Source organism: Acidiphilium iwatense (genome assembly GCF_021556475.1).
GTDB classification, from domain to species: Bacteria; Pseudomonadota; Alphaproteobacteria; order Acetobacterales; family Acetobacteraceae; genus Acidiphilium; species Acidiphilium iwatense.
Map to the genome: position 1 here is coordinate 1 of NZ_JAKGBZ010000025.1, position 49,559 is coordinate 49,559.

At 59.9% G+C, this 49,559-nt stretch carries 50 protein-coding genes and 4 pseudogenes; 29 read left to right on the plus strand and 25 right to left on the minus strand.

All coding sequences use genetic code 11. The annotated features are described in order from the left end of the window. Window positions 1–176 precede the first annotated feature (176 nt). The 3 genes and pseudogenes from L2A60_RS12695 to L2A60_RS12705 all read left to right on the plus strand — a co-directional run. Window positions 177–506 (plus strand): annotated as a pseudogene (locus L2A60_RS12695) (transposase); the annotation flags it as partial. Between the two features lie 124 nt (window positions 507–630). Beyond that, window positions 631–1,044, plus strand: coding sequence for a hypothetical protein (locus L2A60_RS12700; protein WP_235704779.1), 414 nt, complete (start codon window positions 631–633; stop codon window positions 1,042–1,044). 29 nt (window positions 1,045–1,073) lie between these two features. Then, a pseudogene (locus L2A60_RS12705) lies at window positions 1,074–1,220 on the plus strand (transposase domain-containing protein); the annotation flags it as partial. A gap of 87 nt (window positions 1,221–1,307) precedes the next feature. Here L2A60_RS12705 and L2A60_RS12710 read toward each other — a convergent pair. After that, window positions 1,308–2,267 (minus strand): LysR family transcriptional regulator, encoded by a 960-nt coding sequence (locus L2A60_RS12710; protein WP_235704780.1) that lies wholly within the window; start codon window positions 2,265–2,267, stop codon window positions 1,308–1,310. A gap of 312 nt (window positions 2,268–2,579) precedes the next feature. Between L2A60_RS12710 and L2A60_RS12715 the strand changes: the two genes are divergently transcribed. Then, complete coding sequence (locus tag L2A60_RS12715; RefSeq protein ID WP_235704781.1) at window positions 2,580–3,599, plus strand: 3-keto-5-aminohexanoate cleavage protein; 1,020 nt, start codon at window positions 2,580–2,582, stop codon at window positions 3,597–3,599. 136 nt (window positions 3,600–3,735) lie between these two features. Beyond that, the gene (locus L2A60_RS12720; RefSeq protein ID WP_235704782.1) at window positions 3,736–5,127 is read left to right on the plus strand and encodes an MFS transporter; all 1,392 of its coding nucleotides are present in this window, start codon (window positions 3,736–3,738) and stop codon (window positions 5,125–5,127) included. Between the two features lie 184 nt (window positions 5,128–5,311). Here L2A60_RS12720 and L2A60_RS12725 read toward each other — a convergent pair whose 3' ends face one another. From L2A60_RS12725 to L2A60_RS12785, 13 genes are all read right to left on the minus strand, one after another. Further along, window positions 5,312–5,818, minus strand: coding sequence for an NADH-quinone oxidoreductase subunit B family protein (locus L2A60_RS12725; RefSeq protein WP_235704783.1), 507 nt, complete (start codon window positions 5,816–5,818; stop codon window positions 5,312–5,314). 6 nt (window positions 5,819–5,824) lie between these two features. Continuing rightward, the gene (locus L2A60_RS12730; RefSeq protein WP_316044782.1) at window positions 5,825–7,273 is read right to left on the minus strand and encodes a hydrogenase large subunit; all 1,449 of its coding nucleotides are present in this window, start codon (window positions 7,271–7,273) and stop codon (window positions 5,825–5,827) included. Further along, entirely contained in the window at window positions 7,236–8,684 is a 1,449-nt protein-coding gene (locus tag L2A60_RS12735) for a hydrogenase 4 subunit F (RefSeq protein WP_235704785.1), read from the minus strand. Before L2A60_RS12735 ends, L2A60_RS12730 begins: the two co-directional genes overlap by 38 nt. Next, a complete protein-coding gene (locus tag L2A60_RS12740; RefSeq protein ID WP_235704786.1) occupies window positions 8,681–9,370 on the minus strand; it encodes a hydrogenase-4 component E in 690 nt (229 codons plus the stop codon). Before L2A60_RS12740 ends, L2A60_RS12735 begins: the two co-directional genes overlap by 4 nt. Next, on the minus strand, window positions 9,367–10,323 hold the full coding sequence (locus L2A60_RS12745; RefSeq protein ID WP_235704788.1) for a respiratory chain complex I subunit 1 family protein: 957 nt from the start codon (window positions 10,321–10,323) through the stop codon (window positions 9,367–9,369). The genes L2A60_RS12740 and L2A60_RS12745 overlap by 4 nt, the downstream gene beginning before the upstream one ends. After that, complete coding sequence (gene hyfB, locus L2A60_RS12750; RefSeq protein ID WP_235704789.1) at window positions 10,314–12,347, minus strand: hydrogenase 4 subunit B; 2,034 nt, start codon at window positions 12,345–12,347, stop codon at window positions 10,314–10,316. The genes L2A60_RS12745 and hyfB overlap by 10 nt, the downstream gene beginning before the upstream one ends. Next, the gene (locus tag L2A60_RS12755; protein WP_235704790.1) at window positions 12,344–12,601 is read right to left on the minus strand and encodes a helix-turn-helix domain-containing protein; all 258 of its coding nucleotides are present in this window, start codon (window positions 12,599–12,601) and stop codon (window positions 12,344–12,346) included. The genes hyfB and L2A60_RS12755 overlap by 4 nt, the downstream gene beginning before the upstream one ends. 1,089 nt (window positions 12,602–13,690) lie before the next feature. Further along, window positions 13,691–14,113, minus strand: coding sequence for an acyl-CoA thioesterase (locus L2A60_RS12760; protein ID WP_235704791.1), 423 nt, complete (start codon window positions 14,111–14,113; stop codon window positions 13,691–13,693). Between the two features lie 66 nt (window positions 14,114–14,179). Next, the gene (locus L2A60_RS12765) at window positions 14,180–14,326 is read right to left on the minus strand and encodes a molybdopterin-binding domain-containing protein (protein WP_235704792.1); all 147 of its coding nucleotides are present in this window, start codon (window positions 14,324–14,326) and stop codon (window positions 14,180–14,182) included. A 229-nt stretch (window positions 14,327–14,555) separates the two neighbouring features. Next, window positions 14,556–15,263, minus strand: a complete 708-nt coding sequence (locus L2A60_RS12770) for an anaerobic ribonucleoside-triphosphate reductase activating protein (protein WP_235704793.1) — start codon at window positions 15,261–15,263, stop codon at window positions 14,556–14,558. Continuing rightward, window positions 15,250–17,133 (minus strand): ribonucleoside triphosphate reductase, encoded by a 1,884-nt coding sequence (locus L2A60_RS12775; RefSeq protein WP_235704794.1) that lies wholly within the window; start codon window positions 17,131–17,133, stop codon window positions 15,250–15,252. Before L2A60_RS12775 ends, L2A60_RS12770 begins: the two co-directional genes overlap by 14 nt. Window positions 17,134–17,221: 88 nt before the next feature. Beyond that, the gene (locus L2A60_RS12780; protein ID WP_235704795.1) at window positions 17,222–17,899 is read right to left on the minus strand and encodes a 2OG-Fe(II) oxygenase; all 678 of its coding nucleotides are present in this window, start codon (window positions 17,897–17,899) and stop codon (window positions 17,222–17,224) included. Window positions 17,900–17,911: 12 nt separating this feature from the next. Continuing rightward, window positions 17,912–18,586: a 2OG-Fe(II) oxygenase gene (locus tag L2A60_RS12785; protein WP_235704796.1), complete on the minus strand. Its 675-nt coding sequence runs from the start codon at window positions 18,584–18,586 to the stop codon at window positions 17,912–17,914. A 146-nt stretch (window positions 18,587–18,732) separates the two neighbouring features. Between L2A60_RS12785 and ubiT the strand changes: the two genes are divergently transcribed. The 8 genes from ubiT (at window position 18,733) to L2A60_RS12825 (ending at window position 26,254) form a co-directional block, all read left to right on the plus strand. Next, complete coding sequence (ubiT, locus tag L2A60_RS12790; protein ID WP_235704797.1) at window positions 18,733–19,404, plus strand: ubiquinone anaerobic biosynthesis accessory factor UbiT; 672 nt, start codon at window positions 18,733–18,735, stop codon at window positions 19,402–19,404. After that, window positions 19,401–20,396, plus strand: coding sequence for a ubiquinone anaerobic biosynthesis protein UbiU (ubiU, locus tag L2A60_RS12795; RefSeq protein ID WP_235704798.1), 996 nt, complete (start codon window positions 19,401–19,403; stop codon window positions 20,394–20,396). The genes ubiT and ubiU overlap by 4 nt, the downstream gene beginning before the upstream one ends. After that, the gene (ubiV, locus tag L2A60_RS12800; RefSeq protein WP_235704799.1) at window positions 20,393–21,292 is read left to right on the plus strand and encodes a ubiquinone anaerobic biosynthesis protein UbiV; all 900 of its coding nucleotides are present in this window, start codon (window positions 20,393–20,395) and stop codon (window positions 21,290–21,292) included. The genes ubiU and ubiV overlap by 4 nt, the downstream gene beginning before the upstream one ends. Window positions 21,293–21,296: 4 nt before the next feature. Further along, window positions 21,297–22,517, plus strand: coding sequence for a Rid family hydrolase (locus L2A60_RS12805; protein ID WP_235704800.1), 1,221 nt, complete (start codon window positions 21,297–21,299; stop codon window positions 22,515–22,517). A gap of 113 nt (window positions 22,518–22,630) precedes the next feature. Then, a complete protein-coding gene (pdxS, locus tag L2A60_RS12810; RefSeq protein ID WP_235704829.1) occupies window positions 22,631–23,551 on the plus strand; it encodes a pyridoxal 5'-phosphate synthase lyase subunit PdxS in 921 nt (306 codons plus the stop codon). A gap of 3 nt (window positions 23,552–23,554) precedes the next feature. Next, window positions 23,555–24,220, plus strand: coding sequence for a pyridoxal 5'-phosphate synthase glutaminase subunit PdxT (gene pdxT, locus L2A60_RS12815; protein WP_235704801.1), 666 nt, complete (start codon window positions 23,555–23,557; stop codon window positions 24,218–24,220). A 389-nt stretch (window positions 24,221–24,609) separates the two neighbouring features. Further along, complete coding sequence (locus tag L2A60_RS12820; RefSeq protein WP_235704802.1) at window positions 24,610–24,864, plus strand: hypothetical protein; 255 nt, start codon at window positions 24,610–24,612, stop codon at window positions 24,862–24,864. A gap of 106 nt (window positions 24,865–24,970) precedes the next feature. Then, window positions 24,971–26,254 carry an acyl-CoA dehydrogenase family protein gene (locus L2A60_RS12825; protein WP_235704803.1) on the plus strand — a complete coding sequence of 428 codons (1,284 nt, stop codon included), beginning with the start codon at window positions 24,971–24,973 and terminating at the stop codon, window positions 26,252–26,254. A gap of 169 nt (window positions 26,255–26,423) precedes the next feature. On the opposite strand, the gene L2A60_RS12830 is transcribed toward L2A60_RS12825, so the two are convergent. The 3 genes and pseudogenes from L2A60_RS12830 to L2A60_RS12840 form a co-directional block, all read right to left on the minus strand. Further along, window positions 26,424–27,023: a class I SAM-dependent methyltransferase gene (locus tag L2A60_RS12830; protein WP_235704804.1), complete on the minus strand. Its 600-nt coding sequence runs from the start codon at window positions 27,021–27,023 to the stop codon at window positions 26,424–26,426. A 47-nt stretch (window positions 27,024–27,070) separates the two neighbouring features. Then, a complete protein-coding gene (locus tag L2A60_RS12835; RefSeq protein ID WP_235704805.1) occupies window positions 27,071–27,679 on the minus strand; it encodes a response regulator transcription factor in 609 nt (202 codons plus the stop codon). A gap of 464 nt (window positions 27,680–28,143) precedes the next feature. Then, window positions 28,144–28,419: pseudogene (locus tag L2A60_RS12840) on the minus strand (ISAzo13-like element transposase-related protein); the annotation flags it as partial. A gap of 500 nt (window positions 28,420–28,919) precedes the next feature. Between L2A60_RS12840 and ltrA the strand changes: the two are divergent. Beyond that, on the plus strand, window positions 28,920–30,257 hold the full coding sequence (gene ltrA, locus L2A60_RS12845; protein WP_235704806.1) for a group II intron reverse transcriptase/maturase: 1,338 nt from the start codon (window positions 28,920–28,922) through the stop codon (window positions 30,255–30,257). A 157-nt stretch (window positions 30,258–30,414) separates the two neighbouring features. On the opposite strand, the pseudogene L2A60_RS12850 reads toward ltrA, so the two are convergent. Both L2A60_RS12850 and L2A60_RS12855 read right to left on the minus strand, forming a co-directional pair. Continuing rightward, window positions 30,415–31,359: pseudogene (locus L2A60_RS12850) on the minus strand (ISAzo13 family transposase); the annotation flags it as partial. A 504-nt stretch (window positions 31,360–31,863) separates the two neighbouring features. Continuing rightward, window positions 31,864–34,389, minus strand: coding sequence for a TOTE conflict system archaeo-eukaryotic primase domain-containing protein (locus L2A60_RS12855; protein ID WP_407932553.1), 2,526 nt, complete (start codon window positions 34,387–34,389; stop codon window positions 31,864–31,866). A 373-nt stretch (window positions 34,390–34,762) separates the two neighbouring features. Between L2A60_RS12855 and L2A60_RS12860 the strand changes: the two genes are divergently transcribed. After that, complete coding sequence (locus tag L2A60_RS12860; RefSeq protein ID WP_235704808.1) at window positions 34,763–35,038, plus strand: DUF6429 family protein; 276 nt, start codon at window positions 34,763–34,765, stop codon at window positions 35,036–35,038. 29 nt (window positions 35,039–35,067) lie between these two features. Here the strand turns inward: L2A60_RS12860 and L2A60_RS20905 are convergent, their stop codons facing one another. Both L2A60_RS20905 and L2A60_RS12865 read right to left on the minus strand, forming a co-directional pair. Next, window positions 35,068–35,211, minus strand: coding sequence for a transposase domain-containing protein (locus L2A60_RS20905; RefSeq protein WP_407932555.1), 144 nt, complete (start codon window positions 35,209–35,211; stop codon window positions 35,068–35,070). Between the two features lie 141 nt (window positions 35,212–35,352). Continuing rightward, on the minus strand, window positions 35,353–37,650 hold the full coding sequence (locus L2A60_RS12865; protein ID WP_235704809.1) for a 2OG-Fe(II) oxygenase: 2,298 nt from the start codon (window positions 37,648–37,650) through the stop codon (window positions 35,353–35,355). Window positions 37,651–37,710: 60 nt separating this feature from the next. On the opposite strand from L2A60_RS12865, the gene L2A60_RS12870 reads away from it, so the two are divergent. Beyond that, window positions 37,711–37,941: a hypothetical protein gene (locus L2A60_RS12870; protein WP_235704810.1), complete on the plus strand. Its 231-nt coding sequence runs from the start codon at window positions 37,711–37,713 to the stop codon at window positions 37,939–37,941. Here the strand turns inward: L2A60_RS12870 and L2A60_RS12875 are convergent. Next, window positions 37,924–38,313, minus strand: a complete 390-nt coding sequence (locus L2A60_RS12875; RefSeq protein ID WP_235704811.1) for a hypothetical protein — start codon at window positions 38,311–38,313, stop codon at window positions 37,924–37,926. The two genes, L2A60_RS12870 and L2A60_RS12875, sit on opposite strands and share 18 nt — an antisense overlap. Before the next feature lie 117 nt (window positions 38,314–38,430). Between L2A60_RS12875 and L2A60_RS12880 the strand changes: the two genes are divergently transcribed. The 3 genes from L2A60_RS12880 to L2A60_RS12890 all read left to right on the plus strand — a co-directional run bounded on the left by L2A60_RS12880 (window position 38,431) and on the right by L2A60_RS12890 (window position 39,788). Then, a complete protein-coding gene (locus L2A60_RS12880; protein WP_235704812.1) occupies window positions 38,431–38,709 on the plus strand; it encodes a DUF1127 domain-containing protein in 279 nt (92 codons plus the stop codon). 210 nt (window positions 38,710–38,919) lie between these two features. After that, window positions 38,920–39,231, plus strand: coding sequence for a type II toxin-antitoxin system TacA family antitoxin (locus L2A60_RS12885; protein WP_235704813.1), 312 nt, complete (start codon window positions 38,920–38,922; stop codon window positions 39,229–39,231). A gap of 68 nt (window positions 39,232–39,299) precedes the next feature. Next, on the plus strand, window positions 39,300–39,788 hold the full coding sequence (locus L2A60_RS12890) for a GNAT family N-acetyltransferase (RefSeq protein WP_235704814.1): 489 nt from the start codon (window positions 39,300–39,302) through the stop codon (window positions 39,786–39,788). A 236-nt stretch (window positions 39,789–40,024) separates the two neighbouring features. On the opposite strand, the gene L2A60_RS12895 is transcribed toward L2A60_RS12890, so the two are convergent. Continuing rightward, window positions 40,025–40,444: a group III truncated hemoglobin gene (locus tag L2A60_RS12895; RefSeq protein ID WP_235704815.1), complete on the minus strand. Its 420-nt coding sequence runs from the start codon at window positions 40,442–40,444 to the stop codon at window positions 40,025–40,027. 83 nt (window positions 40,445–40,527) lie between these two features. On the opposite strand from L2A60_RS12895, the gene L2A60_RS12900 reads away from it, so the two are divergent. From L2A60_RS12900 to L2A60_RS12920, 5 genes are all read left to right on the plus strand, one after another. Next, window positions 40,528–40,965: an Rrf2 family transcriptional regulator gene (locus L2A60_RS12900; RefSeq protein WP_235704816.1), complete on the plus strand. Its 438-nt coding sequence runs from the start codon at window positions 40,528–40,530 to the stop codon at window positions 40,963–40,965. A gap of 111 nt (window positions 40,966–41,076) precedes the next feature. Then, complete coding sequence (gene ric / locus L2A60_RS12905) at window positions 41,077–41,772, plus strand: iron-sulfur cluster repair di-iron protein (protein WP_235704817.1); 696 nt, start codon at window positions 41,077–41,079, stop codon at window positions 41,770–41,772. Window positions 41,773–41,807: 35 nt separating this feature from the next. Further along, window positions 41,808–42,131: a hypothetical protein gene (locus L2A60_RS12910; RefSeq protein ID WP_235704818.1), complete on the plus strand. Its 324-nt coding sequence runs from the start codon at window positions 41,808–41,810 to the stop codon at window positions 42,129–42,131. A 33-nt stretch (window positions 42,132–42,164) separates the two neighbouring features. Next, window positions 42,165–42,497, plus strand: coding sequence for a ferredoxin FdxA (fdxA, locus tag L2A60_RS12915; protein WP_235704819.1), 333 nt, complete (start codon window positions 42,165–42,167; stop codon window positions 42,495–42,497). Next, on the plus strand, window positions 42,494–42,943 hold the full coding sequence (locus L2A60_RS12920) for a CopD family protein (RefSeq protein WP_235704820.1): 450 nt from the start codon (window positions 42,494–42,496) through the stop codon (window positions 42,941–42,943). Before fdxA ends, L2A60_RS12920 begins: the two co-directional genes overlap by 4 nt. Before the next feature lie 14 nt (window positions 42,944–42,957). On the opposite strand, the gene L2A60_RS12925 is transcribed toward L2A60_RS12920, so the two are convergent. Both L2A60_RS12925 and L2A60_RS12930 read right to left on the minus strand, forming a co-directional pair. Beyond that, window positions 42,958–43,326, minus strand: coding sequence for a DUF488 domain-containing protein (locus tag L2A60_RS12925; protein WP_235704821.1), 369 nt, complete (start codon window positions 43,324–43,326; stop codon window positions 42,958–42,960). Next, complete coding sequence (locus L2A60_RS12930; protein WP_235704822.1) at window positions 43,323–43,664, minus strand: carboxymuconolactone decarboxylase family protein; 342 nt, start codon at window positions 43,662–43,664, stop codon at window positions 43,323–43,325. The genes L2A60_RS12925 and L2A60_RS12930 overlap by 4 nt, the downstream gene beginning before the upstream one ends. A gap of 143 nt (window positions 43,665–43,807) precedes the next feature. Between L2A60_RS12930 and L2A60_RS12935 the strand changes: the two genes are divergently transcribed. From L2A60_RS12935 to L2A60_RS12955, 5 genes are all read left to right on the plus strand, one after another. Then, a complete protein-coding gene (locus tag L2A60_RS12935; protein WP_235704823.1) occupies window positions 43,808–43,966 on the plus strand; it encodes a hypothetical protein in 159 nt (52 codons plus the stop codon). 53 nt (window positions 43,967–44,019) lie between these two features. Continuing rightward, a complete protein-coding gene (locus L2A60_RS12940; RefSeq protein ID WP_235704824.1) occupies window positions 44,020–44,925 on the plus strand; it encodes a c-type cytochrome in 906 nt (301 codons plus the stop codon). Window positions 44,926–44,938: 13 nt separating this feature from the next. Then, window positions 44,939–46,603, plus strand: a complete 1,665-nt coding sequence (locus L2A60_RS12945; RefSeq protein ID WP_235704825.1) for a cbb3-type cytochrome c oxidase subunit I — start codon at window positions 44,939–44,941, stop codon at window positions 46,601–46,603. A 118-nt stretch (window positions 46,604–46,721) separates the two neighbouring features. Beyond that, window positions 46,722–48,089 carry a hypothetical protein gene (locus L2A60_RS12950; RefSeq protein ID WP_235704826.1) on the plus strand — a complete coding sequence of 456 codons (1,368 nt, stop codon included), beginning with the start codon at window positions 46,722–46,724 and terminating at the stop codon, window positions 48,087–48,089. 45 nt (window positions 48,090–48,134) lie between these two features. Beyond that, window positions 48,135–48,536 carry a c-type cytochrome gene (locus L2A60_RS12955; RefSeq protein ID WP_235704827.1) on the plus strand — a complete coding sequence of 134 codons (402 nt, stop codon included), beginning with the start codon at window positions 48,135–48,137 and terminating at the stop codon, window positions 48,534–48,536. Window positions 48,537–49,559: the final 1,023 nt, after the last annotated feature.

Below are 49,559 nucleotides of genomic sequence, written 5' to 3' on the forward strand. Positions count from 1 at the left end.
GGCAACTCTCCCCATAGTTGCCTCACGGCCCGCGGTTTCGTTCAATCCGGTTTCAATGAGGTCGCCCTCAACCTCGTGCCACGGCGCCAACGGTGCGCGACCTCACAGAAACCTTTAGATTCCGGCGCGACCGTTTTCCTGATTCATAGCAGATCAGCATTCCGAAAGGCTGATTGATGGGGCGTTATGGGCTGAGGGCTGACCAATGGGAGCGGATTGCGCATCTTTTGCCAGGAAAAGATGGCGACGTTGGGGTAACCGCGAAGGACAACAAGCTTTTTGTTGACGCCGTGCTGTATCGGTATCGTGCGGGCATCCCCTGGCGGGATTTGCCGGAACACTTTGGTGACCCGATCAATATTCATAAGCGGTTCAGCCGGTGGGCAAAATCTGGTGTCTGGGAGCAGGTTTTTGCCTTTTTGGTGGCTGACGCCGACAACGAATGTGCCATGCCCAACTTCGACACTTTGCCCTTCACGCGCGTGAAAAAGTCGCAGAACTCTGCGGATTTTTGGGCGGTCGACTGAATTGTGGTGCTAAAACGAATGGGTTGTCGGATTTAGATTTCTGCGTTTTTCTTGACTCTTGCCGATTCGACATGGTGCTCTGCCATCTCGCAGGTCAGCAGCCATGTTCATCCGTGTCAAGAAGATCGGTCAATACGAGTATCTTTACCTTGTCGAGAACGTCCGGGAAGGTGGTCGTCACGTTCAACGGGTCATCCGTGCGCTCGGTCGCCGGGACGAGGTTGAAAACTCCGACCTGCTCGACGGCCTGATCGCGTCGGCGGCCCGACACTCGCGGCGGTCGATCGTGCTGTCGCGGTTTTACAGGGGCGAATTGGCTGAACTGCGCCGGCGCAGCATCGGCCCCGACCTGGTGTTCGGCCGGCTTTGGCAGGAGACGGGTTGCGCCGAGGTTCTACGCCAGCACCTCACGGATCGGCACTTCGGCTTTGATGTCGAGCGCGCGGTCTATCTCACCGTCCTGCACGGGTGCAAATGCGCGCAAACGACGGGCTGCTCACAAAACCATTCGGCATAGTTCGACAATCGGCATAATCCGCAAAACTAAACGACGTCGAACCGCTCGCCTATCTCACCGACATCCTCGAGCGCATCGTCTCCGGCCGGACCAAAGCAACCGAAATCGACAGGCTGTTGCCCTGGAACTGGAAGGCCGAACGCGCTGCCATGAAAATCATTCAAGCCGCCGCATAGCCATTCGACCATCGCCTTTCAACAAGGTCGGAGAAACGGCGCTTACCTTTACTTGGGTGCATTCATGGGTGCGTGCATGGGTACGCCCTATGCGATCCGGCCCTTTCTATCAATTGCGAGATTTGGCGAAATGTATTCATCCGAAGCGAACATCCGCAGCGTCTCCAACATAAGGGAGACCAAAGCCTGGGCGGCGGGGGCGAAGTTGCGGCGTCGTGCGCGAACCAGGAAGATTTCCCGTTGCAACGACGGTCTGATCAGTGGCCGAAACGCCATTGCACGATCGCCGGCCTGCCGGGCCATTAATGCCGGCACCACCGAGATTCCGGCGCTTCGTGACACTAGCGCCTGGAGCGCCGCGACATTGGACACCTCGTAGGTCGGCCGTGCCAGCAGTGATCGGAGTTTCGGATGATGGTCCAGTTGCGCCCTGATGCCTGCCTCCGGGCCGAGGGACACAATCGGATAAGGAAGCAACGCTGACCAGTCGAGCGGTCCATCCCCCCTGGTGAGGGGATGCCCCAACGGCGCCAGTATCCCATACCGGTCTTGAAGCAGTGGAATCGCGGTGAAAGCGTCGTCTGCTGTTCGCCACAATGTCGTGACGCCGAAATCCGCCTCGCCGCTGAGGACTCGAGAGGTCGTGCCCTCGGTCGTGTCCTCAACGACACGCACCGTAATGTTTGGATAGATTTGTGCCAGTTCCGCAATAGCCGGGGCAAGAACGAAGACAATAAAAGACGCCGCTGCGCTCACGGTCACGGACCCCTTCTGCCGCTCGGCAAAGCTGTGAAGATCCTCAAGTGCTCGATCCAATTCGTCGAGCAGTCGCTCTGCAATTGGAAGAAAGGCAATGGCCTGCGGCGTCGCTTCGACCGACCGGGTGGACCGATCGAATAGGCGCAACCCAATCTCAGCTTCCAGATCCCGTATGGAGACCGTCAGCGCAGAAGCGGACACATGCAGTCTGGCGGCGGCACGCGTAAAGCTACGCTCCCGAGACACCAGGATAAAAGCCCGAAGTTGGCGGATGGTGACATTCAGCATTATACTATTCCATTCAATAATAGCGCATATGATTCTAATTGTTTTATGGAATGCAAGCCGATATCGTATGCGCGCTTGAGGAAACGTTCAATGCAATTAGACAAGCCAACGTCATGGCCGACGGCAAGGCGAGGTTGCCAATTTTGGCTCGTGTCGAGCGGGTCACCGTCAAACGGACCAAGCAGATGGAACACTCCCAGAGCTTATTGGAGTGTCTGGCACCGGCGGACCCGCGGAAGGTCCGTGCGCCTATCGGCAGAGCCATTGGTCGAATGAACCACAACCACATTCTCCAGGATGAAAGGTAGCTAAATGTCCAGTGAAAACGTCAAGGCGATTGTCTCGAAGCACTTTAGTGAGCCGACCTATTTCGCTCACTTAGACCCGAAAATCATGACGATGGCTAAGCCGCTGATCGTCGGGGTCGACGTCGTAGGGGCCCGAATATTGCGATCTCAGAATCCGAATATCCCTCTGACACCCAAGGAAATTGCTGATGAAGTAATTGAGTCCGTCAAGGCTGGCGCGACGATCCCACATATCCATGTCCGAGATGAAAGCGGCGCTGCTACTGAGGACCCATCCCTCAATAAGGAGGTATGGGATAGAGTTTTTGATGCCGTCGGTGATGAGATCGTCACGTCAAACCACATTATGGAGAATCGACTGGCTCGCGGTCTGGACATGTTCAAAGGCTATATCGACCCCTTGGTCGAATGGAACCCGAAGTATTTGCAAGTCGCGGCTACCGTCACCACTGATTTTTCTGAGCCCACCGGCCCCCTAGCCTACAACATCTCGGATACTGAACTGGCCATTCTTGTCGAATATTTAGAAGCAAAAGGGGTTAAACCTGAAGTGCAGATGTATGCACCTGGAAGCATAGATCGGATCAAACATGCACTTCTGTCCAAACCAAACAAAATAAGACGCCCGATTTGGATCAATATGCATTTGGGCAAGCATCATTCGCCCCCAGTAAGGCAAGATCCCTGGTCCCATATCCAGGTGATTACTTGGTTCAATGAGGTGAAAGCTGAGCTTTCCGGAGAAGATGTGGTGCTTGGGATCTATGTGGGCGGCAGAAATTGGCTACCACTCACCGTACTTGCCATCATGATAGGCGCCGATGTCATCCGGGTCGGAATGGAGGACAGCCTGTACATGTATCCGCACAAGGATGACATTATCGCCTCCAATGCCGAAACCGTACGGAAGATCATCGCAATCTGCAACGAGCTTGGGCGACCGGTCGCTACCCAGGCAGAGACGCGGCGAATACTTGGCTTTGGCACGAGCGAGAGGCAAAGAGCATCTGCAGCGGCGGACTGACCAAAGGACTGAATTTTAATTCCGTGATTCTTGGAGCGGTTTCACCCCAACCGGAATCGCTCCCCTCTTTGCTCTTTAAACAATTTTAGTCAAATGGATCGGATATCGGTCCTAACCAAGGAGGGGAGAAACGACAATGGTGCAGAGTGCTGACAAAGTTGAACGGTTTCGGATCGTCGTACCACAAAGTCAGGCTGACCTGGACCTCCTTCGCAAATCCGCAGAACTTTCTGCGCGTCTGGAGCGGTTACCCAATAGCCGCTTCAATATTATGATACTTGCAGTGGGTATGATCGCCTTTTTGGTAGAGGGAATGGACACTTCGGTTGTTGCAGCGATAATAGGGCCACTTAAGATGGCATTAAAGCTTACACCAACCGAAACTGGGACATTAAGTGTGGCTGCTGTACTAACAACGGTGTTTGGCGCATTGATAGTCGGGCCATTGGCCGATCTCACCGGCAGAAAGAAAATGCTGATTGCCGGAGTCTTGATTGCTGAAGTTTGCACAATACTCACATATTTCGCCAACAGTTTTACAACATTCGTTTTGTTTCGCCTTTTAACTGGCCTCGGTCTCGGCTTTATTTTTCCTATTACACTCACCTATCTTGCCGAATTTGTTGGGAGTAAGAATCGGGCATATTACACTGGAATTTGCAATAGCATTCTCGGGCTTGGATATTTTTTGACATTACTCATCGGCTACGTCATTGTGCCGTTCTACGGTTATCATGCCCTCTTTTTGGTACCGGGTATTCTCCTCCTGTTTGTTCCATATTTAATACTCGTCGCCCCGGAGTCGCCCCGATGGCTGGTTGCGCACGGACACACAGCCGAGGCCGACAAGGTAATTTCGAACATTGAGGCAAAAGTGGCACGTTGGACCAAGAAGCCGCTGCCAGCAATGAGGGAGGTACGAATTGCATTTGATGAAATAGGCAAACCGGGCCGCATATTTTCCAAGGAATATCTGCGAACGACAATCGCCCTCTGGATTATGTTCAGTGTTACTTTTATGATGTTCTATACGAGATTGCTATATATGCCAATGATACTGAATTTGCACAGGATTAATCTAAAGCATTCATTGTTATACGCGGCAATCATGAATGCAGCGGCCATCCCGGGAAACTTGCTGGCGGGCGCATTGATGCACTATATTGGCCGCCGATGGGCAGTTGCGGTTTATGGAATCTTCACCGGCATATTCGTCCTTGCATTCAGCTTCGCTGCGGCGCCGTGGTTATTGATCCTGCTTGGCAGCGGAATTTTTTGGTTTGATACGTTTTCAGCTCAAAAAATGCTGATCAACGAGAGTTATCCGACGGGAGCCAGGGGAACTGGCGCTTCAGCGGCTGAATTCGTTGCCCGTTTCCTTGGAGGAGTAGTCTGGGCGGGAAGCGTTCCCATCCTCTTGTCTATTTTGGGCGTCCATAGCCTTTTCATCCTGATGGGAGTCGCAATCCTATTTCTCGTGCCGGTCGCCGGTTTGTCAGTAAAGGAGACACGAGCGGCTATTTTGTGAAACGACTTCTCCGTTCCATATCGGACGCGACGTCCGACAATTCTGCTGTAGCAAGCAGCGTGCGTTGGGTCATGGTGGCTGCGATACTTTTGGATCACGCACATGTAACTTTTATTCGTCAGTGAAAATCGACCAGAATGGCTCAGCATATGCGGATAGACCAGGTTGTGCCAAGGAAATACGGCTATGTCATCAGGCTGATCAGCCCCCTGAGCAAGGTTGTGGGGTCGGGCGGGCAGCCGGGAATGCGCAAGTCGATGGGAACCACGTGTCCGACTGTACCGACGCAGGCCGGACTTTGGGCAAACATGCCGCCGGTGCAGGCGCAATCGCCGACCGCGACGACGAATTTGGGTGCGGGCATTGCCTCATAGGTCAGGCTCAGAGCATCCCGCATATTGCGGGTGACTGGACCTGTGACCATCAGCACGTCGGCATGGCGCGGTGATGCGACGATTTTCAGGCCGAAGCGTTCGAGATCGTAGAGTGCATTGTTCAGCGCGATGATCTCTAGCTCGCAGCCGTTGCAGGACCCGGCATCGACTTCGCGGATGGCGAGCGAGCGGCCAAGCCGGCGCTGGGCCGCGCGATCGAGGTGGCCGACCAGGGCGGCCTTTTCCGCGTCGGTGATGAGAGGTGGCTGTTCAGTCAGTTTGCAGCGAAACAGGCTTTCGATCAGGATTCTGCGCATGGGGGCCTACAGGTCGCAGCCGGAATAGCCAGCGTTGAAGGATTTGTTGCAGAGCGGGAAATCCGCGACGATGTTGCCTTCGATCGCAACCTCCAGTGCCGGCCAGAGAAACCAGGACGGATCGCGGAGAAAACTACCGGCGACATGGCCATCACTGACCCGAACATGCGCGAAAATATCGCCGCGAAACCCTTCGACCGTGGCGCTGCCGGCACGCGGCGAGGCATCATCCGGCAAAGGGGTGCGCAGCGGGCCATCCGGCAGCGTGTCCAGCAAGGCCAGGATCAGGGCAACGCTCTGGCGGATTTCCACCATCCGCACCCGGACGCGCGCATCGACATCGCCGGACGTGAAGCACGGCACGACGATCGGCAAAATATCATAGGGCAGGTATGATATGTCGCGCCGCGCATCGAAATCCTGCCCCGATGCGCGGCCGACAGGGCCGCCGCAGCCGAGACGGCGCGCGATCGCGGGATCGAGCCGGCCGGTGCCGACCACGCGATCCTGCAAGGAGGCGGTTTTGTCATAGAGTTCGACGAGACGCTCGAATTGCGCGAGCAGTGCCGGGAGTGCGGTGGTTAGCGCCTTCGTATCGCCGTCGGCGAGATCGACGGCGACGCCGCCGGGAACGATGCGGTCCATCATCAGCCGGTGGCCGAAACAGGCGGCCGAGAGACGCAGCACACGCTCGCGCAGCACGGCACCATGCGCATTGATCAAGGGGAACCCGGCATCGTTGCAGATCGCGCCGAGATCGCCAAAATGATTGGCCAGCCGTTCAAGCTCGGCCATGATGCCGCGCAGGACGATCGTGCGCGGCGGCACGACCACGCCGAGCGCCTGCTCTACCGCGCGGACGAAGGCGAAGGCATAGGCCACGGTGGAATCGCCCGAGACCCGGCCGGCAAGCTGGGCCGCCTGATTGATCGGTTTGCCGCGCATCAGACCGAGCGTGCCCTTATGGGTGTAGCCGAGCCGCGTTTCGAGCCGCACGATGGTCTCGCCATTGACCGAAAACCGGAAATGCCCCGGTTCGATCGTGCCGGCATGAACCGGCCCCACCGGAATCTGATGCACGCCGGCACCGATGACCGGCTTGAATTCATAGGTGCTGCGATGATCGAGCCAGGGGCGCGGGTCGGGCAAGCCATCGGCGATCAGGCCGTGCAGATCCTGGATTGCCCGTTCCATCAGGATCGCCGATGGATGATGCCGCCCGATCGAGGGGAAATGCAGGCCTGATGTAACCAAGCTCACCACTTCGGCTGCCGCGCCGCCGTCGCGCCGTCCCGCGAGATGCACGACGCCGGCATCGCCGTCGCGTTCCGCCCAAATCGCGACGAACATGGATGTTCCTGCGGCCAATTCCATTGCAGCTGCCTGCCATGTTTCTGGATCGACCAACGTCATGTCACTAACCGAGTAGTGTTGCGACATGGGCGAACCAGTCATACAGGAAGGCAGGCAAAGCGAGGCCGATCAGCAACACGATGCCGAGATGCAGAAAGATCGGCACCGACGACGCGGTAATCGCGTTCGATCCAGAGCTTGGCTGACCGAAGCAGAGCGCCGTCATACGGATCAAAAGGGCGCCGAACGCGAGCAGGATGCCGAACCCGAGCAATACGGCGAGGATCGGCGCGCGCGCGAAGGTCGAGGTGATCAGCAGGAATTCCGAGGTAAAGATGCCGAAGGGCGGCAACCCGGCAATTGCCGCGACACCAGCGACCAGGGTCCAGCCGAGCAGCGGATGGCTGGTGGTCAGTCCCCTGATTTCGGTGATTTTCTGGGTGTCCTTGGCCTGCGCGACGTGGCCGACCGAGAAAAAGATCGCCGATTTAGTCAGGCTATGCATCATCATCTGCAACAGCCCGGCGATGTTACCGAGCGGTCCGCCGATGCCGAAAGCGAAGGCGATGATGCCCATATGCTCGATCGAGGAATAGGCGAACATGCGTTTGATATCGCGGCGCCGATACAGCATGATCGCCGCAAAAAACAGCGATACGAGGCCGGCGCTGGCCATCAGGATGCCTGGCTCGATGGTCGCCGCGCTGCCGGCAAGCAGCACCTTGAAGCGCAGGATCGTGTACAGCGCAACGTTCAGCAGAAGACCCGAAAGCACGGCGGAAATCGGCGTCGGACCTTCGGCATGGGCATCGGGCAGCCAGGCGTGCATCGGCACCAGCCCGGCCTTGGTGCCATAGCCGATCAGCAGAAAGACGAAGCCGACATTCAGCATCGCCGGGTCGAGCGCCGCCGCGTGGCGCAGCAGGTTGGTCCATTGCATCGCGCCCATGCCGGTGCCAAGCACCGGTTTCGCCGCGAGATAGATCAGGATGGTACCGAACAGCGCGAGCGCAATGCCGACGCTGCCGAGGATGAGGTATTTCCAGGATGCCTCGATCGAGGCCGGGGTGCGGTAGATGCCGACCATCATCACCGTCGAGAGCGTCGCCAGTTCCACTCCAAACCACATCAGGCCAAGGTTGTTGGTGACAAGCGCAAGATTCATGCCCACCATCATCACCTGATACATCGCGTGATAGAATCGCAGGTAACGTGGCGTCAGATGGCCGGTATCCAGCTCATGGGCGATATAGCTCGCGCTGAACACGCTGGTAGTGAATCCGACAAAGCTGTTCAGAAGCAGAAAGACGATGTTGAGATCGTCGATCAGGAACAGCGATGTCGGCGCTGGCCGGTGCAGGAGCAAAAAAGCGGACGCGATCACCGTCAGCAGGCTTGCGAGGATGTTGATCCGCGACGCCAGCCGCCAGGACGGCATGAGGGAGAGGATCAGGGCGGCGACCGCCGGCACGGCGATGGTCGCCACCACGGCATCGATGGCGAGGCGGGTCATTGCAGTTCTCCGCGGAAGGCATCGAGGGCCGCGCTATCGACCGTGTCGAACCGCTCGCGGATCCGGAACAGGAACACCCCGATCACGATGAAGGCGATCAGGATCGAGAAGGCGACGCTGATTTCCACCACCAGCGGCATCCCTTGCGCTCCGGCTGCCGCGAGGATGAGGCCGTTTTCGAGCGACATGAATCCGGCGATCTGGCTGACCGCGTTGCGCCGCGTTACCATCATCAACAGGCCAAGCAGGATCACCGACAGCGCCAGCGCCACATCCTCGCGTGCCAGCGCATCGGCATGTGCGGCGGTGCGCAGCATCACCATCATGGAGAGTGCAACGAGCCCGATCCCGGCCAGCATGGTGAGGCTGATCCCGCCCACCGCTTCGACCTCACGATGGATGCCGAGCCGTTCCACGATGCGATGCAGAGCGAGCGGGATGACCACCGCCTTGAACCCCAGGGCAAGGGCTGCGGTGATGTAGAGTTCCGGCGCACCCTGGATATAAGCCTGCCAGCCGACGGCAAGGCCAAGCACCGCCGCGTGCAGCGCGAGCACATTGATGACCGAGGAGAGCCGGTCCTGATACAGCATCATGAAGCTGACCAGAATCAGACTGCCCGCCAGCACATGCGCGACGCTGAGCGAGGTTGCCGGCGAGATCAGGGCGGCGATGGTGCTCGTCATAGTGTCGCCGACACGAACAGGAGCAGCGTGCCGAGCAGGGCCAGCATCAGGGCGGCGCCGATGAAGTTCGGCACCCGAAAGACCCGCATCTTGGCAATCGCCGTCTCGAAGCCGGCCAGCATGATCGCGCCAAAAGCAAGCTTCACGCCATAGGCCACAAGGCCGAGCGCGAGGGCTTCAGGTGCCGCCCCCAAGGCAGCAATCCCGAACGGAGCAAAAATGCTGGCGATCAACGAGATATAGAGCAGCAGCTTCAGCGCGTTGGCGAGTTCGATCAGTGCGAGGTGCCGGCCGGAATATTCCAGAACCATTGCCTCATGGACCATGGTGAGTTCGAGATGGGTCGCCGGATTATCGACCGGAAAGCGCCCGGTCTCGGCGAGGGCGACAATCACCAGCGCGACAAGGCCGAGTGCCAGCGACAGGCGTAGTCCGGCGGCACCCGAATGCATGAACGTCGCGATGTCGGAGAGCTGGCTCGACCCCGCGACCAATGCGACCGTGAACACGATCATCAGCATCGCCGGTTCGGCGAGCGAGGCGAACATCGCCTCGCGGCTCGCGCCGATCCCACCGAACGCGGTACCGATATCGAGCGCGGCGAGCATCTGAAAGAACCGCGCGCTGCCCAGGAGAGCCACGATCACGATCAAATCGCCGGACCAGGAGAACAGCAGATTGGTTCCGAAGCTCGGCACCAGCGAGGCAGCAACCCATGTGGTGGCGAAGATCAGATAGGGAGCGATGCGGAACAGCCAGGACGCATCGGTCGCGACGATCGCGTCCTTGACCGTCAGTTTGGCGAGATCGCGATAGACCTGTAGCAACGGCGGACCGGCGCGCCGTTGCAGCCGCGCCTTCAATGTGCGCACGAAGCCGGTCAGCAGCGGTGCCGCTGCCAGCACCAGCGCCATCTGGGCCAATTGCAGAAACAGCGGCGCGATCAGCCCCACAGCGCGGTCCAGGCGAGCAGAATGACGAGGGCCAGGAATACGAAAGCCAGGTACCGCCTTATGGTGAGGAATTGCAGCCGGTTCACCCGATCCGCAATGCGGCCGACCGTGGTCACCAGCGGTGTATAGATCGCCCACCACGCCGGATCGGTCCAGCTTGAGGCGAGGCTGGCCGGCCCCAACTGACCCGGCGCGGGCATGACGACATCGTCGCGCGCTCTGAATACCACACTCGCAAACACCTGTCGGATCGGCTGGGCGAAGCCGGAGGGCGAATATTGGGTACTGCTCGCCACATCCCGCGCGGAAGCGTCGCTCAGCCCCTGATAGCCGCAACCCCAGAACGCTGCGCGCCGGATCACCCGCGAACCGAACCGGTGCAGTGCCAGCGCGGCGAGGCTACCGCTCACCGCGATGAAAATGAAGATCAGCAGTGGATCATAAGAGCTTCGGCTGGCGGAGACGGGAATGACGGTCAGCCAGGACAGTCCGCGCTGGGAGGGCACATGCGCGCCGAGCAGCGCCTGCGTCACTGGTGCCAGCAGATCAATAACGAAGCCCGGCAGCACGCCAGCCACGACGCACAGTGCAGCCAGCCCGATCATCGCCGCCCGGGAGAATGCATCGGTCTCATGCGCGGCAGCGGCTTGGGCGCTGCGTGGCTTGCCGAGATAGGCGAAACCAAAGAGCCGGACGAAACAGGCGGCGGCGAAGGCGGCGGCGAGCGCCACCAGCGCGCCGACCGCGGGCACGGCGAGCTTTAATCCAAATTGCGGCAGCGCAGGGCTGAGCAGGATCGCCTGCAACAGCAGCCATTCGGAGGCGAAACCATTGAGCGGCGGCAGCGCGGCGATCGCCATGGCGGCGATCAGCATCGGCACTGTGCTCATCTTCATCCGATGAATCAGACCGCCAAGTTTCGTGAGGGCACGCTCGCCCGTCGCATGCTGAACGGCACCCGCTCCGAAGAACAACGTGCTCTTGAACAGCATGTGGTTGAATGCGTGGAACAGGGCGGCGGTAAGGGCCAGGGCTGCCGCCACCATCATCCCGTCCGCCTTGAACGCGAGCGCCAGACCCAGCCCGACGAAGATCAGTCCGACATTTTCGATCGTGCTGTAGGCGAGGATGGTTTTGAGGTCGTCTTCCATCAGCGCATAGAGCACGCCAAGCACAGCGGTGATGCCGCCCACGATCAACACCGCCAGACCCCACCACCAGGCGGCCGGCTCCGCCAGATCGAACACGATGCGGATGAAGGCGTAGATCGCGACTTTCGTCATCACGCCGCTCATCAGCGCCGAAATATGGCTGGGTGCCGCGGGATGCGCGCGCGGCAGCCAGACATGCAGCGGAACAAGCCCGGCCTTCGAGCCGACGCCAGCCAGCGCCAGCAGCATCACGATCCCGCCGATCCAACCGGCACGTTGCATCCCTCTCATGGCGGCGAAGGCGTAATGACCATGGGGGCCGGCCAGCAGGCCGAAGGCGAACAGCAAGACGAGCGTGCCCGCACTCGCCATCAGCAGGTAAATGATGCCGGCGCGCCGTGTCTCCTCCTGTTCATGATGCGCCATCACCAGCGCCCAGGAAGCGAGCGACATCAACTCCCAGAAGATCAAAAAATCGTAGGCGTCGGCAGCAATCAGAACGAGGTTCATCGCGGCGAGAAACACCGGATAGAACGGCAAGATCCGCCAGGGTTCGGGTTCGTGCCGACCATAGCCGAGGGCATAGAGGCTGGCCGCCGCAGCCCCGAGATTGGTGATGACCAGAAACACTGCCGATAGATCATTCATCCCGAAATTCATGCCGATCAGGGGCAGGCCGAGCGGCAGCGCGACAGATGGCTCTGGCGCGACGCCGAGGCCAAGCTGAACCAGTGCCGCCAGGAGTGCGGCGCCGGCGACCGCGAGCGAGCCGCCATAAACGATGATCCGCCCGGCCGGCGTGCGTCCCAGAATTGCGCCGAATCCGCCGAGCGCGAATGAGGCCAGGGCGCAGAGCAGGATGATCGGTGTCACGGCATGTCGCTTTTGAGGCGAACCCCGCGCCCGCCCGCCGCATCCGAGACATCGCCCGGCCGGATCACGATGATGCCCGCGCGGTCCAGCGCATCGAGCAGTTTCATCAGGGAATCGACATTCCCGCGGATCACCCCGTCGCTCCCCTCCATGCGCTGGATCGTCGGCAGCGACAGGCCGGAAAGTTCAGCAAGTTCCTTCTGGTCGATTCCGAGCAGGGCCCGGGCCGCCCTGAGCTGTCCGGCGGAAATCATATTTTATACATCAGTGCTACTATTCCGAACATTATAAACTATAATTCAGCAGCCATGATTCATGCAAAAACGTCAACGCTGGGATGTGTCCTCAACACCCAGAGAATAGGCCCTGGGTTCATGCTGGGGGAGGCACTATCATCCATCGTTCAAATTTTTGACTCTTGGTTGTGTTCGAACTGAAACGTTGTTGTCTCGCCGTAGCGTCCGACAAGATGATGGAAATTGTAGTGTAGCTGAGTAAGCCATTGATCAGGCGGTGACGGTGGAAATTTCGATTTGCACAGCATCGATCAGCGGTGCCACTGCGGATGGCCACGCCGTTGTCCGCCGATAGCCGAGACGTGCCGACACGCTGATATTGCGCGGCGGCTTGCTGCCGTGCCTGGACGGCAGGGCTCGCTCTGGACGCGCGGCGCGCCCAGGTGTCCGAGAACACGATCGAGTTCCTGGTGGGCTGCGCGATCTTCGATTTCGGTACGTTCTGGCTGTCGGCCTCGCTCAGTTACGCCCCGCCGAGCGGCGATTTGCGCTGCCGGGACTGATGGCGTTTTATTTTTATGCGTTCGGCGGGCTCGGCCTGATCCGCGAGGATCGCCGATGCCGGAGACGGCGGCCACAACGCGCTTCACAGTTCTGGCCCGAGCCTCTACACCTCATGGCAGAAGCGGGCGTGACCGGCCAGGTCAACGTGAACTGCGACGGCACTCTTGGACCCGAGCCAGCGATGCCGTCAACGTCCTCACAGCCGTCGTCGGCTACATCTCCGGCTGCTGGTCGCGGCTGGCCAGCGGCGTTGCTGCGCTGGCTCAGAATCAGAGCAATAAGGTCTGTCGGACCTCGTCCGCAGTGTGCGGAGACGATCATCACGCAGATCGCGGGCCTGCAGCGGCACCTTGGCGATATCGACCAGGAGAACCAATACCTGGCACCAAGCACGTGAGGCGAGCCGACGGCTGACCAAGCTCCCCGGCGTCTGACTGATCTCCACCAATGCAATCGTCGCGAAGCTCACCAATCCCTCGATGTTTTAAGAGCGGACGTGACTTTACTGCCTGGGTTGGCCTCGTGCCCCGGCCGAGTAGCTGGTCAGCAGCGTCGAGGGGCCTCTACTGGCAGAAAACGTGCAACGATGTCACGGGCCAGCCGAGCCGGCTTATTGGTAACAGAATCCAGGCAGCACCAGCAGCTTTCAACCTCGGCCAGAACCTCATCGCCGCGATTGATCATCGTCTTGTAGAAGGCTCGAGCGCCCAGCAACTTCTTTAATACGACCCTGATCACGACATGGTCGTTGAGAAATCCAGGGCGCCGATATCGGATCTCGTGCTTCACGGCGACCCAGAGGTGGGCCGCGATCACCTCTTTCGGGGCAACGCAATACCAATGGCGAAGCACTGCTGCCTGCACCCACTTCAGATAGACCGCATTGTTGACGTGGCCCAGTTCGTCGATGTCGTCCGCAACGACATCGACGCCGTATTCGTATGTCTGTACGGGTTGAGGGGTCATGGCTTGATCCTCGAAAGGAACCCCAGCATATTGTCGGTGATATTGTAGGTGATTTAGCATCATCTGTTAAGCTTCCGCGTCGTCCGGCAGGATCGCGCGTGCCGCGATCCGATATCCGACTGCCTTGATCCGCTCGGCCAGAGCTTTGCCCGGCGTATCGTTTGCCGCCGTGCGGATGTCCGGCATGGTCAGCACGGCGATCGAGTCCGGCACGACAGTTTTTGATCGATCGATGCGCAATATGTGCTTGGCTTCCAAACGATGCGATTGCCAGCCGATTGCACGGTAGATCCGAGCGGTTCGAAACTCTCGCCCGCGAAAGTTACGCCACGAGGAGGCGGCCGGGGCGGGTGAGGTGAGATGAGGACCATTGCTCGTGCCCCTCTTGCCCAGCGAAAGCAGGAATTGTGAGCGATTACCCCACCCCGAAAACCCCCTTCGATCAACAATCATTCGCATGAACGGAGATTTCTGGAATAATCCGTCGCAAGTGTGTAACAAGAGACATCTCAATGCTGATGTTTTCTGCGCTTAGCGCCGGGTCCACGCAGCCACGGCCACAAAACGGCTGAAGGACCCACCGCCCGACGCCACTCGCCCGGAGATCGTGCGCCAGCGTCTGAAGCGCTTGTGCATCCAGCAACGCTGGATGCACGGTGGTCCGCACCTCGTATGACACGCCACTTTCGCGGAGCATCGCCAGGGCGACTCGCGCTTGCGCACCGCTCGCCTCGGAGCCAGTGATCCGAGCATAGTCGATAAACGGTGCCTTGATGTCCAACCCAACCCACTGGAGCAATGGCAAGACCCGACCAAGACGTTTCGGCGAGACGCCGGCCGTATGCAGAGCGACCTCAAACCCCAATGAGCGAACGTCACGTATCGCCTGTTCCAGGCACCGATCCATCGTTGGCTCGCCACCACTCAAGACAACGCCATCAAGCAGACCACGTCGCTGATCGAGCCAAGCCAGCGCTTCCGACCAGCGCAGGGGAGAAGCCCCTTGGCGCGTCTGTAAATCCGCATTGTGACAATAGCGGCAGCGGAGCGGGCAGCCACGGAGAAAGAACGTCGCGGCAAGGCGTCCGGGAAAATCAAGGGTGGTGAACGGCGCCCAGCCACCGACCAGAGGTTCATCAGGCTGTGGCATGGCACATGGCTCTGGGTTCGACGAAAAACCGCCGTTCGGCGAATTCGCTCTGTTTGCCAATATTAAACGAGGAAACCGGACGATGATAACCCATCACACGCGTCCAGACCTCACAAGTGGGTGGCGATGCGGCCGGATCTTCCGCGGCGCAGCGCGGACAGTGTTGATGCGCGCCTGGGAGATAGCCGTGCACCGGACAAACAGAAAAGGTCGGGGTTACCGTGAGGTAGGGTAGCTGGAAGCGCGTCAGTGCCCGCCGCACCAGGTCTCGGCAGGCCGCGGAGGAAGAGATCTGTTCGACGAGATAGAGATGCAACACTGTGCCGCCGGTATATTTACCCTGCAGTTCATCCTGACGGGTAAGCGCCTCGAAAGGATCTTCGGTAAACCCGACGGGCAACTGTGACGAATTTGTGTAATAGGGCTTGTCCGCTGTACCAGCCTGAAGAATTCCCGGATGTCGGCGCTGGTCTTCTTTCGCAAAGCGATAGGTGGTTCCTTCAGCTGGCGTGGCTTCAAGATTGTAGAGATGGCCGGTTTGTTCCTGGAAGCCGATGATCCTGGTCCGAATATGATCGAGCAGGTCACAGGCCATCCGATGCCCGGCGGGGGTCGTTATGTCATCCGTATCCACCGTGAAATTGCGGATCATCTCGTTGATTCCATTTACGCCGATCGTTGAAAAATGATTGCGCAGGCTTCCGAGATAGCGTTTTGAATAGGGAAATAGGCCGGCATCGAGATACCGCCCGATCACTTGTCGCTTGATCTCCAGGCTGTCGCATGCAAGCACAAGCAACTCGTCGAGCCTTTGATAGAGACCGGAGCAATCCCCCCTGTGTCGGAAGCCGAGCCGTGCACAATTGATCGTCACGACCCCGATCGATCCGGTCTGTTCAGATGATCCGAACAGACCGTTGCCACGCTTGAGCAATTCACGAAGGTCGAGCTGCAGTCGGCAGCACATCGAGCGCACCATATGGGGCTTGAGATCCGAATTCAGAAAATTCTGGAAATAGGGCAATCCATATTTCGCCGTCATTGCGAAGAGCCGTTCGGTGTTCTCCGAGTCCCAATCAAAATCGGCCGTGATGTTATAGGTCGGGATCGGAAAGGTGAAGACGCGGCCGTTGGCATCACCGGCACCCATCACCTCGATATAGGCGCGGTTTATCATATCCATTTCCACCTGCAGATCGCCATAGCGGAATGGCATTTCATCGCCCCCGATCAGGGGTATCTGTTCACGGAGATCCTCGGGACATACCCAGTCAAACGTAATATTGGTAAAGGGTGTCTGGCTTCCCCAGCGGGACGGAACGTTGAGGTTGTATATGAATTCCTGGATATTCTGCCGAACCTCGGCATAGGAAAGGCCATCCTTGCGCACGAACGGCGCGAGATAGGTGTCGAAAGAACTGAATGCTTGTGCTCCGGCCCATTCGTTCTGCATTGTGCCAAGGAAATTTACCATTTGGCCGACCGCGCTTGAAAGATGTCGCGGTGGCGACGCCTCGACACGATCCGCGACGCCGTTGAAGCCTTCCACGAGCAGCGTGCGTAAAGACCAGCCAGCGCAATAGCCTGCAAGCATATCCAGATCGTGGAGATGAAGGTCAGCCTCGCGATGGGCGCGACCGATCTCCGGCGGATAAATATGATCGAGCCAGTAATTGGCAACGAGCTTTGCCGCGCCGTGAAGAATCAATCCGCCAAGCGAATAGCTCTGGTTGGCATTGGCCTTAACCCGCCAGTCTTCACGATCGAGGTACTCCTCAAGCGTGGCAATGGGATCGACGAGGTTTCGGGTGGCAAAACCCTCTGTTATCCGCTGGGCTAATCCGCGCCCTGCAACCGCCGTGGCATTCATCACAAATCCTCCGAATCGGTCAACATTTAGTAGCACGAGTCGGAATATTGCACAAGATGTAGTAATTCTGCCAGAAACCACCGCCCACTCAGGCGATGCGGATCGGCCGATCGGGAAAAGCGAGTTGCTCGCGATCCCGCCAATTCGGCGCCACATAGTTGACTTCCATGAGCCGGCGAATGCCGAGGATCGGACGCGGCTCGAAGCCGTGCCATGTATTCTCGCCGGGAACGAAGATCACACCCGAGTTGAAGTCACCAGGGGACTGGCCAACCCAGCGCTTCTCGGAATCGTAGATATCGGTACCCCATTCCTCTGTCCCTGGCCCGCTAAAGAGATAAATGACCATCGAAAATAATTTTTCTGGAATATCGCGGTGAGGTTCGAGCCAAGTGCCCTCCGTATCCTGGATATATTCAATACGCAGGAAGGCTCCAGCGACGTCGATACCGCAGGTCTCAGCCATTAATTTTGCGACGTTCGGCTTCTGCAGTGCCTCGGCGAGAACGGCACAACTGGGAAATTTGCTGCGTAGAAGCGTTGTAATGAAACAGCGGCGATCATTGTAGCTGTTACGGGTGCCGTCGGTATGACCAAGCATCGGCGGTACGATCGGTAACGCCAGGAGGCGAGCCCAAAGCGATTCAGGGAAAATATCGGTAAACAGCCAATGACGATACGGCCACTCCTGCTGTCGCGCCTGGCGGATTGACTTGCAGAAATGGTCAACAACCTCGCTGGTTTCAGGTGCCGGGGGATAAATCACGTTCTGCTCCTCTCAGCGCGGCGCCCATTCAATGATCTTGTTGAGTATCGGGATGGGTTTGACCATGCTGCTGATGCCATGACGCCAATATTCGCGTCGGACATACCATTCGGAATCAACGAAGCAGAGCTGAAGACTCATGCGCGGCCCTTTCTGTGGGAGGAAGCCGTGCCATGAATGGTCACAGACACGGAACATCAACATTCGCCCGAATTCCGGCGCAAACTCGAAGGTATAGTCATCGCGGTCTGAACTGCGCAGCACGCGGAGCCGACCGCGCTCATACGGCCAGGTTCGGGTGAAGCCGAGCAGCACTGTCACAATTTTGTGTTTTGAGTCGGGATGTGCATGACCTTCGTTGTAGTGACCGGTCGTGTTGCCCATCATCACAATGACCGGCGGACTACGGCTGAGATCCATGTTGAATTTCTGCTCGACAAGTCTACGGAAGCGGTGGCTCAAAAGATCCTGAACGACCGTGCCAAAGAGCTGTCCGTATCGTAGGTTTGGAAGTCCGTAACTACCGCGGCCGGAAATGCGCGGCGCGTCTGCCAGAACCGCTTCCTTTACCGTGGCCGGCAGCGCGTGCTCGACAAAGCTATAGTCATAAGGATCATGCTCCAGCTTTGCGGTTACGATCGCGGACTCGTCGAGCATCTGAAACGGCAGTTCGTAATCAGTCGTCATACTCCAGCTTCCTCCGGCCATTGGAAGAATGTGCGTGATTGCGTCGACACGCCTTGATCTAAATCAAGGCGCGTCCGCCTTCCGCGTGTTCACATGATGCGGTTGTCGTTGCGGCACGGCATGGAAATACTAGGAGAAGCAGGCTCATGGCGGAGACGGAATTCCCGGTTCTGCTCGCGACCAATGTGCTGGGGCTGCTCCCCGCGCCGGCTCTGACGCGTGCCACGGCTTTGCTGATGCGTCGGTTTGGCCGAACGTATCCTCGGCTGTTCCGCGCCCTCGCGGGCCACGAGCCCTGCACGATCGGTATCGAACCGACCGATCTGGCGCATCGTTTCGTGCTCCGCTTCGGGGGAACGCCAGTGTCGCTGGTGCCGACATTGACCTTGGAGCAGCCCTTGAATGCCTGCGTAAGAGGCCGGTTGGCAACATTGGTGGGGCTGCTCGAAGGCAGACTCGATAGCGATGCGCTCTTTTTTTCCCGAGAGATCGTCATAACCGGGGAAATGGAAGCGATCGTCAGTCTGCGTAATGCCCTCGATCGCGAAACCGTCAATGTGTTCCAAGCGGCAACCGCACTGTTCGGACCGGTGGGGCATCCCGTCAGGCGGGTGGCGCTCATGCTGGAGCGGCGACTCGCCGCAGCGCATCAGCGCCTGACCATGAGGCACGAGGCGCTGCACGCGGCACGACGAGAAGAACATTCCATCGCCACGTATTGCGCGCGGCAGGAAGCAGAGTTGCAGGCATTGAGAACGCGCATAGCCAAGATTGAAGCGCAAACCAGGCGACGGAATCCAATCGGTGCGGTGACATGACGCGCTATCTCGAACTGGTCTGTCCGGCGGGCACTCCTGCCGCCTTGCGCGTTGCGGTCGACGCTGGAGCCGACACTGTCTATTGTGGCTTCCAGGACTGCACCAACGCCCGCAACTATCCTGGCCTGAATTTCACCCGCGAAGATTTACGTGGCGGTATCGCCTACGCCCATGCCCGCAGTTGCCGCGTCTTCGTCGCAGTAAACACGTTTCCCCGTGCCGGCGACTTCGGGCCATGGCAGCGCGCGATCGATGACGCTGCTGCCTGCGGCGCAGATGCGGTTATTCTTGCCGATCTTGGCGTGCTCGATTATGCGACGTGCCGCCATCCGAACTTGCGACGGCACCTCTCGGTGCAGGCGGCCGCAGCCAGCCCGCTCGGGATCCGATTCTACCGGGACGCCTTTGGGATCAGCCGCGTCGTGCTACCGCGCGTGCTGTCGGTCGAAGAAGTCGCGGCGTTGATCGGACAAACAGGCGTCGAGGCCGAGGTGTTCACCTTTGGCAGCCTCGGTACGATGGTGGAGGGGCGCTGCTTTCTCTCCTCGTACATGACCGGCCGCTCACCGAGCAGCGACGGTGTCTGCGCTCCGGCTGAGTGTGTCTCCTACCGTGAGGACGGCGATCGCCTGGTCTCCTGTCTCGGCGACGTCATGATCAACCGGTTCGCGAGCGATGAGCCGGCGGCCTACCCGACCCCCTGCAAGGGTCGCTTCCTGGTACATGGCCGTCCGAGTTATCTGTTTGAGGAACCGACCGGCCTCAACGTTATTCCGCTCCTCGCGGAACTCAAGGCGGCCGGGGTAACCGCCCTGAAGATCGAGGGCCGCCAGCGCAGCCGCACCTATGTGGCCACCGTCGTCACCGCTTTCCGCCGCGTCCTCGACGCGCTCGCTGAGGGCGCGTCGCCGGCGCCGATGCCCGACGTGCTGCGCGCCGTTGCCGAAGGGGGACGCGAGACATTCGGCGCCTACGCGAAGGGGTGGCGATGAGCTGTTTAACCTTGGGGCCGCTGCAGTTCCACTGGCCTGCACCACGGCGGCGAGACTTCTACGCTCGTATCGCTGACGAGGCGCCAGTCGAGTGCGTCTATCTCGGTGAGGTGGTTTGCAGCAAGCGTCTCCCTTGGTTCGAGAAAGACCTGCCGAAGATCGCCGAGCGTCTGCGCCGAGCAGGAAAGCAGGTCGTATTCTCGACACCGGCGTTGATCATCACCGATCGTGAGGTCGCGATGATCCGCGCGCTCTGCGAGACAGGCGATCTGATCGAGATCAACGATCTCGCCTGCCTGCAACTGCTAAATGGGCAGGCATTTGTCTCCGGCCCTCTGGTAAACGTATTCAATGAAGGTACGCTCGATGTCCTTCTCCGTCTGGGTGCCATACGGGTGAACACGCCAATGGAACTATCCATCGACGCGATCGCCACGTTGGCGGCACAGAACCAAGCGGGCGAGATTGAAGTGTTCGCGTTCGGCCGCCAACCGCTGGCCATCTCACAGCGCTGCTATCACGCGCGCGCACATGATCTGCACAAGGATAACTGCCAGTTCGTCTGTGGCCAGGATGCGGATGGTCTGGCGATCGCACAGCTTGACGGGCGTCCGCTGCTGGCGATCAACGGCACGCAGACCCTCTCGCACGGCCATGTCGCTCTGCTCGACGAACTCGCCGATCTCCAGGCAGCAGGCGTCACCCATTTCCGTCTTTCGCCTCACGCACTCGACATGGTCGAGATCGCCACACTCTACCGCGCCGTGCTCGACGGCACCTGCGATGCAGAGGAGGGCCTCACGCGCCTGCGTGAACACACCGCGCCGGTCCCGTTTGTCAATGGCTATCTGCACGGGCGCGCCGGGGTGGACTGGCAGCCAGGCCGGGCTGGATAGCGGAATGGCAGCGACGTTCTGGGCACCACACTTGGCGGCCATTAATCACGGGAGCATCCTGAGTATGGATTGTAGCGGCAGAGTCATCACCAAAAGCTTCAAGCGGAGCACCGGCGGAAGCGAGCATTACATCATCGTCGAACCGCCTGCCGATCTCGGCCTCACCGAGCAGGTCGCCTGCCTTGAGCGACGCTATGATGAGACACGGCAGGAACTCGGTCTGCCGGCCGGCAGCGCCGTGTTTCGGCGATTATTCGTCAGCGATGCGATGAACCAGATACCCTTGCTGCGACACAGCCGCCTGACAGCGGATGAAGATGGCTCTCCTGTTGCGCTGTCTCTCATCCAGCAGCCACCCCTCTCACGAACCAAGCTTTCTCTTCTTGCCTATCACGTCAGTGGGGCACCTGATCTCTCCAAGTGCCGGCTTACGTCTCGGCATGTCGTGGTCGAGAAAAATGGCCTTGCTCATCTCTGGACAACAGGTCTCTGCCCGGCATCGGACGATAAGCTGGTGCCTGCGACACAACAGACACGACAGATGTTCGATACTCTTATCAATACGCTCGATGGCCTCGGTGGCACGCTACGCAATAATTGCGTCCGCACCTGGATTTACGTCAAGGACGTCGACGTATTCTATAACGACATGGTGACGAGCAGGCGTGAGCTGTTCCTTGAACAGGGCCTGTCAGCAGAGACGCATTTCATTGCCAGCACCGGCATCGAGGGTGCCTGCGCGCACCGCTTCGATATAGTAACGATGGACGCCTACTCGATCCTTGGCCTCGCACCACAACAGGTCTCCTATCTCAATGATTTCGATCATCTTTGCCCGACGAAGGACTACAACGTGACCTTCGAGCGTGGCACCCGCATCGCTTATGCCGATCGCGCCCATCTCTTTATCTCGGGAACTGCCAGCATTGATAGCGCCGGGCAGGTTGTTCATCCCGGAAATGTGTCGCGCCAGTTCGACCGCGCACTCGATAATGTGGAGGCACTTTTGCGCGCCGGCTCGGCGGAGCTCAGTACGCTGATGCACCTCATCGTCTATCTGCGTGACCCAACCGACCATCCACGGATCAAAGCGGCATTGTCCGAGCGCTTGCCCGGCGTCCCGACGATCATTGTACAGGGTTCGGTTTGCCGGCCGGAATGGTTGGTAGAGGTCGAGGGCATGGCCATCGCCGATAACGAAGATCCGGCGCTTCCAGGTTTTTGATCTTCCGAGTCTTCGCATTGCTTGGCCGGTGGATTGTCGTCACATGCGACCAGACACGAAGCACGTGTCGGTTTGCCAATAGACACTTACCAGGAGGTCTATACGTGAGCGATATGCCGACTAATCCTGCCGAGACATCACCGTTGCGACTCAAGACGGGGCTGGCCGAAATGCTCAAGGGCGGCGTCATCATGGATGTCACCACTGCAGAGCAGGCCAAGATCGCAGAGAAGGCCGGTGCAGTGGCCGTGATGGCACTCGAGCGGGTGCCCGCACAGATACGAGCCGAGGGCGGCGTCGCAAGAATGGCGTCTCCGAAAAAAATCAAGGAGATCATGGTTGCCGTTTCGATCCCGGTGATGGCAAAATGCCGGATCGGCCATTTCGCCGAAGCGCAGGTACTTCAGGCTCTCGGCGTAGATTTCATCGATGAGTCGGAGGTTTTGACCCCGGCTGATGAAATGCATCATATCAACAAGCACGCCTTCGCGTCTCCTTTCGTCTGTGGAGCACGCAACCTCGGCGAGGCTCTGCGGCGGATTGCCGAAGGAGCCTCAATGATAAGGACGAAAGGCGAGGCCGGCACCGGCGACGTGGTGCATGCGGTCCGGCACGTCCGGCAAATCGCCAAGGATATTCGCGCTTTGACTGTTCTGCACGAGGATGAACTGTATACCGCTGCAAAGGAATTGGGGGCGCCGTACGAGTTGGTAAGATTGGTCGCCGATACCGGACGGCTGCCCGTGCCAAACTTCGCGGCCGGCGGTATCGCGACCCCTGCTGACGCGGCGCTCGTCCGCCATCTCGGTGCAGAAGCGGTATTTGTGGGATCCGGCATCTTCATGATGGACTCACAGAATTTTGCTGACCCTGGCGAGGCACAGTCACGCGCAGAGGCAATCGTCCAGGCAACAACGCATTATGACAACCCGCAGATTCTTGCCGAGATCAGCGAATCCTGCCTCGGAGCCATACGTGGCCTTGCTGCGTCTACTTTGGAAGAGGGAGCGTTGCTCCAGACACGAGGCTGGTAGATCATGCCGATAACGGGATTGGCCGAAATACCTCTGAAAATCGGCGTTGTGGCATTGCAGGGCGATTACGCGGCACATGCGGAGGCTTTGCGCAGTAGTGACACCGAGATCGTGTCGGTCCGCGAGACAGCAGAATTGGTTGATCTGGACGGCTTGGTGATTCCGGGTGGGGAATCGACCGCGCTCCTCAAGCTGCTCACGCGCGAAAATATGTTTGAGGCCGTGCGGGAGTTTGCTGCGGCCAAACCGGTGTTCGGTACCTGTGCCGGCTGCATTATCCTCGCCAAAGAGGTTCTGCCGCCGCCGCAGCAAAGCCTTGCAGTTTTGGATATAATAATACAGCGCAACGCTTACGGCCGACAGATCGAATCCCGTGTTGCCATGGGAGATTGCGCTTTCTCCGGTGGGGGGCTCGAAATGGTCTTCATCCGCGCGCCGCGTATCGTGAGGGCAGGCTCCCGCGTGGAAATTCTGGCACGGTATGGAGGTTTCCCCACCTTGGTTCGTCAGGGCAACATACTCGCAGCCACCTTCCACCCTGAATTATCCGCGGATCGCCGGATCCACCGCTTTTTTTGCGCCATGATCCGCGGTGGACAGCCTTGTCTAAGTCCAGGTGTGCAAATGGGGAACTTGGGCAGAAGGCATAACGAGACGCACGAGCGATAACGGTCATCTTGTTACTGTCTGAATAGGTCAATATGGCGAAATTTTCGAATTTTCGGAAATTTAATGCGGCGACGCAGGCGGAATTACGGCGCGTCGCGGCAACAAGAGAGGGGATGGGCAAGATGCGGATCGAGACGGTCAAGCGCCAGTTGACTATCGGGACCCGCGTTCATGGCAGTTTCGACTGCTGAGCTATACCGCCGAGGTTATTCGGCGGACGATAGCAACCTCGTTCAAACAACCCAAGATGCCCCGCGCCGGACAGGCGCTCCGTATCGGACGCTGGGAAAGCTACCGATCTCTGCATTCCGACCCAAGATCAATATTAACGCTTGGATAGAATATAGCTACAAATTTGAATTCATAAAGCTTCTTTCGGGGACCATAGCATGAGTGATGAATCTATCAATCTTGTTCTCGATCATCTCCGAGCCTTGCATTTGTCCGTTCTGGCACTTCATGAGGACAATCGGGAGATGAAGACTCGGCTCAATGAGGTCTATTCCGCTGTGGTGAGCCTTCGGCGCGATCAAGCCAACGATGCCGAGATCGTCCATCGAATGCAGATCATCGTAGATCAACTCAGTGAGCGGGTTGAGCGTATCGAGCACCGCCTTGATCTGCGTGAGGTTTACGAGGCTTGATCTCATGGTTTTCATGTGATCTGGATCAATGACATTTACTAAGCAGTGGTGTTTTCTGGACGAGAATCAAGAGCCTTGTATGGAGGTTGGATAACTGGAGTTTAGAATGGAGCTCCGATATTCCGCGAAAACCGAGGCCCTGCGCGCACGCGCCGCGGATTTCATGGCCGAGTACGTCTATCCCAACGAGCAGGCCCTGTTCCACACAGCGCACACCCAGGCTGAGCGCTGGACGCCACTCGAACTGCTCGGCGAGATCAAGCAGAAGGCCAAGGTGGCTAAGTTATGGAACCTGTTTCTCCCGGAATCCGAACACGGCGCCGGACTGACGAATGTCGAATACGCGCCGCTCGCCGAGATCATGGGGCGCAGCCCGTTCGGGCCGGAAGCGTTTAACTGTTCCGCACCCGATACCGGTAACATGGAGGTGCTGACCCGCTACGGTACGGCCGAGCACAAGGAGCGTTGGTTGAATCCGTTGCTCGCCGGCGAAATCCGCTCTGCCTTCGCGATGACCGAGCCACGCGTGGCCTCATCGGATGCGACCAATATCGAAACCGAGATCAAACGCAACGGCGATCATTACGTGGTCAATGGTCATAAATGGTGGGCCTCCGGGGCGCCTGATCAGCGCTGTCATATCCTGATCGTGATGGGCAAGTCTGACCCCGGGAACCCGAATCCACACAAGCAGCAATCCATGATCTTGGTGTTGTTCCCGCACCCGGGTGTCATCTTGAAGTGTGCGCTGCCGGTGTTCGGCAGTGATGACGTGCCGCGCGGCCATGCCGAGATGATTTTTGAAAACGTTCGCGTCCCCGCCGCTAATATCCTGCTCGGCGAAGGCCGTGGCTTCGAGATCGCCCAAGGGCGCCTTGGACCAGGACGCATCCATCACTGCATGCGCTCGATCGGCGTCGCCGAGCGCGCTCTCGAACGTATGATCCACCGCCTCGAATCGCGCACCGCCTTCGGCAAGTCCGTCGCCGAACAGAGTGTGTGGCGCGAGCGAATCGCCGAATCGCGCATCATGATCGATCAAGCCCGGCTACTAACGCTCAAAGCCGCGCACATGATGGATACAGTGGGCAACAAGGAAGCCCGCGCCGAAATCGCCATGATCAAGGTCGTCGCCCCCAACGTCGCGTGCAAGATCGTCGATTGGACGATTCAAGCCTTTGGCGGTGGCGGCGTGGCCGATACCTGGCTGTTCACCTCCTACGCCCATCAGCGCACGCTGCGCCTCGCCGACGGGCCGGACGAAGTGCATCGCGACCAGCTCGCCCGGCTCGAACAGCGCCGCCACCACCACACCGACCCTGCGCGCACCGGCGGCTACGCCAGTGTGATGATCGCCGATGGCCTCGCCGCACCGAGATTTCCCCTCTGAACCGAAGTTTTCACGATCAAAACCCCGGAATAGCCCATAATCTTTTTCGCCAATGCCATGCGGTACCCATAACCATCATCATCGGGCCACCTTCTTGGGAAGCGCCCATCATGGCCCACTTCTGCTGTTCATCCTGCTTGCCGCAAGGCTTTCTCCATCGGTTGTTGGGCTACGTGGTAGGCTTCTCAAGGATCGAGGCGTAGTGGTAGGGTGGCAATTCCACGACCCGCTTTGGTAGCAACCCGGCAGGCTCGGCCGCCGCCGCGACATCCTCCGGCGTCATCCGCATTGCGGTCTTCGGTCCCCGCGGTTGGCCGAGGACCGTAGTTTCCTCGCGCGGGCGCCGGTGCCAGTTGACCACGACGAACCGACCGCCCGGTCGCAGCGCTGCGGCAACGATGCACGAAAGCTCCGCCTTGTCGGGAACGCCATGGAAGGTATTGGCGATCATAACGAGATCCAAAGGTGCTGGAACCAACCGGGCCAGGTCGCAAGCGTCGCCTGTGATGAAGACGCAGTTCTTCACCCCCGCCGCAGCGGCCCTCGACCGTGCCAAATCCACCATCTCCCGGTCGAGGTCTATGGCGACGACACAGCGCACCATGCCGGCCAGGGGAATGGTGAACAGCCCGTTGCCGCAGCAGAGATCGACGGCGTCCGTCCCAGGCTGGACGTCGAGTTTGGCAATCACCTCGCCAGGGCGCGGCCAAAGCGCCTGCCACCAGTCAGGATCGGGCATCGCCGTGGCCGGGAACAGCCTCACACTCATCGCGCACCTCCTGTATTTTCGCTGTTACCCGCATTCCGCACGTAAGATCATTGACTAAGATCAAAGCAGTGCGTGTCTCCCTCGGTCAGACCCCAGATTTCGTTCTTGAGCGCTGCTCGGCTGACTGGCTGACCACCTGCACGGCAAAGACATTTCAGTAGCGCCGTCTCCTTGTCCGTCAGGAGGATCCGTTTGTTCCGCTTGGGATTGATCAAACTCTTCTTTGCTGGATGAAATGTATAGGGGCCGATCCGTAACGTCACGGCTTCGCTCCTCTCGAAATTTCGCAAATGCGCCCGCAGCCGAGCTAATAGCTCATCCATTCTGAGTGGCTTGACGATATAGTCATCCGCGCCTGACTTCAGGCCACGCACCACATCCTTCTCATCCGGTGAGGTAGAGACGATGATCATAGGCATTTTCTTACCTTGTCGGCGGATCTCGGACGAGAATGTCAAGCCGTTCAATTTTGGATTATCAAAATCGAGGATCACGGTGTCGAGACATCGATCTCTATCGGCCAGGGCCGCTTCAGCATCAGCAATGTTGCTTACTATCTGTGGGGAAAAATTGTTCTCCACACTCAACTTCTCAGTGAGAGCAATCCGCAAATCATTATCGGCAGTTACAATCAAGATTGGGCGCGCGTCCGGCATGTTCGTCTTTCCTCGGGGCTATCGGCACTTCGCCTTCGATGATTCGAATCGTCAGTATTCAGCCGGATCATTATATGATCGCGGCGGGATACCAACCCATCCGAATGAGATGCTCCGTTACGTAGAGCGTAGCCGTCGATTTGGCCCGAGGCACTCCAGAAGTCCAACTTCGCCCGCTTCAGCCGCTCACGCTATAGAGCCCACACCGGAAGCCATACGCATACGGTTGAGAACCATATCTATCGAATGCGTCAAAAAATGGCATTGGATGCCGATCTGGCTGATCTGCTTGTCTCGGATCACGCTGGTTACCGATTGAGGTACGGCAGTGAATCCCCCCGCAGTGTTTCACGTTGCGGTGCAAAAAGCGAATAATGCGCTCCGATTAATCGCAAGCAGAGGTATTTTGAGATCGTACAGCGTCCGTACCAGATTGGAGGGCGAGCTTAGGCGCTGTTGGACAATTACCGCTCCAGAACGGGTCCGCTTGGCGTGATTGTGTAATTCCACTCTCCGTGGAATTCGTGGCGGAGGATTTTGACGGTTTTGAGTTCTTCGTCGGGCACCTTCACGCCTGCGGGATAGATGTTGGGATCAAGTTCGCAGCGGACCGTTAGGCCGGCTTTGGTCGTCGTGGCGGCGATGAGTTGGACGATCACCTGATGACTGACGAGCGGCTTGCCGCGCCAATTTCCGGTGATGAACGAAAATAGCCGATGCTCGATCTTGTTCCACTGTGTGCCTTGCCAAGGCGCATCGATGTCGTGGGTGCAAACCCCACCCGGCAACTCTCGCTCCAGCCGGAAGCCCCCGGAGCGGATCAGGAGGCGACGAATGGTCTGAAGCACTTCGGGAAAAGGTCCCTTTTGGGGATCAACGGGCCATACGGGCCGCAGCAAAAGCGAACATTATTGAGGCCTCGAAATGATCAATGTGAGCGCCGACCCACCAGTGGAATGGGGAGGCCGCCGCCATCAGGCAAGCGAGCGAGATACGCCCTTGATGGGCTCACCGGGGTAAAGATGGCAGCACGTATGGCAGAACATCAGTGTGCAACAAGGGAAGTCTGTCCTGGTGACCACGGTTGGCAAACCGACTGGTCAACGGCGACCCCGTGAGGGTCAGCGTCGGCCGGGGCAGATGGCGGATGGGCCCGTAGTACCGATGACGCCGGGTAATGCCGGTCGAGGAAAGGGGCCCTGACCTGCGAAAGGTGAATCAAGTGATGAGACCTCGGAGATTGGCCAAAAGCCTAACAACTCCGCTCGAAAGGGTTCGGAAATTACAGACCTCACTACAGGCGAAAGCTAAGGCTGAACCAGCGTATCGTTTCTATTCCCTTTGGGACAAAGTCTGTCGGGATGACGTCATCGAAGAAGCCTACCGGGCATGTCGTCGTAACGGCGGCTCGGCAGGTGTCGATGGGGTGAGTTTCGCCCAGATCGATTCCTACGGAACGAAACAATGGCTGGAAAAGTTGCGTCAAGAGCTGCGCGACGGCGAATATCGTCCGCAGCCCTTGCTGCGTGTTTGGATTCCAAAGAGTAACGGAAGTCGGCGTCCGCTCGGCATTCCTTGTATTCTCGACCGTGTGGTCGAGATGGCGGTTTTGCTGGTAGTGGGACCGATCTTGGAGGCGGATCTACTGGGTAACCAGTATGGATTCCGTCCGGCGATGGACGCCAAAATGGCGGTTCGCAAAGCCTTCTGGCACATCACGGCCCATGGACGAGCGGAGGTGGTGGACGCTGATCTCAGCGACTACTTCACCTCGATTCCGCACGGCCCCTTGATGCGCTGCGTGAGCCGGCGAATTACGGACGGGAAACTCCTCTCCGTAATCAAAACCTGGCTCACGGCACCGGTAATCGAGCGTGACCAGCGCACGACCCGATGCACGACGGAGGCAAAGGACCGGCATCGGGGAACCCCCCAGGGCTCTCCGATTTCACCTTTGCTGGCGAATCTCTATTTCCGTCGCTTCCTCCTGGCCTGGGAAGCGTTCGGTCACCGCAAGCGACTCGACGCCCACGTCGTCAACTACGCCGATGACCTCGTCATCTGCTGCCGACCCGGAAACGGACCGGCAGCACTGGCGACGATGCGGCAACTGATGACGAGGCTCGGACTGACGGTGAACGAAGCCAAGACGCAACTGGTGCGACTCCCCGAGGGAAACTTCGATTTCCTAGGCTATTCCATCAGTTGTTTCTATGGCAAAGACGGCGTGCCTTTTATCGGCACGGTCCCGTCTCGGAAATCCGTCCACCGACTACTCCAACGAATCCACGACGCGACAACGCCATACAAGCATGCCGAAAGTCCAGAACTACGGGTCGCAGCAATCAATTCGCTGCCCCGCGGCTGGGCTGCGTACTTCAACCAGGGACCGGTTCTCCGGGTCTACAAAGTTGTGCGCTGGTACACCCAACGGCGTTTTCAACGCTGGTTGACACGACGAAGCGGACAAGCGGGCACCGGATATCGCCAATATCCGGATGAGTATCTCTACGAGACTCTCGGCCTCTATGCCTTACCGCTACGCCGCGCTGACCTGCCGAGCACGAAGGCCCAATGACGCAGGTGAAAGCTGGATGCGGGTGATCTGCACGTCCAGTTTGACGAGCGGCGACTGGAAACGGAGCTATGCCAGTTCGGATTGAGGGGGCGACGCGAAAGCGCCGCCGATAACCCACCGGAAGGCTAACGCCACCGCGCCAGTCGTCGACTCTACTGCTCGTGCCGGGCGGCAGGTGATGCACGGTGATGGCGAGGCCGAGTTCATCCGCCAGTTTCTGGAGTTCGATTTTCCACAATCGCACGCGTGAACCATTGCTGCCGCCGCCATCGGCGGTGATCGTGAGCGATGTCGCGTGCGGGTAACGCACGCTGCCCATCAACGACCACCAGCGCCTGATGGCATTGACCGCGAAGCTCGCCGTGTCATGGCCGACGCCGACGCTGACCCAGCCGGCGTTGTCGCCGATATCGTAAACGCCATAGGGCGCGGCGCGTCCAAGTTCTGGAATGAGGAAATCGTGCACACGCACTTGTTCAGGCGAACCTTTTGGAGCCCACTCGCGGCCGGCGTTCTTGAAATCGCCGACCAGCTCCTTTTTCTTGGTGTCGACGGAGATCGCTGGCTCACCCGCGTCGAGCGCCGCTTTCACGCGATCGTTGATATAGCGAAACCGCGCATCGCGATCTGGATTATGGGTTCCCTCGCGCGTCTTGCGGTTGGCCTGCAGGCTATAGCCCAGCTTGCGCAGCAGATCGCCAACCAGATTATGGCCAATCGCGTGACCAATGCCGCGCAAACCCTCGGCCAGTTTGCGCAGACTTTTCGAGGTCCACAGCAGCGGAGATTCGGGATCGCCGCGCGTCGCCGGATCGACCAGACGACGAAGATCGTCCAGCAGGCTGGCGTCGGTCTCGCTCAACGGCTTGCGTCCGCCGCCGGCGCGGCGCACGCGCTTGTCTTGCAACATTGCGCCGTCGCGAAGTTCGGCGAGCGCGCGTCCAATCGTGCTGCGCGCAATGCCGGTGGCGCGAGAAACCGCGCTGACGCCGCCGCGACCCGCGGCCAAGGCTTCCGCCGCGGCCAAGCGCCGCCGTCCCCGCTCATCCAGCAAAGGATCGAGCGCCTCAAACCGCAACCGGATCGCCGATTCGTCAATCACGCCGCGATTCTATAAACTCGGCCGCGCGCTGGGAATCCCAAGACTTCCAAAAAATCGCAATTCGATTCAGTTATTTATCAACAACGCCTTAGCAATCACCTCGCCAGGACGCGGCCAAGCGCCTGCCACCAGTCAGGATTGGGCATCGCCGTGGCCGGGAACTTCAACCCAATAGGTTCAGCATAACCGTCTGGGACACCTTTGATGAAATCCTCGCAGCCTGAGCCGCCGCCCGAAACTCACTGATGGCCGACCAACCACGCATCCAATCAATTACCCAACGCACATGGGCGTCAGTCAAAATTTAGGGAGGTTGATATCAATCCGCGTCTTGCCCGAGGCGACCATCGCAACCGCAACGCGCCGCAACTCAGCCTGCGTCGCTCTGTCCAGCTTCCTAAAATCTCGCTCAATCGTCATCTTCAAATTATAGCACGGCTCAATTCAATACCTATTTGAGGAGCAGGTTAGTAATACGATCACAGAATTAACGCCGATGGGACCCTATTGGGCTGGTTTTGTAGTTGCTGATCCCAACTCAAGTTCGAAGCCGTAAGCAGCCCGATATCCGAGGCTGCGATATCCGGCCTCCCGCTTGATCGCCATCTTCGCCAGCATCGGTTCGTTCCCATCGATATAATCGTAAATAACGACATCGCGTTTCGTGGCGTGAAGCCGATGCAGCCGGCCGGCATATTGAGCAAGGATTCCCCGCCAGGAAATCGGCATGGTCAAAAACAAGGTATCGAGCCGCGCGTCGTCGAAGCCCTCGCCGAGATAGCGACCCGTCGCCACCAGGACCCGTTCCTCGCCCGCCGGGATCGTGGCCAGGGATTCGGTCACTGCTCGCGACTGCCGTGCGCTCATGCCGCCACGGAGAACGATGACGTTCTTCGCGAATTTCGACAGCCGCCCCGCCAACAAGTCAAGATGATCCTTGCGTTCGGTGATGACGACCGGCGAGCGTCCCGCTTCGAGTGCCGACAGGATGTCATCGAAAATCAGATCATTCCGCGCCGGGTCTTGAGCAAGCTTTGCATAAAGCTCCTGGATGGTCGGCCTTTCATCCGGACCGCTCCGGGTAAGCCGGAACGCCGTACGCCGGAAAACGACCTTATGATCGAAGGGACGAGCGCTCGCCTGCTTCCTGGCATCGACGCGATGGCGAACCGGACCGCATTGCATGAAGATGATCGGATGGTGGCCGTCCTTCCGCGTCACCGTCGCGGACAGGCCAAGGACGTATCGGGCCTTGACCGCCCGTGCGATGGTCTCGAAGCCCACAGCGGAGAGGTGATGGCATTCATCGACGACGACATGCCCGTAGTCGGCGACCAGATCGGAAACAACGCCCTTCCGCACCAAGCTCTGCATGACGGCGATATCGACATGTCCGGTCGGCTTCTTCTTCCCGCCGTGGAAGACGCCGAGCTTGTTCGGCGGGATATCCAGAAAGGTTTGGAGACGCGCAACCCATTGATCGAGAAGCTGCCGGCGATGGACCAGCACCAAGGTGTTCCGATCCCGCGCCGCGATCATTTTCGCGGCGATGACGGTCTTGCCGAACGCCGTGGTCGCGGCGAGCACCCCAGTTTCATGCTGGAGAAGAGCGGCGGCGGCTTCATCCTGTTCCGGTGTCAGCTCACCGAGAAATGGGGCGCCGATCGGCCGCCCTTGCTGGCGTTCGGCGCGCAGCTCGGCAACAATGCCCGCGTCGCCGAGAAGACTCAACAGATCGTCGAGGCATCCCCTCGGGATGGCGACATGTCTCGGGAACAGCTCGGCACATGAGATGACGCGCGGCTTGCCGAAGGTCGGCAGGCGCATTGCCTGCGCCGCATAGAACTCGGGGTTCTGGAATGCGGCCAGCCGTGCGATGCGGTTCACGAGAGCCGGCGGCAGCTTCGACCGGTCAATATAGACCTGATTGCCCAGCACGACCTCGACCGAACCGGGAAGCTCGCCCTCGATCGGTGGCTCCTTGCTGCGGCGGGACGGCAGCGCGGTCCAAGGCTCTTCGTCCTCTTCCGTCGAAGGGAGACGCACGCCGATAATCTGTCCCGAGGCAGCGGCTTCGGCCACGATCGATATCAGTTCGGCGCGCGATAGCCGACCGATCGTTGATAGATACGCCCATTGATCTTCGTAGGGACGGAATTCATCATCGAGGAAGACGCTGTTGCCGTTCTCACGCGGCCGGTTCTGAAGCGGCAGGGCGATCAGATTGCCGAACCCGCCTGCCGGCATGGTGTCCTGGCTCGGAAAGAACCGATCATACGAATCGAAGCCGATATCGGGACAACGATCCATCGTTGCCGTGACCAGAAGCGCACCGAGGCGTCTGGCATCCGCCGCCGGTGCGGGCTCAGCGAAGAAAATCCAGGCATGAGCACCATTGCCCGAGCGCGATCGTTCGATGGCGACAGGCACACCCTTCGCACGTGCGGTGTCACGGAACACGGCAACATCCTGCATCCAGGCCTTCTCGTCGAAATCGGCGGCAAGGAACCAGCATGTTTCGTCCGGCAGCATCGGGTATATGCCAACAGTGAAATCGGTTGCATTGCCGGAGGCCTTCCCGGTAAGATGCGAATTAAAGATATTGTCTCCGATAGGGACGAATGCTTGATTTGGGCATTCTCCGCACCTCACCCGCGGTTTGCCGCACACGCCGCGGACCCACTCGTTCCGGCACATGGGCGCGTAGCCGGCCTTCCCCGTCTTCGAGTTTTCCCACCGCCGCGGCAACACATCCTCCCGTCCGCGAAACAGGCTGCGGAAAAGCGCGATCTTCGCAGCGGTCGGAGAGGCCATCGTGACAGCGGCAGGTGCCGACTGTTCGGCCCTCTCCCGCGCCTGCGCTTGCTCAAGCACGCCCAATCGTTTGGCGATCTCCGACCGTTCCCGGTCGAGTGCGGTCAGCCGGCCTTTCAGGGTCGCAATCTGTCGAGCGATGTCGTCCGCGCTGGCGATCCCTTTGCTCCTTTCAGAAGCGAATTTGTTACTGACCGACCCTACGGAGTTCCACAACGAACTCTTGACAAATTCTACAAGATTACCGCTCATGGTGTGCGGTGGACGTGTTGGGGGCCACTGCGCGCCAACCCGCGCAGCAGTCAAGCATAATCACGGTAACCAGCAAAGGTTGGGTGTGATTTCACAGCCAAGGTCATCTCGGTGCCGTCCAAACTTTCTGCCACGCTTCAAATTCAGACGGCCTGATCTGATATCGATCATATGGCGCCGAATTCTCCTCATGCGGGCTCACGCGTTCGACCTCTGCAACTTCGGCGAAACGCTGCCGCTTGGAAGGATCGACGTTTTCTTTCGATCAGGCTGCTATTCGAGCGTAAGACGGGTCAAACGCGTTGATTTTGTCTATTGACTTTCCGAATTGGCGTGGATGAACAATGGTGCGTCCGTGGTCTGTGAGGTTACGATGGTGGAGATTGACACCGACAAGGTCGACGAGGCGGTTTTGGCGCTGCTTCATCTCACGCTGCACGATGGGTTCAGGGCGTGGAAAGGCCATGATTGGGATGCTCTGGATCGGCTGCATCACAAGGGGATGATTGGCAATCCGGTGGGCAAGGCGAAGTCCGTGGTGTTCACCGAGGAGGGCTTGGCGGAGAGTGTGCGGTTATTCACCAAGCTGTTCGGGAAGCCGATGATCAGGTAGGTGTTTGTCAGCCTGGGGAGTTTCAGCGGTCAAGCGGAAATTTCGACCTTCTGATGGGTCCAGGGTATCAGTTCGCTGACCCGATTGATCGGGTGGTTACTGGCGATTTTGGGCAACGTGTCGGTGAGATAGGTTTGCGGACCGATGTTGTTCAGTTTGTCGGTCTGAAGGATGGTGACAGGAGAGTGGCGGCGCGCTGACCGCCTTCGTCGAAGTCAAGGATGCGCGCGCGGCGTCTTGGCATCCTTGTCTTCGGCCAATTCCGCCAGAGCCCGCCAGAACGACCGACGATGCGCCAAATGTGAGTAATCTCGTCAGCGCTCGAGCAGCATCAGATCTGCGAGATCCTGCTCTCGTTGCTTGGCACGGCGATCATAGCTTGCCTGATTTTTGACGCACAGCAGGCTGTAGGGCCGGCCTCGCTTATCGGTCGTTGCATCGACATTGCAACGCGCCTGTTTGATCGTTCCTTGGAGGTGAGCGCGATCGGCTTCCGCAGCCTTGAAGATCCACGTTCTGCTTTCCGTGTTGTCGAGAAAGCGCGCGAGTTCGGCACAGCGGGCACAGCGGCAAGAAAGCTTGCTCGCGCGACGCCAGTCGGGCGGCGGTGCGAGTGGCTCCGCGGTTCGCGCGCGCAGGTGGGCGAGACAGGCCGCGCGCAGTCGCTCGATCGCCTGGCTTGGCGACATAGTCAGGGTAGTCAGCCGCCGAAGTGCTGGGATCAGAATGGAATCCGGGTCATAGTGCTGCGGTCTGGCCAGTATATGATCTGCGGCGCGCCCTGCCAAAGTCGCGTCGATTGCGCCGAGCCCGTTCAGAAGATCGACGACGATGCCGGGCCGCATCCTGGCCTGGTTCTGCCAGGGCTCGGGCGTGACGCCGTGTGCCGGATCACCCGGCAACTTGGCGATCATCAGGCTGGCAGCATCCACCAGGCGCAACCCGGGATGTTGCTGGCGAAGAGTCGTGGCGCGGGCAAGCAGGTCGGCGCAGGCCGCGAACGCCGTCGCGGCGGTCCCGGCGATAATCTGCTCGAGCAGGGCGCTCTGCCGCTTAGGAGGAAGGCAGGCGAGTCCGCCGACAATGGCCTCATTATCGCCCTTCTCGTGATGACCAGTCGCGACAATGTCCCTGAGGGCTCTCTCGATCATCGCTGTGTCACGCAACCGGGTCAGCAAGGCAAGCAGCCGCGCGGCCGCACTTGGCCCTTCACTTTCGCGCGGATACCAATTTTGCTGCGGCCATTGCGCCAGCATATGCCCGGTCAGCTCATGTGCCGCGCACCAGAGTGGCGTTTCCTGCTCCGCTCCGACCGCTTCCCAGCGGCCAACCAGGTCATCGAGATAGGGAAGCGTCACCGCAAGACCCGCCTGGCTCAGCACCGCGAATATCCGCGCGCTTGGCCACAGCACCAGAGCCGCCCGGCGATAGGTGCGCTCGAACGAGGCGCCTTCATTACCGGTCGCCTCGTGGAAATGCTCCTCGTCAGGAGCCAGATCCTCGCCCGCGTCAGGCGGTGCAAACTCATCCCCCTCCACGGGAATCGGGCCGAGCACCACGGCATCGCCATCGGGGCGCCGCCAGTCCGATAGGATCACGCTCCGGTCGACGACCTCTCCCGCCTCGAAGGCTTCGGCGTCATCCACCCAGCGCCCGCGCCACGACCCGTCGTAGCGCTCCGAATATTCGGCGATTCCGCTTTCCTCGATCGTCAGCAGCGCCAGATGCAGATCGCACTGCGCCTCCCGCGCGGCGGCAGAAAGCACACCCGCCCGCGCCGCATCGGCACCCTTCAGCGCGGCAAAGCCGAGTTCGGCCGGCGTATAGGCGTGCTCGAGGAGATAGACCAGCTTCTCCGGCGAATCCTCATCGGCCGCCTGTTTCGCCGCGCGCCACCCCTGTAACAGCACCGTCAGGCGCGCCTGTTCGGATTCATAGCTGGGGGCTCTGGGTGGACGGCCCTTGCCCCACCGCAGCAAATTATAGACCAGCGTCAGGCGATATCCTTGGGTGATCGGCAGAACCTCATGGACGCAATCAGCATAGAAGGCGGTGAACGCCGCTTCGGCCGGGTCTTCACTGTGAAGATCGAGCTGGATCTCCCGCCTCTTGTGCCGGACGATCAGCGTGCCGCCGGCGAACCGCGAGGGCAGCACGACGAGAAGTGTCGCGAACATGCCCGGTGCTTTCTCGGTGTCACGGTGGCCGACGAAGAAGCTGCCCTCGTCATAGATCAGCAACTTGTAGAATTCGGCATCGACCGGCTCGCTCACCCCGAGCCCCTCGGCCGCCCGCGCCACGATCGTCGCGAGTGTCTCCGCCCAACGCCGCCCGCCGATGCGCACCCGATCGGGGCCGATCTGCCAGGTGCGCCGGACATTCTGATCGACGATCGTGGCCTTGCCCCTTCCATAGGGGGCGGGCTCGGCGCATGCGATGAGTTGCCCGGCCTGCACCGGCAGCAACGGTAAAGCCACCTGGCCCGCACCATCGACCTCCAGCGACGGCACGCCCAGAACTTCCATGCCAGACGTCCAGAAATCACCCGGCCGGCGCACCGTGCCGAGGAGCGAGTCAAGTTCAGACGCGATCGATACCGACATACGGGTCATGCAGAACCTACCCGGGATATGGAGAAGAAGTCGTGGACGCTCTAATCGCCTCAATCATGGATGTCGATCTGCCCCGATGCAAGCCGGCGAAGGATGGTAACGACGCGAGGAGAGATCGCTTGCGGTCAGCGTCCCGCGCACAACGTCGTGCAGTTTGTCGCGCGTCTGCGCAAGGCGATCTGCAACATGAAACAACCAACCAGCAGTATCCTTCGACGGCGGCCGGTGTCGATCGGCGTTCCAGCCGAGCGCCAGGTTGAGAACAAGGCCAGTTCACCATCGACGACATGACGACGGATCAGCAGCCCTCATGAGTTTCAATGGACCGAACCCCACCGCCAGTACGTAGCCCTTGCCAGTGCGGCAGGTTTCTTCTGATATCGCCGCCGCCATAGACGCTGTCGACGGCAACCATCGCCGCAGGAGGAGATCCTTCTCCGAAGAAGTCGGTCGGAGATCGACCGGAGGGGCGACGGGCACGTCCGCTGTAATCGCAATCACGCGCGATCGCTTGATCATCTGAGCGGCCAACTGCGGTTTGCTCGCAAAGCTGGCCCCGGTGCCGCGTGCCATGTCCAAGCATATCAGATCGTTGGCCCAGCTTTTCAGAAGATACAGCGCGCGGTCGATGAGCCGGGTCTGGAAGAGGATCGTGTACGCCATAGTCGTTGATCCAAATCAAGGACACAAATCGTGGCCGGTTGTAACCGGAGCGTCCGGAAACGCCCGAAACAGAAGTGCCCCAAGGGGGCTGGCGTTTGATCCAGAGAGGCGAAACCCATGTCTACGGTGACAAAGCAGAACGATTTCAAGTTGAAGACCACGAACGTGGTTACCGAGCTGGAAGCGGCGATCGCCGCGGCCCTGCACCATAACTCGAACCGGATGGTTAAGCTGTTCAAGCGTTGGCGCAGGATGGTAGTCGCGCGGCGCGCTCAGCGAGACGCTTATTTTGAGCTCTCCAAGATGAGTGATCACGAGTTCGACGATCTCGGCGTCTCGCGCACAAATATCAGTAACATAGCCACAACTCGTTGCGACCGTCGGCGCCCGTTCTAACGCCGACTTGATCGACTGCGCCCTGGCCTGGATCACCGCTGAATTCGGCCGCGCGACGCGTGCTGGGGCACGTACCCTACCCACAATCGGACAAAACCGGGCTTCGGTGGGCCGGCGACGGCTTGGTCAGGGTAATTTGAAAGGCACAGATTGTATTGACGCTATCAATACATCGCTCTATCTCCTCTATTCTAGACAAGGAGACTGGCGATGGTTCAGGCAGCACATACCGAGGCACGAAGCGGAAAGCCCCCAGCCCGCAAGGAGGATGTGATCCAGATCAGAACATCGGTCGAGACCAAGGCGATCCTCAACCGGGCAGCGGCACTGCGCGGGCAGAAACTATCGGAATTCATGCTCGACAGCGCACGACGCCAGGCGGAGGATGCAATACTCGATCAACGTGTATTCTTCCTCGCACCCGCTGCGCATGAAGCTTTCCTGGCCATGCTCGATGCGCCCGCCAAGCCAACGAAGGCGCTGCAGACGCTGCTGAAACGAAAGCCTGCCTGGGAACGCTGATGGCCGGGAAGGGGGCGGGCGAAGGGAAAGGTTTACGACAGAGACCCCAGGTTCTTGCCCCTGAGCGTTTGGACACAAGCCACGACACCTCGTCCTTTCGGAATGGCAAGCATCCCTCACTCGATGACTGGCTCCGCAATCGTGCGCTGGCCAGCGAAGGGTTGTCGGCACGAACTTATGTCGTCTGCACCGCGAGCGAACCGACCCGGGTGGTGGGGTATTATGCGATTACGACGGCGATGGAGCAGCGGCTGGCGCTCCCGAATGCAAAGCTGCGACGCGGCATGCCCGAGCAGATTCCCTTGCTGCTCATTGGCCGTCTGGCGCTCGATCAGGCCTATCGCGGGATCGGATTGGGAACCGATTTGCTATCCGACGCTCTCAGGCGCTGTCTCGCTGCTTCGGAAATCGCCGGAGTCCGGGCCATCGTGGCCCACGCCATCGATGATGACGTAGTGGGGTTCTATCGGCGCCATGGCTTCCTGCTCTCGCCGCTTGGCGACAGGGTTATGCTGATGCCGATCGAAACCGCGCGGGTGCTGCTCGCGGAGGGCTGAACCGCGAACACCGCTCACGCGACAAATGCGATGGCAGTTCCTGTGCGCGGCGCGAAGGCGGGCTGTTCTTCGGCTTGTGCGAGACATTTGGTGCGGGGGGCTTCCTGACAGTGCGTGGCAGGGTTTGTTCGCCACAGGAAGCCGCCGCGTACGGGACCGGTCCCTCGTTCATTACGGTTGCAGTGCATTCGGATCATGAATTCGATCGTCGGCACCAATGAAAACGTAGCGCGCTATCAGAAATGCCTGTTGCGGTAGGTCCCAATCCCGAGTTCCAGGCTCTGGGCGATGCGCCGCGCCGCCGCGACGAAACGTGGCGCTTCCTCGGGGCAGATGCCGTGCGTCGTCTCGGCGAACAGGTCGAGCCAGAGAGCGAAATGGTCCGGCTCGACCGGCAGTGTCATGTGTTTCTGCATCGGGGTGCCATGATAGCGGCCGGTTTTCAGCATCACCGCCGACCAGAACGCGCACATCCGGCCGAGATGGGTACCCCAGTCATGGATGCGCGCCTCGAAGATCGGCCCGAGCAGCGCATCCTGCCGAATTCTGGCATAAAACGCATGCACGACGCGCTCGATCATCGCTTCGTCGATCGTCTCGATAGTCTGGCCATGGACGGCGCCTGAAGCAGGCGTGGTTATGACAACGGCGCTCATGCGAGGGCCTTCCAATATCGGCATTAAAAATACCTGAATAAACATCTATTCCAGTAAATGCAATACCGGTTTATGATGTCGCCATGCGATTGACCCAGTTCACCGATTTCGGGCTGCGCGCCCTCATCCTTCTGGCCGATCACGAGGGCGAAGTGCAGAGCGCCGCGGCGATCGCGGAGGCGCTCGATGTTTCGGTGCATCACATGGCGAAGGTGCTGCAGGCCATGGGCGCCGCCGGATTCGTGCGCAGCCAGCGTGGCAAGCAGGGTGGGGTCGCGCTGGCACGCCCGGCCGCATCGATTCGAATCGGCGCGGTGGTGCGCGCGCTGGAGGCGGATCAGCCTTTGGTCGAATGCTGCCGCGCCGATGGCGGCGCCTGCGTCCTGACCCCTGCTTGCAGGCTCCGATCCATCCTGGTCGCCGCCGAGCAGGCATTTCTCGCCTATCTGGACAAGTTCACCCTGGTGGATTGCCGGATCCCCGATCTCGCCCGGCTGATTGGATCGGCCCACGCCGCATAGGGGTTTGCTGCATCTGAACAAGAGCCCGTGCCGACAAATCGGTATTGACAATGCTTATTTGTTGGATAAATTGGTATCCGTGATACTCATTAACCTCGAATGGAGGAGATCATGAGCCAATTCGCCGATACCAACGCGATCGCCAACCAGACAGTCGGTCGGATCGCTGCGACCCTGCCGGGTGCTGCCGCCATTTTCCAGGACCATGGCGTCGATTTCTGCTGCGGTGGCGATCGGACCCTGGCGGATGCTGCGGCGAAACGCGCCCTCGATCTCGATGCGCTGATCGGCGAACTCGCCGCAGCCAATCCGGTGGAAGACGTATCATGGGATGCGGCGCCGACCGCGGAACTGATCGAGCACATCAGAACGCGCTACCACAGTGTGCATCTGCGCGAACTGCCCTGGCTGATCCGCCTCGCGCATAAGGTCGAGGCAGCCCACAAGGAGAATGGCCGTGTGCCTGCGGGCGTTGCCGACCTGCTGTCCCGCCTGCTCGCCGGGATCAACGTCCATCAGCGGCGCGAGGAAGTCGGGCTGTTCCCGATGATGCAGGCCGGAGGCAGACCGATGATCGAAGCGGCGATCGCCACCATGCGCGCTGAGCACGACGATCATGGCGCGGTGCTGGCCGAGATCGACCGGCTTACCCAGAACCACACGGCGCCCGACGATGCTTGCGCGACCTGGCGGGCACTCTGTGTCGGCCTGTCCAAGTTTCATGACGATCTCATGATGCATGTGCATATCGAAAATAATATCCTGTTTCCACGCTTTGCCGGCAATCCCGCTACCCACGCCGCGTGATGATGGGCCGGGTTCATACCAGAAGGTAAGCGAGCATGGCGAACTCATCCAATGGTGCCCTGAACGAAGATCTGCTGCGCGAGGCGACACAACGGTTGCAAATGCTCGCGGCGCGCCAGCGCGACGAGTCGCTCACCGAGCTTGCGGAGGTGGTGGTGCATGAGGTGTTCCGTCTGTGCCTCACCGAGGTTCCCGATGCTGTGGAGGGCCACCGAACCACCACCCATGCGGCGCTTGTCGATGAAGTCGTGGCGCGAGTACGGCGCGCGACGCGTGCGGACCAAGACCAACGCCTCGACGAAGCGAGCGACGAATCCTTTCCCGCGAGCGATCCGCCCGCCTGGATCTATGCCCATTGATCATCGGCCCGTGCGGCACGATGGAGACATGTGATGACCTATGTGGTCACCGAAAACTGTATCAAGTGCAAGTACATGGATTGCGTGGAAGTCTGTCCGGTGGACTGCTTCTATGTCGGCGACAATATGCTGGTGATCCACCCCGACGAGTGCATTGATTGCGGCGTGTGCGAGCCGGAATGTCCGGCCGAGGCGATCGTGCCGGATCAGGATGCGAAGGCTGCCGCATGGCTGGAAAAGAACCGCGATTTCGCGTCGCTCTGGCCGAACATCACCCGCAAGGGCACGCCGCCCGACGATGCCGACGCGTGGAAGGACAAGCCGGGCAAGGCTGATCTGTTCTCACCCGAGCCCGGCGAACCGTGACCATCGCGGCGCTGCTGCCGGCCTACCGCTATCTGCTCGCGCTGCACGTGATCTCGGTCATCGTCTGGATGGCCGGGATGATCGTGTTGCCGGCGATCTATGCGCGCCATGCGGCGACACCACCGGAGACCGCGCGCGCGGCCGGCTTTGCCGAACTCGAACGCGCACTGGTCAAGCGCCTGGTCAATCCGGCGATGTATGCCGCCTGGGGGTTCGGCATCCTGCTGATCCTCACGCCCGGCGCGATCTCCTGGTCGGCCGGCTGGTGGTGGATCAAATTCATCGCCGTCCTGGCATTGTCCGGCTATCATGGTACGCTGTCGGCCTGGCGTCGCCGCTTGCGCGACTCGACCAACCGGCACGGTCCCCGCTTCTACGACATCGCGACGGCGATTCCGGTCGGCTTCGTCGTCCTGATCGTCGCGATGGTGGTGATCAAGCCGTGAAGGCCGATCGAACCTCAGCTTTTGCCGCGCAACCGATGTTCGAGCATATCGCGCAGCACGACAGCATTGTTGTGTTCGGTATCGTGGGCCGCGAACAGCAGCGTCACCGTGCCGGCGCGGCACAGTTCCGCGAGTCGCTCCACAGGTTCCGGATTTTCCGCGAGTTCCCGCCGATAGAAGCGGCAAAACGCCTCCCAGTGCGCGGGATCATGGCCGAATGCGCGCCGGAGTTCATCGCTCGGCGCGATTTCCCTCAGCCAGAGGTCGATTTTTGCCCGCGCTTTGGCGAGGCCGCGCGGCCAAAGCCGATCGACCAGCACCCGCGTGCCATCCGATTCCGCCGGCGGATCGTAGGCGCGGCGGAGCCTCAGCCGCGCGGTCACGGCGCAGGGTGCGCGTGATCGAGCGCGTTCAGCATGATCGTCGAATGGGCAAAGGCGCCGCCCGCGCGCATCTCCGCGGCGACCCATGCCGCCTCCATCAATTCCTCCGGCGTCGCCCCCGCGCGCTGCGCCGCCTTGGTATGACCCTCGATGCAGTAAGGGCACTGCGTCACATGAGCGACGGCAACCGCGATGATCTGTTTCATCTTCGCCGACAGCGCGCCATCGGTAAAAGCAGCCCGGCTGAACGCATCGAACGCGGCGTGGACTTCCGGGGCGAGATCCCGCCGCCGCTTGCGAGTCGCGGGCGTGGACGGTGGATAAAGCGACTCAGTCATGAATATCTCCTCGACACGGTCACCGACAGACGGCGGCTTGCATTGATCCAGATCAATGAGGCCCGCTGCTGCCGCCGATACTACCGCATAACCACACAACGAGCAGGGTTTTCTCGCTCACAACCGCCGGATGGATATCTGCCATGACGGAAACACAAAACCCGGCTCCGGCGCCCCCAGCGCCATCAGGCGATGATTTCAAACCGCGCGGCGCGATATTGATCGTGGCGCTGGTTGGCGTGACGACACTGATCGTCTGGTTCAGTCTGTTTGCGCTCACGGTCCTGCGGTATGCGCCATGAACGGCCGCGACGCGAATTTGAAAAAGTATGAACGCCGCTGGTTCGTTATCGCCATGGCCGCGCTCGGAGTGCTGCTCGGTCTGTCGATCTGGTGGATGATGAGCGCTCCCGGCCGGTTTCCGACCACGCCACTCACCGATCCGGTGCGCAAAATTCTGCGCAGTCCGATGTTCCGGCACCCCGGAGTGACGAAGCTGGGGCCGCACCACTACCGCGTCGCGGTGGTCGCGCATCAGTTCCAGTTCGAGCCCTCGAAGATCGTCGTTCCGGTGAATGCGCGGATCGATTTCTACGTTACCAGCGCGGACGTGATCCACGGCTTCGAAATCCCCGGAACCGACGTCAATATCGAGGTGATACCCGGCTATGTCGCCCATGTGTTCGCCACTTACCACAAACCGCACGACTATCTCGTCGTCTGCGACCAGTATTGCGGCATCGGCCACCAGAACATGATCGGCGCGTTCGACGTGGTTGCCAAAATGCCGCTACCCTCCGTTCAGGTAGTGCCGAGCGGTCCTGCGACCCCAGCCATGCTGGCGCAGGCGGGACAGGCGCTCTACGCATCCCGTTGTGCCGCCTGCCACCAAGCGAATGGCCAGGGACTTCCTGGCGCGTTCCCACCACTCGCCAAGTCTGTCCCCGAATACGAAAGCGATCCGCGGCACCGCACCCTGCTCGCCGATGTGCTGCTGTACGGACTCAAGGGCAAGGTCAAGGCTGAGGGCAAATCCTATAACGGCGTGATGCCCGCCTGGGGCGACCAACTCAGTAATACGCAGATCGCCGCGATCCTCGACTATATCGGCACGGCCTGGGGCAACAAGGAAGCCGAGCCGGCGGGCTACAAGCCCTACGATGCCGCAGCGGTCGCGTCCGCGCGCAAGCAGACAATGACCTCGGCCGCAGTCGGGCAGCTTCGCGCAAAGTTGTTCGCGGGCCACACCCAAAAACATTGACCGGAGAACCCGCATGTCGGCGACAATCGTGACCATGCCGCTTGATCGCGCCGGATTGCGCCGCCTGAAGGCGCCCGCGCTCACCCTGATCCTGACCGCCTTCGCGGCAATGGTGGTCGGCTCGATTTTCGGCCCGGCGCAGGCGCTGAATTACGCCAACATCAATATCTATGGTCATCTCCCGGTCGCCTCCTATTATCAGGGGCTGACCATCCACGGCGTCCTCAACGGTCTGGTGTTTACCACCTTCTTCAATACCGGCGTCCTCTTCTACTTCCCGGCACGCGAGTTGAACATGCGAGTCAATACCGGGTGGATCTGGCTCGCGATCGTGGTAATGCTGTTCGGCCTCGCTTTGTCGCTCACCGCCACGCTGAGCAACCATGCGACGGTTCTCTACACCTTCTATCCGCCGTTGCAGGCCGTCTGGTCGTTCTATGTCGGCCTCGCCCTGGTGGTGGTCGGCAGCCTGATGGTCGCCGCCGAGACGATCCGCCAGCGTCTCGCCTGGAAGCGCGCAAATCCCGGCCGGATCACGCCACTGGTATCCTATATGAGCGTCGTCACCTGGATACTCTGGGGATTGACCACCATCGGCATCGTCGCGGAACTGGTGTTCTGGCTGATCCCCTGGTCGCTCGGCATGCTGAAGGGCGTGGACCCGCTGCTGGCCCTGACCCTGTTCTGGTTCACCGGTCACGCGATCGTCTATTTCTGGGTGCTGCCTGCCTATATTTCCTGGTATGCGCTGTTGCCGCGCGAGGCGGGCGGGCGGCTGGTTTCGGACACGCTCGGGCGGATCAGCTTCCTGCTGTTCCTGTTGTTCTCCGTCGAGGTCGGATTGCACCACGAGGCGGTGGCGCCGGGAATCGCGATGGGCTGGAAAATGGAGCAGATGGTGTTCACATTCTTCATCGTGGCACCAAGTCTGCTCACCGCCTTCACCGTCGCCGCCTCGTTGGAGACTGCGGGCCACGCGCGCGGCGGACGCGGCTGGATCGGCTGGCTTACCGCTCTGCCCTGGGATGATCCGAGTGTCGCCGGGCAGGTGCTCGCGATGCTCACCTTCATCCTGGGCGGGGCCACGGGGATTCTGCTCGCCAGTATGCCGAACGACGCGCTGGTGCATAACACAGCGTTCATTCCGGGGCATTTTCACGTCACAGTCGGCACCGCGACCGCACTGACCTTCATTGCGATGAGCTATTGGCTGATCCCGCATCTGACCGGCAAGCGACTCTATGGCCGGAAGATCGCGCTGGTCAGCGTCTGGCTCTGGGCGATCGGCATGATGGGGATCGGCGTCGGGCTGATGTGGCAGGGGTTGTACGGCACGCCGCGCCGCGACTGGATCAGCGGCATCGCGCACGATCCCTATGTCCATGTCGTGCCGATGGCAATCACCGGCATTGCCGGCGTTATTCTGCTCGCGGCCCTGATCTGTTTTCTCATTGTCACTCTCGGAACGCTTTTTTCGGCGGCCGCGTCACCCTCGGAAGTGCCGGAAATCCCCTTCGCCAACGCGCCGATCGACGAGACCTCCCGCTGGGTGCGGCTGACCGACCGCCTCGGCCCCTGGACGCTCGTCGCCTTCGTTCTGATCGCCGCCGTCTATGGCCCCTTGCTCGGCATCCTGATCGCCCACCAGATCCCGGTCGGCGCCAACACCGCCTATTGAGGTCAAGGCTCCGTTGGATTGACTGCCGGCGGAAACCGGCGCCACGGTCATTGATCAGGATCAATGAACGCTCCCTCGTTTCGTCCCATCGTGATCCTACGACATCACAGAGGGCATCATGATACCGATACGCCAGAATGGCCGAAAACTAAGGTATGCCGCGGGCTTTGCGGCGTGTCTCACCGTCCTGTTACCGCACGCCGCCCACGCGATTCCGGCGTTCGCCGCGCAGACCGGCGAGCCGTGTTCGGCCTGCCATATCGGCTTTCCGCAGCTCACCCCCTATGGCCGCGATTTCAAGCTGGAGGGCTATATCGCGGGCGGCATGTTCCCGACCTGGAAGAATGTCGCGTTGATGTCGCAGATCGGCTTCACCCAATTGCACGACAAGGTGCCGGGTGGGTTGGCTCCCGGCTTCAAGTCGAACGACGCCTGGGCAGCACAGCAGACCAGCCTGTTCTATGGTGGCGCGCTCGATGCGAAACTCGGCCTTGGCGCGTTCATCCAGGTGACCTATGACGGTGTCGCCCGGCAATGGCACTGGGACAATACCGATATCCGCCTCGCACGACCCGGCACGCTGTTCGGCACGCCGTTGTTCTACGGCTTCACGGTCAACAACGCACCAGGCGTGACCGATTTGTGGAACACGCCGCCGAGCTGGGGTTATCCCTATATTCCGTCGGAACTTGCCAACGGCCCGACAGCGGAGCAGCAGATTCCGGCTCTGGCGCAGGGTGTGTATGGATTCGGCGCCTATAGCGCGCTCAACCTGACGCCGGAAGATATGATCTATGCCGAGGCCGATCTGTATAAATCGCTGCCGAACCGGCTGAGCTATGCCCTCGGCGTCGGGCCCGCGACCCAGATCAAGGGGGTGATCCCCTATCTCCGGTTCGCCTTCCAGCACACTTGGGGCAACAGCTCGTTCGAGGTCGGCTCCTATGCGCTGTTCGATCGGCCCTACCCGCAGGGTATGATCGATGGACCCACCGACCGAATTCTCGATGTCGCGGCGGATTCGCAGTTTCAGTACATCACCGCGAAACAGGCATTCTCGGTGCAGGCGAACGTCATCCATGAGTCGCAGGACTGGCGGGCGAGTTATCCGCTCGGCCTCGCGGGTAATCCGTCCGACACGCTGAACACGATTACGCTCACCGTCTCCGAGCTTTTGTTCCAGAAATACGGCATCACCGAGTCGTTCAACACGATCTACGGCAATGAAGATCCGGTGCTCTACGCCGCATCCCCGATCGGCGGCAGCGCCAACGGCAAGCCGAACACCAATAGCTGGACCACCGAACTCGACTACTACCCGTTCAACAATGGCGGGCCGGCCTGGCTGCCCTGGCTGAACGCCAAGTTCTTCGTCGAGAACACGATGTATCCGACATTCAATGGACTCGCACGCAACTATGACGGGGCGGGGCGCAGCGCGGGGGCCAACGACACGCTGTTCGCTGGCATCTGGCTGGCGTTCTGAAACGATTTGCGCGACAGTCACAGCACATTCAACAGGAGGCTATCGATGTCGAAACGTATCGTAATCCCCATCCTGGCCGCCGTCGCGACGGCATGTTTCACTGCGGTTGCGCTGGCGGGCGCCATGCCCGCCGGCAATGCCGCCAAGGGCAAGACAATTTTCAGCGCGCAATGCGCCGCCTGCCACAGCGTCGCCGCCGGCCAGAACGGCATCGGCCCGAGCCTTTACGGCGTCTATGGTAAACCGGCCGCGAGCGTGAAGGGTTTCCAGTTCTCGCCCGCGCTGAAATCCGCCCATATCGTCTGGACCGCGGCCGCGCTCGACAAATTCCTCGCCAATCCACAGGCCGATGTCCCCGGCACCAAGATGCCCTACATGGGCATGCCGAACGCCGCGAACCGCGCGGACGTGATCGCTTATCTGGCGACCTTGAGTGATAAAAAATAACCGAGGCGCTGGCGGCGGCCGACACTCGTGACCATTTCGATAGGGAGAATAGCGTGATTGTTTGTCCCAAGCGCGTGGAGTGCCGCCGCCCGATCATGGGCGCTGGTCGCGGGCGTGTCGCACCGCTCGGCACCTCGGCGGCGAGCCCATCAGCTTCGCAACAGCCGGACCAGAGAGGCGTAACCGCGACATTGGACTCTCTACCGCAGCCCTGGTTCCGCGCGGCCTTGCCCGACGTGGCCGTCGCTCAGAGCGAGCCGTCGCAACCACCGCTAGGCAACAACCCGTGCAGTTTTCGTTGTGTCTTGAGATCTTGGCACTTACCCGAATCCCACCGAGCGCAACAAACGCCGCTACTACCGATAGAGAACGGGGCGTTTGTATCAACCCGGAAGTACCCGATTTACATAAGATTCGTCACGGTTAGCGGCACCGAGTTCGGGCGGGCCACCGACGTGGAGGGCAGGAAGGCATGCCTGAAATCGGCTCGTTAGCAGAAGTTCGAAGCGCTGCGGAAATCTGCAACGCCTGCCGGTTTTGTGATAGCTATTGTGCAGTATTTCCGGCGATGGAACTACAGCGCGCATTTTCTGATGGCGATCTCCGTTACCTTGCTTATCTTTGTCATAATTGCCGGGGCTGCTACTACGCTTGTCAAGCGGCTCCGGAGCCAATCGACGTCAATTTACCCCGGAGTTTCGCGGAGTTGAGAGACGAGAGCCACGCACACTACGTTTGGCCCGCCCTATTTGCATCCTTGTTTCGCCGTAACGGCTTGGTCGTATCTGGTACTTGCTTGATCAGCATCACGCTGGTGTTTTTAGTCACCTTATTGCCGGCTACCCCAGGGTCGCTTACTCATGCCCTGAGTGGTCCAGGCGCCTTCTATCAGGTTATCCCCCTCATGTCTCCCCTCATTTTGAGGCCGCAGGCGCCATTTAGCCGAAGAATCGATTGAGGCCTGTCGGCATTCCGGAAGGAATCCTGGCGGCCCGGTTCCGATTCCGATTGTTGCGCGCCGCC

Excerpts from the sequence above, each read along its gene's own strand:
- L2A60_RS12700 (WP_235704779.1), top strand. The coding sequence starts at position 631 with ATGTTCATCCGTGTCAAGAAGATCGGTCAATACGAGTATCTTTACCTT.
- L2A60_RS12710 (WP_235704780.1), bottom strand. The coding sequence starts at position 2,267 with ATGCTGAATGTCACCATCCGCCAACTTCGGGCTTTTATCCTGGTGTCT.
- L2A60_RS12715 (WP_235704781.1), top strand. The coding sequence starts at position 2,580 with ATGTCCAGTGAAAACGTCAAGGCGATTGTCTCGAAGCACTTTAGTGAG.
- L2A60_RS12720 (WP_235704782.1), top strand. The coding sequence starts at position 3,736 with ATGGTGCAGAGTGCTGACAAAGTTGAACGGTTTCGGATCGTCGTACCA.
- L2A60_RS12725 (WP_235704783.1), bottom strand. The coding sequence starts at position 5,818 with ATGCGCAGAATCCTGATCGAAAGCCTGTTTCGCTGCAAACTGACTGAA.
- L2A60_RS12730 (WP_316044782.1), bottom strand. The coding sequence starts at position 7,273 with ATGACTGGTTCGCCCATGTCGCAACACTACTCGGTTAGTGACATGACG.
- L2A60_RS12735 (WP_235704785.1), bottom strand. The coding sequence starts at position 8,684 with ATGACCCGCCTCGCCATCGATGCCGTGGTGGCGACCATCGCCGTGCCG.
- L2A60_RS12740 (WP_235704786.1), bottom strand. The coding sequence starts at position 9,370 with ATGACGAGCACCATCGCCGCCCTGATCTCGCCGGCAACCTCGCTCAGC.
- L2A60_RS12755 (WP_235704790.1), bottom strand. The coding sequence starts at position 12,601 with ATGATTTCCGCCGGACAGCTCAGGGCGGCCCGGGCCCTGCTCGGAATC.
- L2A60_RS12760 (WP_235704791.1), bottom strand. The coding sequence starts at position 14,113 with ATGACCCCTCAACCCGTACAGACATACGAATACGGCGTCGATGTCGTT.
- L2A60_RS12770 (WP_235704793.1), bottom strand. The coding sequence starts at position 15,263 with ATGCCACAGCCTGATGAACCTCTGGTCGGTGGCTGGGCGCCGTTCACC.
- L2A60_RS12775 (WP_235704794.1), bottom strand. The coding sequence starts at position 17,133 with ATGAATGCCACGGCGGTTGCAGGGCGCGGATTAGCCCAGCGGATAACA.
- L2A60_RS12785 (WP_235704796.1), bottom strand. The coding sequence starts at position 18,586 with ATGACGACTGATTACGAACTGCCGTTTCAGATGCTCGACGAGTCCGCG.
- ubiT (WP_235704797.1), top strand. The coding sequence starts at position 18,733 with ATGGCGGAGACGGAATTCCCGGTTCTGCTCGCGACCAATGTGCTGGGG.
- ubiU (WP_235704798.1), top strand. The coding sequence starts at position 19,401 with ATGACGCGCTATCTCGAACTGGTCTGTCCGGCGGGCACTCCTGCCGCC.
- ubiV (WP_235704799.1), top strand. The coding sequence starts at position 20,393 with ATGAGCTGTTTAACCTTGGGGCCGCTGCAGTTCCACTGGCCTGCACCA.
- L2A60_RS12805 (WP_235704800.1), top strand. The coding sequence starts at position 21,297 with ATGGCAGCGACGTTCTGGGCACCACACTTGGCGGCCATTAATCACGGG.
- pdxS (WP_235704829.1), top strand. The coding sequence starts at position 22,631 with ATGCCGACTAATCCTGCCGAGACATCACCGTTGCGACTCAAGACGGGG.
- pdxT (WP_235704801.1), top strand. The coding sequence starts at position 23,555 with ATGCCGATAACGGGATTGGCCGAAATACCTCTGAAAATCGGCGTTGTG.
- L2A60_RS12820 (WP_235704802.1), top strand. The coding sequence starts at position 24,610 with ATGAGTGATGAATCTATCAATCTTGTTCTCGATCATCTCCGAGCCTTG.
- L2A60_RS12825 (WP_235704803.1), top strand. The coding sequence starts at position 24,971 with ATGGAGCTCCGATATTCCGCGAAAACCGAGGCCCTGCGCGCACGCGCC.
- L2A60_RS12830 (WP_235704804.1), bottom strand. The coding sequence starts at position 27,023 with ATGAGTGTGAGGCTGTTCCCGGCCACGGCGATGCCCGATCCTGACTGG.
- L2A60_RS12835 (WP_235704805.1), bottom strand. The coding sequence starts at position 27,679 with ATGCCGGACGCGCGCCCAATCTTGATTGTAACTGCCGATAATGATTTG.
- L2A60_RS12860 (WP_235704808.1), top strand. The coding sequence starts at position 34,763 with ATGAACAATGGTGCGTCCGTGGTCTGTGAGGTTACGATGGTGGAGATT.
- L2A60_RS12865 (WP_235704809.1), bottom strand. The coding sequence starts at position 37,650 with ATGACCCGTATGTCGGTATCGATCGCGTCTGAACTTGACTCGCTCCTC.
- L2A60_RS12870 (WP_235704810.1), top strand. The coding sequence starts at position 37,711 with ATGTCGATCTGCCCCGATGCAAGCCGGCGAAGGATGGTAACGACGCGA.
- L2A60_RS12875 (WP_235704811.1), bottom strand. The coding sequence starts at position 38,313 with ATGGCGTACACGATCCTCTTCCAGACCCGGCTCATCGACCGCGCGCTG.
- L2A60_RS12880 (WP_235704812.1), top strand. The coding sequence starts at position 38,431 with ATGTCTACGGTGACAAAGCAGAACGATTTCAAGTTGAAGACCACGAAC.
- L2A60_RS12885 (WP_235704813.1), top strand. The coding sequence starts at position 38,920 with ATGGTTCAGGCAGCACATACCGAGGCACGAAGCGGAAAGCCCCCAGCC.
- L2A60_RS12895 (WP_235704815.1), bottom strand. The coding sequence starts at position 40,444 with ATGAGCGCCGTTGTCATAACCACGCCTGCTTCAGGCGCCGTCCATGGC.
- L2A60_RS12900 (WP_235704816.1), top strand. The coding sequence starts at position 40,528 with ATGCGATTGACCCAGTTCACCGATTTCGGGCTGCGCGCCCTCATCCTT.
- ric (WP_235704817.1), top strand. The coding sequence starts at position 41,077 with ATGAGCCAATTCGCCGATACCAACGCGATCGCCAACCAGACAGTCGGT.
- L2A60_RS12910 (WP_235704818.1), top strand. The coding sequence starts at position 41,808 with ATGGCGAACTCATCCAATGGTGCCCTGAACGAAGATCTGCTGCGCGAG.
- fdxA (WP_235704819.1), top strand. The coding sequence starts at position 42,165 with ATGACCTATGTGGTCACCGAAAACTGTATCAAGTGCAAGTACATGGAT.
- L2A60_RS12930 (WP_235704822.1), bottom strand. The coding sequence starts at position 43,664 with ATGACTGAGTCGCTTTATCCACCGTCCACGCCCGCGACTCGCAAGCGG.
- L2A60_RS12935 (WP_235704823.1), top strand. The coding sequence starts at position 43,808 with ATGACGGAAACACAAAACCCGGCTCCGGCGCCCCCAGCGCCATCAGGC.
- L2A60_RS12940 (WP_235704824.1), top strand. The coding sequence starts at position 44,020 with ATGGCCGCGCTCGGAGTGCTGCTCGGTCTGTCGATCTGGTGGATGATG.
- L2A60_RS12945 (WP_235704825.1), top strand. The coding sequence starts at position 44,939 with ATGTCGGCGACAATCGTGACCATGCCGCTTGATCGCGCCGGATTGCGC.
- L2A60_RS12950 (WP_235704826.1), top strand. The coding sequence starts at position 46,722 with ATGATACCGATACGCCAGAATGGCCGAAAACTAAGGTATGCCGCGGGC.
- L2A60_RS12955 (WP_235704827.1), top strand. The coding sequence starts at position 48,135 with ATGTCGAAACGTATCGTAATCCCCATCCTGGCCGCCGTCGCGACGGCA.